Here is a 55112-nt window from a genome sequence, read left to right as displayed (position 1 = left end):
GCCGCCGTCCGTCTGATTAGTCGGCGGCGCGAGGCTTCGCCGTGCTCGACCGGATCACGAGTTGGTGGGGCAAGGTCACGTGCTGTAGCCCGTCGCTACGGCCCGAAAGGATATCGAGCAGCAAGCGAACGACCTCGTGGCCGATCTTGTCCATGGGCTGGCTGACCGTGGTCAGCTGCGGGTCGAGGTACTGGGCGAAGCGGATGTCGTCGAAGCCGACCAGCGAGACGTCCTGGGGGCACCGCAGGCCGCCGCGCCGGATGGCGTCGAGCGCGCCCATGGCCATCTCGTCGCTGAAGCAGAAAATGGCGGTGGGGCGGTGAGCTCCGCTCAGCAGCCCCTCAGCTTGGCGCACGCCGGACTCGATGGAGAAGTCACCGGTGACCACCTGCAGGGCCTCGGCGTGGCCGTGGCGCTCAGCGGCGGCGCGCACGCCGGTCAGGCGGTCGCTGCTGAGCGGACTGGCCAGCGGCCCGGTGATCACGCCGACCCGGCTGTGGCCCAGGCCATAGAGGTGGTCCATGACCTCGATGGCGGCGCGCTCGTTGTCGATGTGGGCGCCGGAAACGCCGAGGTCAGGGCGGTATTCGCAACCGTTCACGATCGGGGTGCGGGGCCCCATGGTCCTGACCATTTCGGCCAGGGTGTCGGGCAGGCGATGGCCCAGGAAGATGAGGCCGTCGGCCTCCTTGCGCCGGAGCATGGTGGCGTACTGCTCCTCGCGTTCCTCCTCGTGGCGCGTATCGCCCAGGAGAACGGAGTATCCCGCGGCGTGGGCGGCTTCCTCGACCCCGCGGATGACCTGGGAGAAGAACGGGTTGGAGATGTCTGGGACGGTGACCAGGATCTTCTCGGTGCGCAGCGTCCGCAGGCTCTTGGCCGCGAAGTTCGGCTCGTAACCGAGGCGGGTCACCGCCTCCATCACCTTCTGCCGTGTGCCCTCCAGGACAAGGGCTGGGGCGCTGAAAACCCTTGAGACCGTCGCGGTGGAAACCCCGGCGTCGCGCGCGACATCTTGAATGGTAGGCATTGGCGAGAAACTGGCGGTAAGCCGCCCCCATTGCAAGGCGCAGGTCGTTTGCGCGGCGGCTTAGATTGCAGTTGCCGCCCGAATACGCGCCTGTTATCGATGATTTCGATTACATTAAGTGCGAGCAGGGGCCCGGAAATTGGGCTGGACCGGCCGCGCCGCTGATTAACGCCAGGCAAAGCGGTCTGGAGGTCGCGGCGCCAAGGTCCATAATGCTGCCGCCAGGCCAACCGGGGAGGCCGAAGACATGACGGCGAGCGTACGGCTCTTCTTGATGATGGTGCTCCAGCTGGCGATCTGGGGAGCCTGGGCGCCGAAGCTGTTTCCCTACATGGGCATGCTGGGTTTCAGCTCCTGGCAGCAGTCGCTGGTGGGCAGCTCCTGGGGCGTCGCGGCCCTGGTGGGGATCTTCTTCTCCAACCAGTTCGCGGACCGGAACTTCGCCGCCGAGCGATTCCTGGCGGTCAGTCACCTGATCGGCGGCCTGGCCCTGGTGGGCGTGGCGTTTTCGACCAGCTTCTGGCCGTTCTTCGCCTGCTACCTGCTCTACAGCCTGCTCTATGTGCCGACGCTGTCGGTCTCCAATTCCATCGCCTTCGCCAACCTGCGGGACCCGGCCAAGGATTTCGGCGCGGTGCGGATGGGCGGCACGATCGGCTGGGTGCTGGTCAGCTGGCCCTTCATCTTCCTGCTGGGCGCGCACGCCACGCCCGATCAGGTCCGGTGGATCTTCCTGGTCGCCGCCGGGGTCTCGTTCCTGGCCGCCGCCTATTCCCTGACCTTGCCGCACACGCCGGCCCGCAAGGACGCGCCGGGCATCGACAAGCTGGCCTGGCGGCGAGCGTTGAAGCTGCTGGGCACGCCGTTCGTCATGGTGCTGTTCATCGTCACCTTCATCGATTCGGTGATCCATAACGGCTACTTCGTGGTCTCCGACGCCTTCCTCACCGACCGGGTTGGGATCGCGGGCAATCTCAGCATGGTGGTGCTCAGCCTCGGCCAGGTGGCCGAAGTCGTGACCATGTTCGTGCTGGGCGGGGTGCTGATCAGGCTGGGCTGGAAGGCCACGATGATCATCGGCATCCTCGGTCACGCCGCGCGCTTCGTGGTCTTCGCCTTCTTCGCCGACAGCATCCCGGTGATCGTGGCCGTGCAGCTGCTGCACGGGGTCTGCTACGCCTTCTTCTTCGCCACGGTTTACATCTTCGTGGACGCCGTCTTCCCCAAGGACGTCAGGTCCAGCGCGCAGGGCCTGTTCAATCTGCTGATCCTGGGGGTCGGCAATGTCGTGGCGAGCTTCCTGTTCCCGGCCCTCATGGGACGGTTGAGCCAGGCGGTCGTCGGCCCGGACGGCGTGACCAAGAACGTTGTCGACTATTCGGCTCTGTTCCTGGTGCCGACCGGCATGGCGCTGGTCGCGGTGCTGCTGCTGGCCCTGTTCTTCCGGCCGCCCACCCGAGGACCGGTGTCGGTCGAGGACGCCCCAGGCGACGCGCTGGCGCCCGATCGCAGCGTTCAGTCGGCCTCCTAGTCGTTTCGTTCGAACCCACATCGCCAAGCCAGGCAAAAGGAGAGCCCAAGTGCGCTCAACACCTTCCGCGAACAGAACCTCGCTCGACACCGCCGGCCTTCAGCGCCGCGGAGTGCTTGCGGGCGGACTTGCAACCTTGGGGGCGATGATGACCAGCGGAACAGCCAGCGCGGCGGCCAAGCCGTTCTTTAAGCGGGTGGGCCTGCCGATCGGCGTCCAGCTCTACACCTTGGGTCCGGACGCCCAGAAGGACCTCGGCGGCACGCTCGCGGCGGTCTCCAAGATCGGCTTCAAGACGGTCGAGCTGGCCGGGTTCCTCGGCCACACCCCGGTCGAGCTGCGCGCGGCCTTCGACGCCGCCGGCCTGAAATGCACCAGCGCCCACGTCGGCGGCCGTCCGATGGGGCCTGGCCCGACACTCAGCGGCGACCTTGGCAAGCTGGCCGACGACCTGAAGACGGTCGGTGTGAAGACCGTGGTCATGCCGCTGTTCTACCTTCCCGACCGCTTCGAGCTGAAGCTGCTGCCTGGCGAGGACGGCGGCGGGCTGCTGCGGCGGCTGGGCGGCCAGATGACCGCCGACGACTGGAAGTGGAATGCCGAGTTCCTGAACCAAAAGGCTGAGATTCTGAAGAAGTCCGGCCTGCGGCTCGGCTATCACAACCACAACAATGAGTTCCTGCCGCTCGGTCAGACCAACGGCATGGAGATCCTGCTCAAGGAAACCGACCCCTCGCTGGTCACCTTCGAGATGGACGCCGGCTGGGTCACGGCCGCGGGCCACGATCCGTTCGCGATGCTGAAGGAGCACAAGGGCCGCTTCACCCTGATGCACGTCAAGGACATCAAGGCGAGCACCAAGCCCAACTTCGAGCTGCGCCAGGATCCCACCGAGGTGGGCGGCGGCATGATCAACTGGCCCAAGCTGCTTCCGGCGGCCTATGCGGCCGGCGTGCGGGAATTCTTCGTCGAACAAGAGCCGCCGTTCGCCCACCCGAGGCTCGAATCCACGCGGATTAGCTACGACTATCTGGCCAGCGTGGCTGGCTGATGGGGACCTTTAGGTACGCGATCTCGGCGGGGTGCGCCCTCCTGTGACGAAGAGCAGTCAAACGCCTCTGCGGCTGGCCATGGTTGGCGGGGGACCCGGTTCGTTCATCGGGCCGGTCCACCGCATGGCCGCCGAACTCGACGGACGCATTCGGCTCGTGGCTGGCGTATTCAGCCGCGACGCCGAGAAGAACGCCCTGGCCGCTGACGGCTGGGGGGTGTCGCGCGAGCGCACCTACACCGACTATGGCGCGATGTTCGAAGCCGAACGGGTGCGGGCTGACGGGGTCGACCTGGTCGCCGTCGTCACCCCCAACCACCTGCACTTCGAGGTCTCGGCCGCCGCGCTCCGGGCGGGGTTGCACGTGATGAGCGACAAGCCGGCGACGCTGGATCTGGCGCAGGCGCGCGAGTTGGCGAAGGTCGTGGCCGGTTCGGGCCGCCACTACGGACTGACCTATGTCTATACGGGCTATCCGATGGTCCGCGAGGCGCGCGAGATCGTGCGGCGCGGCGATCTGGGCCGGGTCCGCAAGATCGTCGTGGAGTACGCCCAGGGCTGGCTCTCGCGGCCGATCGAGCGTGACGGCGACAAGCAGGCGACGTGGCGGGCCGACCCGGCCCAGTCCGGTGTTGGCGGCTGCATCGGCGACATCGGCGTGCACGCCTTCAACATCGCCGAGTTCGTGGCGGGCGTTCAGGTCGAACACATGTGCGCCGACATCGCCGCCGTGGTGCCGGGGCGGGTGCTGGACGACGACTGCAACATCCTGCTGCGGTTCAAGGGCGGCGCGCGCGGGGTGTTGATCGCCTCGCAGATCTCGGCGGGCGCCCGCAACGGCCTGCAGCTCAAGGTCTATGGCGAGAAGGGTGCGATCACCTGGTCGCACGAACGCCACACCGAGTTGGTGGTCGACTGGCTCGATGACCCGACCCAAGTGCTGCACGCAGGCGCGGGCTACCTCAGCCCGGTCGCTCAGGCCGCCTCGCGTATTCCCACCGGGCATCCGGAGGGGTTCATCGAGGCCTTCGCCAACATCTATCGTGATTTCGCCGACGCGATCACCGCAGGCCGGGGGCAAGCTGAGCTCGTGCCCGACATCGGTGAGGGCGTTCGAGGCATGGCGTTCGTTGAGCGCGCCGTCGCGGCCAGCCGCGCCGGTGAAGGTTGGGTCACGCTCGAAGGAGGCGCACGATGAAGACACTCAAGGGACCTGGCATTTTCCTGGCCCAGTTCATCGGCGCCGAGCCGCCTTTCGACCGGCTCGAGACCATGGCCGCCTGGGTCGCGGACCTCGGCTATGTCGGCGTGCAGATGCCGACGGGCGGGGCGGACTCGTTCTTCAATCTGGAACTGGCCGCGCAAAGCCAAGTCTATTGCGATGACATCGCCGGGCTGCTGGCCGAGCACGGCCTGCAGATCACCGAGCTGTCGACCCATCTCCAGGGGCAGTTGGTCGCGGTCCATCCGGCCTATGACGAGCTCTTCGACGGCTTCGCGCCGCCGCAACTGCGGGGCAAGCCGCAGGACCGCCAGGCCTGGGCGGTCAGCCAGGTGAAGGCCGCGGCCGTCGCCAGCCGCAGGCTTGGCCTGTCGGCCCATGCTACGTTCTCCGGCGCCTTGGCCTGGCCCTATCTCTATCCGTGGCCGCAACGGCCCGCCGGCTTGGTGGAGGAGGCGTTCGCCGAGCTGGGACGCCGCTGGCGGCCGATCCTCGACGTCTTCGAGGATGAAGGCGTCGACGCTTGTTTCGAAATCCATCCGGGCGAAGACCTGCACGACGGGGCCAGTTTCGAGCGCTTTCTGGACGTGGTCGGCGGCCATCCGCGCGCCAACATCCTCTATGACCCCAGCCACCTGCTGCTGCAGCAGATGGACTATCTCGGCTTCATCGACCGCTATCACGAGCGGATCCGCGCCTTCCACGTCAAGGACGCCGAGTTCCGTCCCGATGCGCGCGCCGGCGTCTATGGCGGATATCAGGGGTGGGTCGAACGGCCCGGCCGCTTCCGCTCGCTGGGCGACGGCCAGGTGGACTTCAAGGCGATCTTCTCCAAGTTCGCTCAGTACGACTATTCCGGCTGGGCCGTGCTCGAATGGGAGTGCGCGCTGAAGCATCCGGAGCAGGGGGCCCGCGAGGGCGCGCCGTTCATCCGCGATCACATCATCCAGGTGACCGACCGGGCGTTCGACGACTTCGCCGGCAGCGCGCCGGACGCCGCGCGGAACCGGCGGCTGCTGGGGCTCTGATCCCAGCAAGCCGCACGCCGTGGCGCGGGCCCGCCTAGCGGGTCGGCGTCAGATCCTGGATCTCGATGTCCTTGAACGCGATCGGGTGCCCCTCGCTCTGCAGGGCGATGTAGCCTTCGGTCAGGGCCAGCGAGCCGCTGCGGGCGGACATGTAGTCCTTGGCCACGGCGGCGAACCGATCGTTCGGATCAAGCTCGAGCCCGCCATAGTGCTGGACGACCACGCCGTCGATCTTTTGGAAGACCTCGCCGTTCGGCAGCACGTCGAGTTCGAGCTTGGTCCAGGTCCCGTTGGGGATGGTCGGTCCATTGGCCGGCGAGGTGCAGTGCTCCTTCGCGCGGACGCCGTCGAAGGTGATGCTGACGCCCGGCGTGCAGACCGCGCCCGTCGGCCGGGGGCCGTCGCCGTCACGGCCGAGAATCTGAAACTCGACGGATATCGGGAACGGCTGAGCCAGCGTCATGCTCTCGGCGCTCTGGCTGTGGAACATCACGCCGCTGTTGCCGCGCGCCCAGGCCGGGGTGTCGGGCAGGCTGGGATCCAGGACCTTGTACATCAACCGCAGGCGGTAGGCCTTGAACGGGGTCTTGTAGAAAAGATGCCCGAACCGGCCCTTGAACTGGTCATAGCCGGCGTAGGACACCACGATGGAGCCGTCCTGCACGATGAAGGTCTGCTGATAGTTTTCGCCGGCCGGATAGCCGGCGATCTTCGGCGTCCAGCCGTCCAGGGTTCGCCCGTCGAATATCGGCCGCCATGCCGCCTCGGCCGTCGCATCGGGCGTGTGGGCGCAGGCCGAAATCGCCAGGCAGCCGGCGAGCAGCGCGGCCTTTGAGAGTGAACGGCGCAGTCCAGGATATCGGGTCATGTTTCCCCCAGAAACCTCTCGGCGCTCTCATCGGCGCCCCTTGTTCGCTTGCAATGTAACCCATTTCATGGAACCTGAAGCCGTGCAAAGCAACAGTTGGCGCGGTGACGGATTCGTCGTCGCTTGAGCTGACGAAAGATCGACGACAGAGCGTCGTCGAGCCTGGATCAGGGGGGAACTATGGCCAACCTCAACGGACGCTGGCGTCGGGAAAACACCTACGACGCCATTGTGGTCGGAAGCGGCATCTCGGGCGGCTGGGCGGCCAAGGAGCTGACTCAGAAGGGCCTGAAGACCCTCGTCCTGGAGCGTGGCCCGATGGTGCGCCACCTGGAGGACTATCCGACCGCGACCATGGACCCCTGGGAGGCGAAGTACCCCCAAGGCAAGCTGCCGCCGGAAGAGTTGAAAGGCCACTATCCGGTTCAGATGCGCACCGGGTACGCGGTCACCGAATACACCAAGCATTTCTTCGTCCGCGACGACGAAAACCCCTACACTGAGGAGAGCCGGTTCGACTGGATCCGCGGCTATCACGTCGGCGGACGCTCGCTCACCTGGGGCCGCCAGACCTATCGGCACAGCCCCATCGATTTCGAGGCCAACGCCCGCGACGGGGTCGCCGTCGACTGGCCGATCCGCTACGCCGACCTCGCGCCCTGGTATGACTATGTGGAGCGCTTCATCGGCGTCAGCGGTCAGAACGAAGGGCTGGCGCATCTTCCCGACGGCCAGTTCCAGCCGCCGATGGAGATGAACTGCGTTGAGAAGGCCTTCAAATCGCGGGCCGAGTCACGCTTCCCCGACCGCCGGATCACCATGGGCCGGGCCGCCCACCTGACCGAGCCGACGGAAGAGCAGCTGAGCCTCGGTCGCTCGAAGTGCCAGCATCGCAACATGTGCAGCCGCGGTTGTCCGTTCGGCGCCTATTTCAGCTCCAACTCCGCGACCCTGGTGGCGGCCGAACGCACCAGCAATCTGCGGATGCGCCCCAACTCCATCGTCACCTCGCTGATCTTCGATCCGGCGGCGGGCAAGGCCAGCGGCGTGCGGGTGCTGGACGCCGAGACCGGCGAGGAGTCCGAGTACTACGCGAAGGTGATCTTCCTCTGCGCCTCGGCCCTCAACTCGGCCGGGATCATGCTGAACTCGACCAGCGACCGCTTCCCCAACGGCTTCGGCAACGGCAGCGATCAGCTCGGCCGCAACGTCATGGATCACCACCTGAACGTCGGGGCGCGGGCCCAGGTCGAAGGGTTCGACGACAAGTACTATTCGGGCCGCCGGCCCAACGGGATCTATGTGCCGCGCTTCCGCAACCTCGGCGACGAAGGCAGCGCCCGGAAGGACTACATGCGGGGCTTTGGCTATCAAGGCGGCGCCTCGCGCCCCAGCTGGAACCGCGATCTCGGCGGGGAGGGCTTCGGGGCCGAGCGCAAGACCGCTCTGACCCAGCCTGGTCCCTGGACGATGGCGCTCGGCGGGTTCGGTGAAATCCTGCCCTACGCCGACAACCGGATTACCTTGAACCACGACGTCAAGGACAAGTACGGACAGCCGACTCTCAAGATCAAGGTCTCGATCCGCGAGAACGAGATCGCCATGCGCCGCGACATGAAGGCCTCGGCGGTGGAGCTGCTGGAGGCGGCGGGCTTCAAGAACGTCCAGGGCGCCGATCTTGGCTATGCGCCGGGCCTGGGCATCCACGAGATGGGAACCGCCCGGATGGGCCGCGACCCGCGGACTTCGGTGCTGAACGCCCATAACCAGGTGCACGAGTGCACGAACGTCTATGTCACTGATGGGGCGGCGATGACGTCGGCCTCATGCGTGAACCCCTCGCTGACCTACATGGCGCTGACCGCAAGGGCCTGCGACCATGCGGTGAAGGCGGGCAAGAAGGGCGAGCTCTAGGCGCTGTCGGCGACGGAGCAGGATGTGGGGAACGAGCAGATGCTGAACAGACGAGAAGCGATGTGGGGCGTCGCCCTGACCATGGGGATCGCCTCGGCCGGGATGGCCGGGCCGGTGGCCGCAGCTATGCAGCCTTTGGCCTGGGCCCCGACGGCGCTCACGCCAGACCAGGCCCGTCTGGTCGACGTGGTGGCCGAGCTGATCATGCCGGCGACCGACACGCCCGGCGCCAGGCAGGTCGGCGTGCCGCAGTTCATCGACCGGGCGCTGGCCACCTATTGCGACAAGGCGCAGGCCAAGCTGCTGAGGGACGGGCTGACGCGGATGGACGCCGACGCTCGCTCCGCCAACGGCGCGATCTTCGTGAACCTCACCGCGCCGCAGCAGATCGAGCTGCTCACGCGCTATGACCAGGAGGCCGCGGCCCTGCGGAAACAATCGCCGCTGGCGCCGCCGCCGCACTTCTTCTCGGCGCTGAAGGAGCTGGTCACGGTCGGCTACTTCACCTCCGAACCCGGTGCGACCGTCGCCCTCAGGTACGATCCGGTGCCGGGCGCCTATCACGGCTGCGTTCCGCTGTCGGAAATCGGGCGGGCCTGGGCGACCTAGGGCCCACGGCGGGCCGCTCCGGCGGTCCACGTGCTTGATGTCGACGCCCTACATGTTCTACGTTTGTTCTATCATGTGTTTGATGGAAAGGCATGGACATGGTCATGCAGGGAATGCGGGAGGTTCTGTTCTTCGGGATACTCCCAGACGCCGCCGCAGCGGCGCAAATGACGGTGTTGGGACGGGATCTCGCCAATGGAGATCGGCTTTGTCCGGCCGAGAAGCTGCATCTGTCGCTGCTCGGTTTCCAACTCGACGTCTGGCGGCGTGACACGCTGCTCGCCCTCGCCAGGCGGGTCGGCGCGGCGATAGCGACCGAGAAGTTTGACGTCGTCCTGCCCAAGGCGTGCAGCTTTGCAAGACGTGAGGCGTCCGGGTCGCTCGTGCTGCGCTGCGCGCCGGCGGCGACCGGGCTTTTGACGCGACTGAAGGACGGGCTGGTCGACGCCGCGGCGGCGAACGGCCTCAACCTTCGCGGACCTTCCCGTTTTACGCCGCATGTCACGCTGGCCTACAGGGCGACGGCGATTTCGGAGACGACCCTCGATAGGCCGATCAGCTGGCGCGCGCGGGAGGTGGTCCTCATCCGCAGCGAGCAGGGGCGGGGCCGCTACACCTATGTCGAGCGTTGGCCGCTGGGGTCGACCTAAACTCACCGTACACTATATCCGCGAAAAATACACGTATCACGGGTTGATGTGGAGCCCGACCTGGCGCATTTCCGACTCGGCTAGGTCGGGCGCCGCGAGCGCCGGGCCATCTCCCTGGGGGTTACGTGAAGCTTACGTCGAAGAGCGTCCTTGCGACGCTGATGCTGTCGTCGTGTCTGACGACAGGCGCCATGGCCCAGACGGTCGGCGCGCCCACTGATCCCAGGACTTATCGGACGCCGGAGTTCTGGACCTCCTGGGGGCTGTGGATGTCCGGCGCCGAATACGCCTACGCCATGGGCGTGGACGGTTCGGGCGTCGAGGTCGGGGTGATCGATTCCGGCGTGGCGACCGATCATTCCGAACTGAAGGGACAGGTTTCGGGCGGCTACGACTATGTCACGCGCTCGCCGGTGATAATTGACAGGACCGGTCACGGGACGGCGGTCGCCTCGATCATCGCGGGCAAACGAGACGGGACCGGCATGCACGGGATGGCCCCCGGCGCGCGGGTCGTCAGCGCCCGGGTCCTGGATGACGACGGGAGCATGGCCTACGACGATCCGATCGTCGGCGAGGCGTGGGGCGCGTTGCTCGATCGTGGCGTCCGTATCCTCAACAACAGCTGGGGAGGCGTGGACGAGGCGATCACCGACTACTCCCTCGCCGATATGGAGGCGCGGGCGCCTAACCTGCTCGCGGCCTCGCGGTCGGCCGTCGAACGTGGCGGGCTGGTCGTCTTCATCACTCATAACTCGGGTCTGTCGCAGCCGGGCCCAGAGGCGGGCCTGCCGCATCTGTTTCCGGAACTTGAGCGTGGCTGGCTGGCGGTGACCGCCGTCGGCTACAGCGGCGATCTGGCCGGTTATGCGAACGCCTGCGGTGTCGCCAAGACCTGGTGCCTGGCGGCCCCTGGCGGCGATTTTGATGCGGACGGTTTTGGAATTTCCGCTGCGATGGCGGGCGGCGGCTATGGCGAAGCCGAGGGAACCTCATTCGCCGCGCCGCACGTCTCCGGCGCGGCTGCGCTGGTCTGGCAGATGTTCCCCAACTTCACCGCCGATCAGGTGCGCCAGACCTTGCTTGGGACGGCGAGCGACCTCGGGGCTCCTGGCGTCGATGATCTCTACGGTTACGGCCTGCTCGATGCCGGCAAGGCGGTGGTGGGTCCGGGCCGCTTCGACTGGGGCGACTTCCACGTGGTCCAGCCGACCGGAACGAGCGTTTGGTACAACGACATCTCCGGCGCGGGCGGGCTGATCAAGTCGGGGAGCGGGACGCTCGTCCTCAATGGCGACAACACCTATTCCGGTGTGACCTGGGTGGACGAGGGCCTGCTGGCGGTGATGGGCTCCATCATCTCGCCGACCTTCGTTGGCTATGACGGGGTGCTCGCCGGACGCGGCGTCGTGCGCGGCGCAGTTTGGAACGAAGGCTATATCGCTCCCGGCAACTCGTCATTGGCGGGGACCCTGACCATCGACGGCGATTTTGTGAACACCAAGACGGGCTTGATCATCGGCCAGATTGCGCCGGAGGGCCTGACCAATCAGCTTGCGATCACCGGCGCCGCCGATCTGGAAGGCGGGGCGGTCAGCGTACTGATCACGCCGGGCCTCTACAGGACCTCCTTCACCCAGGCCCTGCTCACCGCGGGGCAGGGTGTCACGGGCCGGTTCGAGGCGCTGCTCACCGACGACTACGCCTTCCTCAAGCCGTCGCTCAGCTATGACGTCGGCGCGGTCTATCTGACCCTGACCCGGCTGCGGTTCGACGACCGCTCGGTCTGCATAGGCGCCAACGCCTGCGCGGTCGGCGGCGCCCTGGAGCGTGGCCTGGACAGCGGCGACGCGGGCTTCCTGGGCGGCGCAATGGCCCTCCAGGGTTCGTCGCCCGGCCAGGCGCGCGACTCTCTGGAAAGCCTGTCGGGCGAGCTCCACGCCTCGCTGGCCACCATCGCGCTGACGGGGGGGCTGCCGCTCGATCAGACGCTGTCGGCCCGCCTGGGCGATCTGCGCGCGGATAAGCCTGGCGCCTCGGACGACAACGCCTGGGCGCGGGCCTACGGGCAATGGGGACGGCTGGGCGCCGGTTCGGACACCTCCGGCGCCGACTACCAGACGGGCGGGCTCATTGTCGGACGCGACTGGGAGGTTTCGCCCTCGATGCGGGTCGGCGCCAGCTTCAGCTACAGCGCGACCGACGTCGACTTCGACCGCTTCGGCGGGCGGGGCGAGGTCAAGGCCTATGAGGGCGCGCTCTACGGCGCCTATGTCGGCGGCGCCTTCGCGCTCGACAGCTGGGTGAGCTATGCGCGCCTGACGAACGAGGTCGGCCGCAACCTGGTCATTGGCGACGAGTCGCGGCGCGCTACAGCCGACTATGACGGCGAGCGCATCGGGGTCTTTGCCGAGGCGTCCTACGCCTTCGATCTCGGCGGGGTGACGGCGCGTCCGCTCGCCTCGCTGCGTTATGGCGGCCTGCATCAGGACGCCTTCACGGAGCAGGGCGTCGGCAGCCTTGGTCTCGTCGGCGAGAGGCAGAACCTCGACAGTCTGCAAAGCGGGCTGGGCCTCAGCCTGTCGGCGCCTCTGCCGACGGCAAACACCTCGGGCCTGATCGAAGCGCGCGCCAAGTGGCTGCATGAGTTCCTGGACGACCACGCCGAACTTGACGGCGCCTTCATCGGCGCGCCGGCTGGCGGCTTCGCTTCACGCGGCGCTCAAGTGGGGCGTGACAGCGCGCTGCTCGGCGTCGGGGTGTCGGCCAGGGCTGGTGAGCGCACGGTGTTCTTCGCGAACTACGACGCCAAGCTCAACACCGACGACGCGGCGCATGCCGCCACGCTGGGGCTGCGGATCACCTGGTGACGTGCTGATTGCCGCTCGGAAAGCGTCGCGCCTGACGATATTCAGGCGCGACCCACGGCTGAGCGGATTCGAGACATGACCGTTACGATCTATGGCATCAAAGCCTGTGACACGATGAAGAAGGCCCGCACGTGGTTGGACGACCACGGCGTGGCCTATGAGTTTCACGACTACAAGACCCTCGGCGTCGACCGCGCCCACCTGGAGCGCTGGATCGGCGAGGTGGGCTGGGAAACGGTGCTCAACCGCGCCGGCACGACCTTCCGCAAACTGCCCGACGCCGACAAGACCGGCCTGGACGCGCAGAAGGCCATCGGCCTGATGCTGGCCCAACCGTCGATGATCAAGCGGCCGGTGCTGGAGACCGGCGGGCCTCTGCTGGTCGGCTTCAAGCCGGACGCCTATCGGGCCGCCTTCGCCTGACCTGGGCAGGCCGCCTGAAAATCATGACGAACATTTCATGCAGGTTCATGCATCTGTAGGCGTGGGCTGACGCCTCTTTCCCTACAGAGAACGAGGCTGACTGGCCTGTGTGCATCGGAGATAGGAGAATTAGATGGAAATCCTGGTCCCGCTAGGGTTCTTCGCCATGATCGCCGCGATCGTCATCGTGCCGCGATACCTCAAGAGTCTCGAACGCCAGAGGCTGCAAGAGACCCTGCGCGCCTCCATCGAGAAGGGCGCAGAACTGCCGCCTGAGGTGATCGAAGCCCTGACCAGCGACGTGAAGAAGGCGCCGGCCTCGTCCTATCGTGATCTGCGGGCGGGCGTGATCTGGCTAGGCGTGGCGGTCGCCTTCATCGCGCTGGGTGTCGCGGTGAGTTTCGAAGAGCCCGATGCGCTCTATCCGCTGCTGGGGATCGCGGCGTTCCCAGGCTTCATCGGCCTGGCCTTGATCGCGCTTTCATTCGTCCAGCGCGACCGGCGCTAGCCCCGAAGAGGGATGGGGGAAAGCCCTGATGTCGGGCTCTCAAAACACAAGGCTGGCCAATCTTCACGACGTGGAGCTCGCGACCCTCGCGGCCACGGGAGATCGCTCGGCCTTTGGCGAACTGGTCCGCCGGCATGGCTCGGCGGTGCGCGGTCTGCTGCGCCGGATGGGCGCGCCCGCGGCCGAGGCCGACGATGTCGCCCAGGACGCCTTCCTGATCGCCTTTGAGCGGATCTCCGAGTTCCGGGGGCAGGGGGCTTTTGCAGGCTGGGTGAAGAAGATCTCCGCGCGCCAGTATCTGCGCCGGCTGCAGCGCGAGCGTCGGCTCGCCAGCCTGGCGGTCGAGGCCGAGGACGACGCCCCGGTCGCGTCGTTCCGCGATACGGGGGACAGGATTGATCTGGATGAGGCGCTGCGGTCGCTGGGGCCGGCCGAGCGGGTGTGCGTGTCGATGTGCTACGGCGCGGGCCTTTCGCATGCCGAGGCCGCCGACGCCTTGAATCTGCCGCTTGGAACGGTCAAGTCCCATGTCAAACGTGGTCTGGAGAAGCTCCGAGCGCGACTGGCGCCGGGCGCCGACGCTCTACCGGAAGGGAGGCGTGACAATGGCTGAACTCGAATTTGAACGCCGTCTCGAACGCCTCTTCGCCGAACCGCCGGCCTTCTCCGACGAGAAGGCCTTCGCCGTTTCGGTGGAGCGGAAGCTGAACCGCGGTTGGAATTTGCGTCGCTGGATTATCGGGGCGGCTGGCCTGGTCGGCGGGGTCGTGGGCGCCAGCCAACTGATCATGTCGAACTTCATCCACCAGGTCGAAACCGCCTCCCAAGGCTCGACCCGGTTGATCGAGGCTGGGGTCACGCAGTGGGCGCCGCGGCTGGAAATGCTGTCGGCGCTGCCGGCCGGTTCATCCGTGGTATGGATCGCCGGCGGGATGGCCGTGCTTGCCATCGGCTTCGTAGTGACCCGCGTGTTTGAGGAGTTCTAGCCATGTCGGCTCAGCGTCAGGATACAGTGAAGCGGGTGACCGCGCCGGACATCGCCGCGCGCAAGGGCGGGGTGCCGATCGTGTGCCTGACCGCCTACACCGCGCCGGTCGCTGAGATCCTGGACGAGCATTGCGACCTGCTGCTGGTCGGCGATTCCGTCGGCATGGTCGTTCATGGCCTGCCCAATACGGTCGGCGTGACCATGGAAATGATGATCATGCATGGCCAGGCGGTCATGCGCACGGCCCGCCGGGCGATGGTCGTGGTCGACATGCCGTTCGGTTCCTACGAGGGCTCGCAGGAAGTCGCCTACGCCAACGCCGCGCGCCTGATGAAGGAAACCGGCGCCCAGGCGGTCAAGGTGGAGAGCGGCTCGACCGTGGTCGCCACCATCGACTACCTCGTGAAGCGCGGCATTCCGGTGATGGGCCATGTGGGGCTGCGCCCGCAGGCGGTGCTGGTTGACGGCGGCTTCAAGGCCAAGGGCAAGGGCGGCGAAGAGCGCGCCCAGATCCTGGCCGAGGCGAAGGCTACCGCGGACGCCGGGGCCTTCGCCCTGGTGGTCGAGGGCGTCGCCGAGGGTCTGGCCCGCGAGATCACCCAAGCGGTGTCGGTTCCGACCATCGGGATCGGCGCGTCGGCCGGCTGCGACGGTCAGATCCTGGTCACCGACGACATGCTTGGCCTGTTCGACTGGACGCCGAAGTTCGTCCGCCGCTACGGCGACCTGCGCGGTGAGATCACCAAGGCCGTCGCCGGCTACGCCGACGACGTCCGGGCGCGGAAGTTCCCCGGTCCGGCCGAGATCTACTTCGCCAAGGCGGGCTAGAGCCGCCGAATTCTGGACACGTCGATCGCCGGCTCGAAGAGGATGCGCGGCGAGACGTGCAGCGCGCTGGTCAGGGCGTGAAGCTGTGCGGAGTCGAGCCTGAGGCGGCCGTGCTCGGCCAGGGACAGTTCCGCATGGCCAAGACGCGCCTCGTCCGCGAGGCGTTCCAGGCCAAGGCCGCGGGCTTCGCGGATCGCCCTTATGCGGCGGCCGACGGCTTCAAGGTCCGTATCGACCGCAGGCAGCGAGATGATCATCGCCATCCCTCCCGTCGCACGCGCCAAAGGCGCTGCGAGGGGCAAGGCTATGACGAATGCGACAGGGCGCCAATGAGATTGGGTTTCGCGGCCCGCTGAAAACCTATTCCCCATCAGGGGGATGGCGCTCTAGGTTTGGCCGATGGCCAAGCTAGCTGCAGCGCTCCGTTCCGTCGGCGCGCAATCGACCCTCTGGATCCTGTTCAGCCTGGTGGCTGGGCTCTGCGTGGGCGCGACCCTCGCCGAAACCGCTTATCTGAACCACGCCCTGGCCGTGGCCGATCCCATTGGAGGGATGTGGCTGGACGCCTTGCGCATGACCATCGTGCCGCTGGTGTTCTCGTTGTTGGTCGTTGGGGTGTCCTCGGCGGCGGGGACCGCCGCAGCGGGCGGGGCGGCGGCGCGGGCGCTGGGCCTCTTCGCGCTCCTGCTCGCTGGATCGGCGACGTTCGCCGCGCTCGGCGTCACCGGCGTGCTGGCGGCTTGGCCGGCGCCGGTCGAGGCGGTGGCCGGACTGCGCGACGCCGCGGGCCATTCGACGACGAAGGTGCCGGACTTCCCAACCATGGGCGTCTGGCTGCGGGCCTTCATCCCCACCAATCCGATCCAGGCGGCTGCGGAGACCAGCATGGCGCCGCTGGTGGTGTTCGCGCTGCTGTTCGGCCTGGCCGTCACTCGCATCAAGCCCGAGCTTAAGGCAGGGCTGCTTCAGGTGTTTGAAGCCGTGGTCGAGGCCATGCTGGTGCTGGTCCAGTGGGTGCTGCTGGTCGCGCCGATCGGGGTGTTCGCCCTGGCGCTGGTGGTCGGGGCCAAGGCAGGGTTCGGGGCGGCGGGCGCGCTTGGCCACTACATCCTGCTGCTGTCGGGCGTATGCATCTCGGTCGCCCTGCTGTCCTACCTGATCGCGCTGCTGGCCGGCACGCCGCTGGTCGCCTTCGCCCGCGCCGTGGCGCCGGCCCAGGCGGTGGCCTTCTCGACCCAGTCGTCGATCGCCTCGCTGCCGGCGATGATCGCCGGGGCCCGGCAACTGCGGGTGCCGGAACACATCACCGGCGTGGTGCTGCCGCTGGCGGTCTCGCTCTTTCGGATTTCCAGCCCGGCCGCCAATCTGAGCGTGGCCATCTACTGCGCCCACGTTTACGGCGTGCCGCTGAATTTCGCGCTGTTGGTCGCCGGCGTCGGCGTGGCCTCGGTGATCAGCCTGGCCTCGGTCGGCCTGCCGGGGCAGATCACCTTCTTCACCACCACCGGCCCGATCTGCCTGATCATGGGCGTGCCGTTGGAGCTACTGCCGATTCTCTTGGCCGTGGAGACGATTCCCGACATCTTCCGGACCGTGGCCAACGTGACCGCCGACGTGGCCGTCACCTGCCTGGCCAAGGGCGCAGCGGACACGGACGAATGACGACGCCGCTCGCCTCGGGCCGAGGACGTCGCCGCAAGGGCGATGGCCCTGATCTGCGCGGCGTGATCCTGAACGCCGCTGAATTGCTGTTCGCCGGACACGGGTTCTATGGCGTCACGACCCGGCAGGTGGCCGCTGAGGCCGGTGTCGACACCGCCCTGATCCACTACTACTTCGGAACTAAGCGCGACCTGTTCGACGCGGTCTTCGCGCGCCGGGCCGAGATCCTGAACACCGAACGCTTGCAAGCCTTGGCCGCCTATGAGGCGCGTCATCACGCGGCCATGACCACCAGGGGCGTGATGGAGGCCTTCATCGGCCCGCTCATCGAGCGCTCGCTGACCGGCGAGGCCGGATGGAAGAACTATTTCCGCCTGGTGGCCCTGGTGAACAACACCCCGGCATGGGGCGGGGAGACGATGAATCGGTTCTTCGATCCCGTCGTCCACGAGCTCATCGCCACCTTGAAGCGCGCGATGCCGCAGGCCGAGCTTCGCGACCTCTACTGGGGCTATCAGTTCCTCACCGGCTCGATGATGCTGGCCCTGTCGGAGACCGGGCGAATCGATCAGCTTTCTGGAGGGCTTTGCCGCTCCACCGACCTGGAAGCGGTGCGATCGCGGCTGTTCGACTATTGCGCGGCCGGCTTTGAGGCCATCGTTCAACCAAGGGCGTAAGGCGCGAGCGATAGGATTGACCGGGAGCGTTGCAGCCAAGGCTCCGCCGCTATAGGTTCCGCCGCTCTGAACCCCAACGCCCATTCGCGCGGAGTCCCTTTACGTGGTTGATGTCTTTGAAGAGGTCGAGGAGCAGCTCCGCTCCGACCGCTACAAGGCGCTTGCGCTGAAAGTCCTGCCGGTGGTCGGCGGTCTTCTGGTCGTGGCCCTGGTGATCGCGCTGGCCGTCTGGGGTTACCAGCATTTCCGCAATCAGGCGGCGGCGCAGGCGTCCGAGCAGTACGCCCAGGCCATCGACGCCTTCAATTCCGGCCGTCGCGACGAGGCGATCCGGCTGTGGGGCGAGGTCGGGAAGGGCTCTTCCAAGGCTTACAAGGCCCTGGCTCTGCAGCACCTTGGCGGCCTGAAGCTGGCCGACAACAAGACCGCCGAAGCGGTGAAGCTGTTCGACGAGGCCGCCGAGGCCGCGCCGAACAACGTCATCGGCGACGCCGCCCGCCTCAAATCCGCCTTCGCCCTGCTGGACACGGCTCCTTACAAGGACATGGAGGCGCGTCTGACGCCGCTTACGCAAGAAGGCCGCCCCTATCGCGCCGAAGCTCGTGAGGCTCTCGCCTTCTCGAAGCTGATGGCTGGCGATCTGGCTGGCGCGCGTAGCGACTTCAGCGTCATCACGCTGATGGCCGACGCCGGTGAAGCCTCGCGCCAACGCGCGCAGGCCGCTCTGGCTCTGATCGACTCAGGCTCGGCCAAGGCCGTCCCTGCCGCCGTGAAGGGCGCCCTGGCCTTGCCGCCGCCGGTTCAATTGCCGCCCGGAGCCGTTCCGCCCGGCATGACCCCATCCGCCCCGCCTGCGCAGCAACAGCCAGCCCCCGGACCCCAATGACGCCGATGCGCCGTAACAGCCTGCTTGCTCTCCTTCTCACGGCCAGCGTGGCCGTGAGCGGTTGCTCGACGATCGGCAAGCTGAACCCCTTCAACAAGGGCGATGATGGTCCGCAGGAAACCGCTGCCGAGGGCGAACGTATCGCCATCGTGGCGGCCGACCAGACGCTGGAAGTGGCCGAAGCCCTGAAGGGCGGCGACTTCTTCCTGCCGACCCCCGAAACCAACAGCAGCTGGGCGCTGCCCGGCGGCACGCCGGAGCAAGCTGCCGGCCATCCTGAAGCCGGCGGCTCGTTGTCGGTGGCCTGGAAGCGCAGCTTCGGCCAGGGCTCGGGCCGTGGCGCGCATGTCACCGCCCCGCCGGTCGCGGCCAACGGCAAGATCTATGTCATGGACGGCGAGGCTAGCGTCTCGGCGCTCGACGCGCAGTCCGGCTCGCAAATCTGGAAGGTGAACCTGCGTCCCGACTCGCGTCGCGACAAGGAAGCCTTCGGCGGCGGCTTGGCCGTGGTCGACGGCAAGCTCTACGTCACCTCCGGTTATCGCTTCGCCGCCCAGCTGAACGCCGACACCGGCGCGGTTCTGTGGCGGACCACCACCGAGCAGCCGCTGCACGCGGCGCCGACCGTCTCCGGCGGCCGGGTCTTCGTGGTCGCCGTCGACAACACCCTGCTGACCTTCGACACCGCCACCGGCGCGGCCGGGTGGAACTATCAGGCGCTGTCGGAATCGGCCCGTATCCTGGCGGCCTCCAGCCCGGCGGTGTCGGGCGACACCGTGGTGGCGTCGTTCGGCTCGGGCGAACTGGTCGCCCTGCGCGCGGCCAACGGCAACGACCTGTGGAACGAGGCGCTCAGCCGCGCCAACCGCAACAACGCCCTGTCCGAAATTCGCGACATTCCCGGCCGTCCGGTGATCTACCAAGGCGACGTGTTCGCGGTGAGCCATTCGGGCGTCTTCGCGGCCACCGACCTGCGCACCGGTCAGGCGCGCTGGAGCCTGCCCGTCACCGGCATCACCACGCCCTGGCCGGCCGGCGACGTCGTCTATGTCGTCTCCAAGTCCGGCGAAGTGATCTGCGTCGCCCGCGAGAGCGGCCAGATCTACTGGATCCAGGATCTCGGCAAGAGCCGTGAGAAGCGCGCTGGCGGCTTCATGGGCGTCGGCAAGAAGAACTTCACCACCCGGCCGATCTGGTCGAGCCCGCTCCTGGCGTCGAGCCGCATCATCGTGGCGGGGCAGTCCGGCGAGCTGGTTGCGATGAATGCGAAGACCGGGGAAGTCGAAAAGACTGTGAATCTCGGCTCGCCGACGCTAATCGGTCCGATTGCGGTCAATGGGACCATCTATGTCGTGACGGATGAGGCTCAACTCATCGCGCTGCGCTAAAATCGGATAGAGCGTGACGCCATGCCCATGCGGCTAGCTATTGTAGGGCGTCCGAATGTCGGGAAGTCGACGCTGTTCAACCGACTGGCGGGCCGCAAGCTCGCCATCGTCGACGACCAGCCCGGCGTCACCCGTGACCGGCGCTTCGGCACCGGTCGAATCGGCGACCTGGACCTAGAACTGATCGACACCGCCGGCTTCGAGGACGTCACCGACGACAGCCTCGAATCCCGCATGCGTCAGCAGACGATTCTGGCCATCGAAGAGGCCGACGTCGCCCTGTTCGTGGTCGACGCCCGTGACGGCGTGACGCCGATGGACGAGGTGTTCGCCGAGATCCTGCGCCGGCACGACAAGCCGGTGATCCTTGCGGCCAACAAGGCCGAGAGCAAGGCCAGCGACGTGGGCGTCAACGAGGCCTTCGGCCTTGGGCTGGGCGAACCGATCGCCATCTCCGCCGAGCACGGCGAGGGCATGGCCGACCTCTATCAGGCGCTGCTCGCCGTCTGGCCCGAGATCGACGACGAAGCCGAGGACGAGGGCGAAAAGCCTATCCGTATCGCCATTGTCGGCCGCCCGAACGCCGGCAAGTCGACCCTGGTCAACAAGCTGATCGGCGAGGACCGGCTGCTGACCGGCCCCGAGGCCGGCATCACCCGCGACGCCATTCCGGTCGACTGGACCTGGGACGACCGCGCCGTGCGGCTGGTCGACACCGCCGGTCTGCGTCGCAAGGCCAAGGTCCAGGAAAAGCTGGAGAAGCTCTCCACCGGCGACACCATCCGGGCGATCACCTTCGCCGAGATCGTGATCCTGGTGATGGACGCCACCCATCCGTTCGAGATCCAGGACCTGCAGATCGCCGACCTAGTCGAGCGTGAGGGCCGCGGTCTGGTGTTCTGCCTGGCCAAGTGGGACCTGATCGAAGATCAGGGCGCGACCTTGAAGGAGATCACCGAGGAGGCCGGCCGACTGCTGCCGCAGCTTCGGGGTTCGCCGGTCATCGCGCTGTCGGCCGAGACCGGTCGTCACCTCGACCGACTGATGCCGGCGGTGTTCAAGGTCCACAACGACTGGTCGACCAAGGTGAAGACCCGCGACCTGAACGACTGGCTGAAGATGGCGCTGGAACGTCACCCGCCGCCCGCCGTCAGCGGTCGTCGCGTGAAGCCGAAATATATGGCCCAGACCAAGGCGCGTCCGCCGACCTTCGTGATGTTCGCCAGCCGGGCCGACCAGTTGCCGGACCACTATCGCCGCTATCTGATCAACTCGCTGCGCGAGAGCTTCGAGATGCCGGGCGTGCCGATGCGGCTGACCGTCAAGTCGACCAAGAACCCCTATGCCGAGGGCGAGGAAAAGGGCGGGCCTGCGCCGCGTTCGCGGGTCCCGAATTTCGCGCCCAAGCTGGGTAAGAAGGTCGTCGAGCCGAAGGGCGTCGCTCGTACGCGCCTGGGCATGGCGCCTCTCGCCGACCCCGTCGTCGAGGCCGTCGAGAAGGTCAAGGCCAAGCCGAAACCGAAGGTGAAGCCGCGGAGCAAGCTGCTCTCGCCCGGCAAGCACAAGGTGGGCGCGGGCCCCACGCCGAAGGGCCGCGCGCAGAAGCTCAATCGCCCCGGCGTTAAGCCGAAGCGAGCTTCCCGGCCGCTTTCCAATCGGAAAAACGGACGTTGACCTTGGGCAGGCCCAGGTCCGCCTGAGCCAGCTCGACGATCAGCGGGCCGATTTCCGAGGGATGGGGCAGGGTCATCGGATCCTCGCCCGGCATGGCCTCCGCGCGCATCTTGGTCCGCATCGTGCCCGGATCGACCAGGGTCGCGCGGATGCTGGTGTTTTCCAGTTCGTCGGCCCAGGTGCGGACCAGATGCTCCAGGGCGGCCTTTGACGCGCCATAGGCGCCCCAGAACGCCTTCGGACGCTCGACCCGGCCCGACGTGAAGAAGATGCCGCGCCCGGCGGTGGACTCGCGCAGCAGGCGCTCGGTCGAACGGATCAGGCGATAGCTCGACGTGACATTGGTGGCGAACACCTTGTCCCATGTGCCCGGATCAAGGTGCGAGACCGGCGTCAGGCCGCCAAGGATCCCCGCGGCGTGGACCAGGATGTCCAGGCGCTGGAAGCGCTGGTGGATGGCCAGGCCCAGGGCGTCGATGTCATTGCCCTTGGTCAGGTCCAGCGGCACCAGGGTGGCCGACTTGCCGGTGGCGGTCTTGATCTCGTCGTCGAGCTCTTCCAGCGCGCCTTGATTGCGGCCGGTGGCGACGACGTGGGCGCCGGCCTGCGCGAGCGCCAGGGCGCAGGCGTGGCCGATGCCGCGGGTTGCACCGGTGACCAGGGCGATGCGGCCGTCGAGGGGGAGGGACTCAGTCATGACTTTGCTCTTGAGGCGGGCGTTTGGCGTAGCGCTGCGCCAGAGCGGCGCAGACCATGAGTTGAAACTGGTGATAGAGCATCACCGGCAGAAGCACGAACCCAACCGTCGCGGCGGGGAACAGCACGCCGGCCATCGGCACGCCGGCGGCGAGGCTCTTGTTGCAGCCGGCGAAGGCGATGGCGATTTCGTCCTCGGTCGAGAAGCCGCGGGTCCGGGCGATCCAGATCATGAAGCCGAGCGACATCGCCAGCAGCAGCAGGCAGATGACGACGATGCGCCCCAGGTCCCAGGCCGAGACCTGGCTCCAGATACCCGCCACGACCGCGCCGGAGAAGGCGTTGTAGACCACCAGCAGGATGGAGCCGCGGTCGGTCAGTCCCAGGGGTTTGGCGTATTTCTGGATCCAGCCGCCGATCCAGCGGCGAAGCACCTGACCGGCGATGAACGGGACCAGCAGTTGCAGCAGGATCGCCTCCAGCGACGACTGCGAGAAGCCGCCGCCTTCCGTGCCGAGCAGTAGGCCGACGAGCAGCGGCGTCAGGAACATGCCCAGCAGGTTGGAGACCGAGGCGCCGCAGACCGCCGCGGGCACGCTGCCCCGTCCGATGGCCGTGAAGCTGATGGCGGACTGGATCGTCGAGGGGAGGCAGGCGAGATAGATCAATCCCGGCGCCAGCGCCGCCGGTACGACCCAGCCGGGCAGCGAAGCCGCGCCGAGCCCGATGATCGGCCAGAGGACAAAGGTGGTGGCGAGCACCAGGCCGTGCAGTCGCCAGTGCATCAGACCCTTGAGCACGGCGTCGGGGCTGAGCTTGGCGCCGTGCAGGAAGAAGACCAGCGCGATGCTGACCTTCGTCAGGGTCGAGACGACATGAGCAGCCTCGCCTCGCGCCGGCAGGATGGAGGCGAGAACCACCATCCCGACGATCGCGGCGATGTACCAATCGAGGCCTAGCTTCTTGAGCCAGGCCGCCGCCCTTGAACTCACGCGTCGACCAGGAACGACAGCTGGCGGTCGGCGCCGTCGTTGCGGCCTTCGGCGATCTCACGGTCGAGCAAGCGGGTCGGATAGTCGCCGGTGAAATAGTGGTCGGTGAACTGCGGATTGACCGGGTCACGGGGCTCGGACTGCATGGCCGAATAGAGGCCCTCGACCGACAGGTAGCCCATCGAGTCGACGTCGAGGATCTTGGCGATCTCTTCGACCGACTTGTTGGCGGCCAGCAGGTGTTCGCGATCGGGCATGTCGATGCCGTAGTAATCGGGCCACATGATCGGCGGCGAGGCCGAGCGCAGGTGCACCTCGGCGGCGCCGGCCTCACGGACCATACGAACGACGCGGACGGAGTTGGTGCCGCGCACGATCGAGTCGTCGATCAGCATCACCCGCTTGCCGGCCAGCACGTTGCGGTTCGGCGAGAGTTTCATGCGCACGCCCAGTTCGCGGGCGCCCTGGGTCGGCTGGATGAAGGTCCGGCCGACATAGTGATTGCGGATGATGCCCATCTCGAAGGGCACGCCGGTTTCCTGCGAGTAGCCCAGCGCGGCGGGCACGCCGGAGTCGGGCACCGGCACGACCACGTCCACCGGCACGTGGCTTTCCTGCGCCAGGCGACGGCCCATGCGCTTGCGCACGTCATAGACCGAGCGGCCGTTCACGACCGAGTCTGGGCGGGCGAAGTAGACGTATTCAAAGATGCAGGGGCGGGCGCGAGCGGCCGGGAAGGGCTTGAGGCTACGAATACCCTTCTCGTCGATCACGACCATCTCGCCATGCTCGACGTCGCGGACGAACTTGGCGCCGATCATGTCGAGCGCGCAGGTCTCGGAGGCCAGGACCGCCTTGCCGTCGAGGTCGCCCAGCACCAACGGGCGGATGCCCAGCGGATCGCGGACGCCGATCAGCTTCTTGTTGGTCAGGGCGACCAGGGCGTAGCCGCCCTCGATCTTGGACAGGGCGTCGATGAAGCGGTCGACGAACTTGGCCTTCCGCGAGCGAGCCAGTAGGTGGAGGATCACCTCGGAGTCGGAGGTCGACTGGAAGATGGCGCCTTCGGCGACCAGCTGCTCGCGCAGGGTCAGGAAGTTGGTGAGGTTGCCGTTGTGGGCCAGGGCGACGCCGCCGGCTTCAAGATCGGCGAACATCGGCTGGACGTTGCGGATGAAACTGCCGCCGGCCGTCGAATAGCGCGTGTGACCGATGGCCGAATGGCCGGGCAGGCGGTCGACCAGGTCGGAGCCCGCGAAGGCGTCGCCGACATGGCCCATGTGACGTTCGGTGTGGAAGCGCTGACCGTCGAAGACCGCGATGCCGCAGGCCTCCTGGCCGCGGTGCTGCAGGGCGTGCAGGCCAAGGGCCGTAATCGCCGCTGCGGCGGCCGTATTGTAGACGCCGAACACGCCGCACTCGAGGCGGGGGGTGTCGTCGTCAGGATCCCGGAAGGTCGGCTCGCGCCATCGATCTTGATCCTGAGTCATCGGGATTTCTCCACCAGATCGTCTAGCCCGCGTCGTTCGCGGGGGTCATAGCCTTGAGCGTCGCGAGAGTCACGTTGATCGGTCGCTGAACCGTCACGGACAGCGTCCTCGAGGGACGGAGCCAGCTTGTCGGCCATATCTAAACCCTTGGGCGCGAAGGCTTTTAGGACTTCTCCAGAGGCTTTCGTCAGGGGGTAAAACGCCGCACCCGTCATCCACTTCGGCACCCGGTCGGGCGGGGTGGCGGCGTTGAAGGCCAGATGGAAGGCTCCCAGCACCACCAGGGCGCGCAGAAGTCCGAATCCCAAGCCCACCGTGCGGTCGAGAACGCCCAGCACCTGGGTCTTTTGAATCCCCCTGGCCAGGCCGCCGCCAGTGATCCGCAGCGCCGCGTAGACCAGGACGAAAACAACGAGGCCGGCTAGCACCGTCCCACCCCAATCGGGGTCGATCGCCTCGCGTCCGATAGGACCGGTCCAGCGCAGGCCGTAGATCGCGACGATCGCCGCCAGGCCGAAAGACAGGGCGCGGACCATCTCGCGCGTCGCGCCGCTGACAAAGCCGAACACGGCCGAAACCAGCAGGACCGCGAGCACGACGATATCGAACCAGGGCAAACCGTTTACTCCCATTGGTTCTCACCGATACGTCGGATGGCGTCGGCCAGGCGCGTCACGCCATGTACCTTCATGATCCCGGTGTCGAGATCCTGGGGACCGAGCACGCGATTGAAGCCAAGCTTGGCGGCTTCCTTCATGCGGGACTCCATGCGGCTGACCGGGCGAATGTCGCCCGACAGGCTGATCTCGCCGAACACCACGCAATCCTGGGGCAGGGCCTCGTCCAGCGCCGACGAGGCGAGGGCGGCGGCGGCGGCAAGGTCCGCGGCCGGCTCGCTGACCCGCAGGCCTCCGGCCACGTTCAGATAGACATCGCGGTTGCCCAGCGAAAGGCCGCAACGGGATTCCAGCACCGCCAGCACCATGGCCAGCCGGCCGGAGTCCCAGCCGACGACGGCGCGGCGCGGGGTGCCGTAGGCCGAGGGCGCGACCAGGGCCTGGAACTCCACCAGCACCGGCCGCGAACCCTCGATGCCGGCGAACACCGCCGCGCCGGCCGCCCGCTCGCCCGAGGTGTCGAGGAACAGGGCCGAGGGGTTCTTCACCTCGCCAAGCCCCGCGTCGCCCATCTCGAACACCCCGATCTCGTCGGTGGCGCCGAAGCGGTTCTTGACGCCGCGCAGGATGCGGAAGGGATAGCCGCGCTCGCCCTCGAAGGAGAGCACGGCGTCGACCATGTGTTCGATGACCCGAGGACCGGCGATCGTGCCTTCCTTGGTCACGTGGCCGACCAGGATGACCGCCACGCCGTGCTTCTTGGCCAGGCGGACCAGTTCGCCGGTCGCCGCGCGCACCTGGGTGACCGAGCCAGGCGCGGCCTCGTGGGCGTCGCTCCACATGGTCTGGATGGAGTCGATGACGACGAGGTCGAACTTCTCGCGCTTCAGGCTCTCGAGGATGTCGCGGAGCGAGGTCTCGGTCGCCAATCGGACCGGGGCGTCGGCTAGGCCCATTCGCTGGGCGCGGCCGCGGACCTGCTCGATGGCTTCCTCACCGGAGATATAGGCGCAGCGTACGCCGCGTCGGGCGGCGCTGGCGGCCACCTGCAACAGCAATGTCGACTTTCCGACGCCGGGATCACCGCCCAGCAGGAGCGCTGATCCCGGCACCACCCCGCCGCCGCAGACGCGGTCGAATTCGTCCACCCCGGTGGAGATCCGAGGCGGGGCGGGTGTCGATTCTTCCAGGCCCTGGAAGGCGAGGCCGCGCGAGCGGGCGCTGCGGCTCGGGGCCAGGGCGCCGGGCGGCCTGGTCTGGACCTCCTCGACGAGGGAGTTCCAGGCGTTGCAGGCGGGGCACTGCCCAGCCCACTTGGTCTGGGTGGCTCCGCAGGACTGACAGACATAGACGGCGCCGTCGCGGGCCATGCGTACTCTCTGATTCGCGTAAGCCGGCAGTCTAGCGGGGCGAACCGGCCGCGTCCGTCGCGGTGAAGTTGTTGCTCGTCGCATCGCATGGGATAGATTCACATGACGCGGTTATCGCGTTGGGCTTGTAAGGGCTGGAGGCGTCTATGAGCGCAGTTGAACCGGGGACCGCGTCGGCGGGTCTTGTTGAGCGAGTAAAATCCATTCTCCTGAGGCCGTCGGCGACGTGGGACGTCATCGACGTGGAGCCCGCCACGATCAGCGGTCTCTATAAGGGATACGTCATTCCCCTGGCGCTGATCCCGGCCGTAGCCGGTCTGATCGGGGCCATCGTGTTCGGCTTCGGCGCCTTCGGGATCAGCTTCAAGCCCCCGATCCTCAGCGCGGTGCTCGGCTCCGTGGTCGGCTTCGGCGCGACTCTGCTGGGGGTCTACGTCCTGGCCCTGATCATAGACGGCCTGGCCCCGACCTTCGGCGGCGAGAAGAACCGGATCCAGGCCTTCAAGGTCGCGGCCTACGCCGGCACCGCCAGCTGGGTGGCCGGGGTGTTCGAGATCTACCCGCCCCTGGGGATTCTCGCCTTGCTCGGACTCTACAGCCTGTTCCTGCTCTACAAAGGCCTACCCCGGTTGATGAAGACGCCGGAGGACAAGGCGATGCCCTACACCATCGTGGTCATCATCGCGGCCATTGTGCTCGGGATCGTCGCCGGCGCGATCGTCAGCCCGATCATGCGGCTGGGCATGGGCTCGGGCATGATGGCCGGGGCGCCAGCGGCTGGAACCGTCGCCGTGGGCGGCAAGTCCATCGATCTGGCCAAGCTCGAAGCCGCCTCCAAGAAGATGGAGGCCGCGGCCAAGCAGATCGAGAGCGGCGAGGGGCCTGCGCCGACCAACCCTGACGTCCTGAAGGGCTATCTGCCCGACAGCGTCGCCGGCTATTCCCGGACCGAGGTGACGACGGGGTCTGGCGGCGCGGCCGGCATGTCCGGCTCGCAGGCCGAGGGAACCTACGCCAGGGGCGATTCGCGCCTGCAGCTCAGCGTCACCGACCTGGGGGCCGCCGGCGCCCTGGCCGGGATGGCCAGCGCCTTCGGCGTGCAGTCCTCCAGCGAGAGCGAGGGGAAGTACGAGAAGATCGGCAAGGTCGACGGCCGCATGACCCAGGAGTCCTACGACAAGACCTCCAAGCATGGGGAATACAGCGTGCTGATCGGGGATCGCTTCATGGTCGCGGCCAAGGGCGACGGCGTCAGCATGGACGAACTCAAGGCGGCGGCGGCGGCGGTGGGACCGGCGCGGCTCGAGGCGCTGGCCAAGGCCGGCTAGACTTCTCCGAGATAGATCCGTTCGGCCCGGCCGCTGAGGCGCACGAGACATTCGTGCGCCACGGTGCCCGCGGCCGTGGCGATCTCGTCCAGCAGGACGTTGGGACCGAGCAGCTCCACCCAGTCGCCGATCCGGGCGGGGGCGTCGCCGATCTCCAGTGCGATCAGGTCCATGGTGACGATAATCACCGGCCGTCGCGCGCCGGCCAGCCAGCCGTAGCCCTTGCCCTTCGAGGCGCGGATGACGCCGTCGGCGTAGCCTGCGCCGACGATGGCGATCCGGGTCGGTTTTTCGATCCTGGTGTTCGAGCCGTAGCCGATCAGCTCGCCCGGCTCGACGTTGCGGATGTAGAGGATCGGGGCCTCAAGCTTAGCCACCGCCCGTAGTCGCGGGTCGGGCCGTTCCTCGGGGCCGCCGCCATAGAGGCTGATACCCGGCCGAATGATGTCGTTGCGATAGTCGGGGCCGAGCATGATCCCGGCCGAGGCGGCGAAGGAGGCGCGCGCTTGCGGGAACAGTCGCCGGACCTGGGCGAACCGCTCTCGCTGGAGCGTGTTGCGCGGGTCGGCCGGATCGGTCGCCGAGCCCAGGTGGCTCATGATCACGCAGACCTGCAGGCCGCGAAGCCGGTCGCCGGACTGGGCCACGGCCTGGGTCTCGGCCAGGGTCAGGCCCTGGCGGTTCATGCCGGTGTCGACCTGGAGGGCGACCGCCAGCGGCTGACCGGACGCCGCGGCGAAGGTGGTCGCGGCCTCGATCTGCGGCAGGCTGGAGAGCACGGGCGTCAGGCGGGCCGCCGCCAGGCGCGCGCCGGACCCCGCCAGAAAACCGTCGAGGACATAGATGGTCGCCGGGTGATCGGCGCCGAGCGCGGCGCGCAGCGCTTCGCCCTCCGACAGGCGCGCGACGAAGAAGCCGCGCGCGCCTTCCGCCCAAAGCCGGCGGGCCAGGGGCGCGGCGCCCAGGCCATAGCCGTCGGCCTTGATCACCGGAGCAGCCTCGGCGCCGGGCGCCTCGGCCCGCAGGACCGCGAAATTGTGCGCCAGCGCGTCGAGGTCGATGGTCAGGCGCGCGGAGGTGGGGTGAGACATCGTCGGTCCCCTTAGCCGAGGCCGCGTCGCGGCGCGACGCCTTACTCTTCGGGAGCGAAGAACTGGCTGTGCGCCAGGTTGCCGAACTTGGTGATGTCCTCGTTGAAGGACAGCCGCACGGTGCCGATGGGACCGTGACGCTGCTTGGCGATGATGACGTCGGCGGTGCCGCGCACCTTGTCCATGTCTTCCTGCCAGGTCAGGTGTTCTGGCGTGCCCTCGCGCGGTTCGGACCGGCCGAGATAGTAGCTCTCGCGGTAGATGAACATGACCATGTCGGCGTCCTGTTCGATCGAGCCGGATTCCCGAAGGTCGGAAAGCTGGGGCCGCTTGTCCTCGCGGTTTTCCACCTGACGGGAGAGCTGGGACAGCGCGATGACCGGAACCGAGAGTTCCTTGGCCAGGGCCTTCATCGACTGGGTGATCATCGAGACTTCCTGCACCCGGTTGTCGCTCTTGCCCTCGCCGCCGGTGACCAGCTGCAGGTAGTCGATGACGATCAGGTCCAGGCCGTGGGTCCGCTTCAGTCGGCGCGCACGGGCGGTCAGCTTGGCGATGGTGATGCCGCCGGTGGCGTCGATGAACAGCGGCGCGTCCTGGATCTCCAGGGCCGCGTCACGCAGCCGCCCGAACTCGAGCGCGTCGATCTCGCCCTTACGCAGTCGGTCGCCGGAGACGCCGGACACTTCGGCCAGGAGGCGCATGGCCAGCTGCTCGGCCGACATTTCCAGCGAGAAGAAGGCCACGACGCCGCCGGAGACGGTCTTCTTGGTTCCGTCCGGCTGGGGCTCCCAGGCGTAGTTGCGGGCGACGTCGAAGGCCACGTTACAGGCCAGCGAGGTCTTACCCATCGAGGGGCGCGCAGCCAGGATCAGCAAGTCGGACGGATGGAGGCCGCCCATCTTGCGGTCCAGGTCGAGCAGGCCGGTGGAGATGCCGGCCAGCCCGCCGTCACGGGCGTGAGCTTCGGCGGCCATGGTCACCGCGCCGTGCAAGGCGTCAGCGAAGGGTACGAAGCCCTGATTGGTGCCGCCGGCTTCAGCCAGGGTGAAGAGCTGGGCTTCGGCCGCTTCGATCTGGTCTCGGGCCGAACGCTCGGCGTCGCCCTGGGCTGCCTGTTGGGCGATCTCGCCGCCGATGCGGATCAGGTCGCGGCGCAGGGCCAGGTCGTAGACCGCGCGGGAATAGTCCGGCGCGTTGGCGGCGGGCGGCGCCCGGTCCACCAGGTCGGCCAGGTAGCGGATGCCGCCCAGTTCTTCGAAGGCGGCGTCGCGGTTGAACTGCTCGGCCAGCAGGATCGGCTCGGCCAGTTGGCCCTTCCGAACAGCGGTCTCGATCGACGAGTACAGCCGTTGGTGGAAGGGCTCGTAGAAGTGGCGGGCGTGCAGGAAGTCGCCGATCCGTTCGAACGCGGCGTTGTCGTAGAGCAGGGCGCCCAGCAGGGCCTGCTCGGCCTCGATGTTGGCCGGGGCGTGCGGGATCGCGACGTCGTTCTGAGCGGGGCGGAGATCTAGGGCGGGCACGATGGACATGGTCATTAACGACTAGCCGAACGCGCGCCGGGGCGCCCTGCGGCGATGTGGTGACTCACAGGTTTTCGACCGCCTGTGGACAGTCCTGAAAGTGAAACGGCGCGGAACCGTAGCTCCGCGCCGCGTCATATTCGGTCGTAGGTCTAGCTTACCACTTGTAAGCGAGGCGGCCGTAGACGAACCGGCCGCCGAACCCGAACGGCGAGAACGACGAGAACGGCGCGGCCGAGGTCGTGTTCTGCGACGGGATGATCTGGCGCGGATAGACGTCGAAGACGTTGTCGGCGCCAAGCGAGGCGGTCAGGCCGATCGGGAAGGTGTAGCGAACGTCCAGATCCACCAGGCCCCGCGCGCCGGTGCTGTTGTCGGCGCTGCCGTCGGCCAAGGTGCCCGGCGAGAGGACGTCGCCGTAGAAGGTGGTGCGCACGGTGGCGCCCCAGGCTTCACGGCTCCAGTCGCCTTGCAGGGTCAGCTTGTGCTTCGGGGTGCCGTCTTCGAAGCGCAGCCTCGCCTGGCGGGCGAACAGCGAGGTCGGGGTCGGCAAGGTGGTGGTGGTCGGGGTGCGCTTGACCTCCAGGTCGTTGTAGTTGCCCGCCGCGGTCAGGTCGAAGGTCCCGGCCTGCTCGTCGACGATGCGGTAGCGCGCCACCACGTCCACGCCGACCGTATCGGTGTCGACGCCGTTGATGAAGAAGCGCGCCGCCGTGGCGCCGTAAGGCGACAGCAGGTCGTAGATCACCCGGCCGTTGGTGCCGGGCGCGCCGGTCGGGCTGCCGGTCAGGGTCTCCGACAGGACGATCCGGTCCTTCACGTCGATCTTGTAGCCGTCGACGGTCAGTTCGAACGCGCCGCGACGGAAGACGAAGCCCAGGGCGTAGTTATCCGAGGTTTCGGCCTTAAGCGGCTTGGCGCCCAGCGCGCCGGCGACGTTGCTCGTGGCCGGATAGGTGCCGGTCTCGAACGGGACGTTGTTGATGTAGAGGATCGAGGTCGAGGTGAAGTACTGCTGCTGCAGGGCCGGGGCCCGGAAGCCGCTGGAGATGGCGCCGCGGATCGCGAACTCAGGCGTGAACTCGTAGCGGGCGGCCAGCTTGCCGGTCGTGGTGTCGCCGAAGTCCGAATAGTCCTCGTAGCGAACGGCGGCCGACAGGGTCAGGTTTTCGGTGACCTTGCCTTCTAGGTCGACATAGACGCCGACATTGTTGCGATCGACGTCGACTTCGTTGGAGGGCGTGAAGCCGGTGAAGCCGCGCGACCCGAAGGTCACCGCGGTGTTCGGACCACGGGCGTAGGAGGCGACCTCGCCCTGGTTGATCTTGTAGGTCTCCTGGCGAGCCTCAAGACCGAAGGCGACGTTCAACGGACCGGCGAGGCCGATCTCGAATTCACGGCTGAAGTCGGCGCCGAAGACGATCTGGTCGTAGGTCAGGCCGCCGGCCTGGAACGAGGTCGGCGAGGTCGGGCCATAGGACGGGTTGATGGTGTTCTGGACGCCGAAGTCGATGTCGTTCTTGCCGTAAACGACATTGATATCGGTCTTGAAGCCGGCGATCTCGCCGCGGATGCCCAGGCCGGCGCTGTTGTCCTCGGTGTCGGTCGTCAGATAGGGCAGGTAGCCGTTCGGATAGACCGACGGGATGTTCTGCTGGGCGTCGGTCGGCAGGCGATAGGTGGCGGCGCTGGAGGCGTCGCGGTGCTGATAGCCGTACCAGCCATAGAGCTCCCAGGTGTCGTTCAGGGACTTGCCGGCGTTGGCGTAGAAGGACAGGTCGTCGACGTCGGCGTCGCCGAACCGCGAGGTGATGCGGTTGGGGGTGACGCGCTTGTCGATGTCGCTGCGGTTGGTGTGTTCGCGCGAGCGGTATTCCGCCGACAGAGTCAGGAAGCCGTCACCCAGGAAGCTCAGGCCCTGCCATCCCGAGACAGTGGTCGTCGCGCCGTCGGTGATGTCCTTGCCGCCGCCGTAGTAGCCGTCGAAGCTGGTGACGGACGAGCCGTAGGTGACCGAAAGGCCGCCGCCGCTGGAGGCCTCGCGCAGGCGCAGGTTGATCACCCCGGCGATGGCGTCGGAGCCGTACTGCGCCGAGGCGCCGTCACGCAGGACCTCGATCCGGTCGACGGCGGTGGACGGAATGGCGTTCAGGTCGACGGAAGCCGAGCCCCGACCGACCGAACCATTGGTGTTCACGAGCGCCGTGGCGTGGCGGCGCGTGCCGTTGACCAGAACCAGGGTCTGATCGGGGCCTTGGCCGCGCAGGGTCGCCGGGCGGATGGCGTCGGTGCCGTCGGTGTTGGACGGGCGGGGGAAGGTGATTGACGGAACCGCGGTGGCGAGCGCCGTGGCCAGTTCCGTGGTGCCGCGCTGTTGCAGGGCCTCGGCCGTCACAACATCGACGGGCGCCAGGGTCTCAAGGCGCGAGCGGCCGACGGTGCGGGTGCCGGTGACGACCAGTTCCTCGACCTCGCCGCCCGGGGCGCTAGTCTGAGCAAATGACGCGCCAGCGGTAAGACTCGCTGCAGACGCTGCAGCGAGCAAAACTACGCGATACTTCATTGATTTTCCCCAATTATTGTCGCCGAACGAGGCGATGAGCCTTGGCCCTGCGGGAAACCTAGAAACAAAGCGGGACTAAAGAAATGACATGTTTGCAACAGCTTGTTTGAAAACATGCCGAAAACCTATGGCGCCCCCTCAACACCAAGTTTGGCGGGGGTGTCTACAAGTGAAGATAGAAAATCTGCGGTGGCCTGTCAGGGCTGCGCCACCCGCCCATGGCGCAGTTCGCAAGGCATGACCTGACGAACTGCGACTCTCGCGGTCGTTTGGCGGTGAGATCGTCGTAGTGGCCCTGGTCTTGGCCGCTACGGGACGAAGGCGGTCGGGGCGTAACCGGTGCTGGCCGCCATCCAGACCCCGGCGACGACGGCGGACACGACAATGGCCGCCAGCAACAGGGCCCAGATGTTGCCCAGGGCGTGCAGGCGCGGCGCCCTGAGGTGCGCGCCTTCCATGCGGTGGGGCATAGAGAAGTGCGGCCGTCCGACGTGCGGAAGATGAAGATTCGGGAGGTGTAGATTTGGCGTTCTCATGGCGACCTCGCTCAAGGCCCGGCAGAGGACGCGCTTAGACGCGAGCCGCGCCCGGCTTTTGTTGAACGGCCAGGCGAGCGTCCGGTTCCGACACCTGGCGGCCGTCGACGCGCGATGGTTCGACATCTTGGCGGTATTTCACCCTGAACCCTTCAAACGATGTGGAGCGCGTCCCATCTAAGTTGAGCCGGCCGTTATGACTTCCGGTGATTGGGCCGGTTGGAGCCCTTGGCATGTCGTCCTCCGACGTGCTTGTTCATGCGTCTGGTCTGAGACTGGGTCGCCTTTTGCGCCAGCTTCGCCCCAGGCGTCGAAGTGCGCCTTCAGGGCGTCGCATGCGGCGGGGGCAGGGCGCTCAGATCGCCATTCTTGCCTCAGTGTCGCTGCACGCCTTGCTTGGCGTCTCTCTGTGGAAGGCCAAGTTCGAGCCGCGATATCGGGAATATCTCGAACAGATCACGGATGTTGAGCTGATCAAGCCCACGCCGCCGCCGCCCCCACCTCCTCCTCCACCGCCGCCCCCGCCAAATACGCCGCCGCCACCCCCGCCAAAGCTGCAGCCACGGCCGCCGGCCGCCGTTGTGGACCTGCCTCCGGCCATCCCGCCCTTGCCGATCCCGCCGGTCGAGCGTCGCGTCGAGGAGGTCCAGCCGCCGCGGGCCGTGGAGCCGCCGCCCCCTGCGCCAGCGCCGCCCGAGCCGCCGCGAGCGGCGGTGATCCAGAACCCTGATTGGCTGCGCCGTCCCAGCGGGGAGGATATCGCCCGCTATTACCCCGATCGCGCCCTGCGCATGGGGGTGGAGGGCCGCGCGACGTTGAGTTGCACGGTGACGACCAACGGCGGTCTGGAGGGATGCGGGGTGGTGGGCGAGAGCCCGGAGGATCAGGACTTCGGCGCGGCGGCCCTACGCATGAGCCGGTTGTTCAAGATGCGGCCGATGACGCGCGATGGGGCGCCGGTGTCCGGCGGGACCGTCAGGATCCCGATCCGCTTCGTGCTGCCCAGGGGCTGAGGCACGAAAAACGGCGCGGACCAGAGGTCCGCGCCGTTCTCGAAGTCTTGGAGAGGACTAGGTCGTTTAGCGGTCGGCGCCGAAGTCGACTTCGTGCGAACCGGCTCCACCGGCCACCATGTCGGCGGCGGCTTCTTCGTCCGCGAGACGATCTTCCTCGTATTGCGAGGTGATCACGTTCTCACCACGGGCTTGGCGCTCGGCCTCGTCCTGGCTGCGGGCGATATTGATGTTGATCGTGGCCAGGACCTCGGCGTGGAGGCGAACCTTCACGGGGTGGACGCCCAGGGTCTTCAACGGCTTGTCGAGCACGACCATGGAGCGGTCGAGCTTGCCACCGGCGCCGTTGACGATGTCGGCGACGTCGCGACCCGAGACCGAACCGTAAAGCTGACCGGTTTCGCCAGCCTGACGGATCAGGATGTACGAAGTGCCGTCCAGGTTGTCGCCGGCTTTCGCGGCGGCTTCCTTGGCCTTCAGGTTGCGGGCTTCGATGTCGGCGCGTTGGCCTTCAAAGATCTTCAGGTTGGCGCTGTTGGCGCGCAGAGCCTTGTGACGAGGCAGGAGGAAGTTACGGGCGTAGCCGTCCTTCACCGTGACCACGTCGCCGAGGCCGCCACGGCCTTCGACTCGTTCGAGCAGAATGACTTTCATGTGCCTGGCTCCCTACTTCACGACGTAGGGCAGGAGGGCGAGGAAGCGAGCGCGCTTGATGGCCTTGGCCAGTTCGCGTTGCTTCTTGGCCGACACCGCGGTGATGCGCGAAGGAACGATTTTGCCACGCTCGGAAACGTAACGCTGCAGCAGCTTCACGTCCTTGTAGTCGATCTTCGGGGCGTTGGCGCCGGAGAACGGGCAAACCTTGCGGCGGCGGAAGAACGGGCGGCGAGCGCCGCCAGCAGCGGCGGCCGCGGGGGCCGAAGCGGTTTCGTCAGACATTAGAAGCCACCTTCCTTCGGAGCAAAGCCACCACCTTCTTTGGCGCCGAAGTCGTCGCGGCGCGGCTCACGCTCGCGTTCACGATCGCGACGGGCCAGAACCGGCGAGAGTTCCAGGTCGAGTTCCTCGACGCGGACGGTCAGGGTGCGCAGAACGTCTTCGTTCAGGCCCAGCTGACGTTCCATTTCCTTCACGGCCGCCGGCGGGGCGTCGAGCGCGAGAAGGGAGTAATGGCCCTTGCGGTTCTTCTTGATGCGGTAGGTGAGGTTACGAAGACCCCAGTACTCGATCTTGGCGACGGTGCCGCCGCCTTCTTCGATCAGAGCCTTGATCTGGTCGTTCAGGGCTTCAGCCTGTTGCGGCGAAATATCCTGCCGCGAAATAACAACGTGCTCGTAGAGCGCCATTTTTTCCTTTTCCCATTTGGATGGCGGCGCGTCCTGCGGAGGGTGACCGCTGGAAACGATGGATCTCAGGCGCGGCGGCCGGGAGTTTCCCGACCCTTTCGCGTTCCGGCTTGAGACCGCCATCCGTGAAGAGGCGCGCTAATACGGGAAAAGTCGTTCTAGAGCAAGGCTTGTCAGCCGCGCGGCCCCCTCCGGCCGAATGTGGAGGGGGCGGCGGGGGCCTTACTTCTTCGGGTGGCTGGCCTTCCAGGCCTTCACGGCGGTCATCGTCTCGGTGACGTGGTCGTTGGCCTTCATGTCCGAATAGGCGTGGATCACCTGGCCGGTGGGCGAGATCACATAGGACGTGCGGCTCGACCAGCCCGGGCGGACGGCCAGGGTGGCGTCATAGCTGGCGGCGATCTTGGCGCTGGGATCGGCGGCGACCGGGAACTTGCCCGAGCACTTCTCGGTGTCGGCCGAGAACGAGGCCAGCTTGTCGAGATTGCCCGAGGTCACGCCGATGACAGTCGCGCCTTGCTTCTTGAACTCGTCGGTGGCCTCGGCGAACAGCCGGGCCTCCAGATTGCAGCCTGCGGTTTCGGCGGCGGGGAAGAAATAGAGGACGACCGGACCCTTCTTACGCGCCTCGGCCATCGAGAAGGTGATCGGCTTGCCGGCCTGATAGCCCTGGGCCGTGAAGTCGGGGGCCTTGGCGCCTTCCTTCAGGGCCGCGAAGGCGGGGGTGGCGGCCAGGGTGGCGAGAGCGGCGGCGAGGGCGAGACGGCGCATGCGAGATTCCTCCAGGTTGCGAAGATTATACGGAGCGGCCGCGGCTTTGTCTTCGCGACCTTCGGCATTTGCGCGGGGGGTGGCCTGACCCTCGGAATAGGCTAGAGAGCCTGCTCCTGGTTTCGGCGCGGATCACCTCCATGGACAAGACGGCCCTCGAGCGGCACGCCCATCGCGTTCTGCGTGACGCGATCATTCCCGAATTGCCGAACGCCTATTTCGGCAAGGTGCGCGACAACTACGACCTGCCCGATGGCCGGCGCATCATCATCGCCAGCGACCGGATCAGCGCTTTCGACCGGATCCTGGCGGCCATTCCCTTCAAGGGCGAGGTCCTGACCCAGACCGCGCGGTTCTGGTTCGAGAAGACCGCCGACATCTGCCCCAACCACGTCCTCAGCTATCCCGACCCCAATGTGGTGATCGGCCGCCGGCTGGACATCCTGCCGGTCGAGATCGTCGTGCGAGACTATCTGGCCGGAACCACGGGCACCTCGATCCTGACGCTCTACAAGCAGGGTCAGCGGGAGATGTACGGCCACACCCTGCCTGACGGCCTGGCCGACAATCAGAAGCTGCCTGCGCCGATCATCACCCCGACCTCCAAGGCCTTCGACGGCGGCCACGATGAGCCGCTGACCCCCGCGCAGATCGTGGAGCAGGGTCTGCTGACCGCCGAGCAGTGGGAGACCCTGTCGACCTATGCGCTGGCCCTGTTCGCGCGTGGACAAGCGATCGCCGCCGAGCGCGGCCTGATCCTGGTCGACACCAAGTACGAGTTCGGGACCGACGCCGACGGCCAGATCATCCTGGCCGACGAGATCCACACGCCGGATTCCAGCCGCTACTGGTTCGCCCAGAGCTATCCTGAGCGGTTCGCCGCCGGGAAGCGGCCCGAGAGCTTCGACAAGGACTTCGTGCGCGCCTGGGTGGCCGAGCGCTGCGACCCCTACAACGACCCGATCCCGGAGATTCCCGCCGAAATGCTGGTGGAGACGGCGGCGGTCTACATCCAGGCCTTCGAGACCATCACCGGCCAGACCTTCGAGATCGACGAGAGCGACGAACCCGTCCTGGAACGGATCCGCCGCAATCTCGCGCAGTTCTTCTAGAACGTCTTACGCAGGCTGACCCCGATCGTGCGCGGCTGGTTGGTCTGGTAGCCGTAGCGGGCCCGCAGGCCGCGTTCCCGGTCGATGGAGAGACGGGCGCGTTCGTCGGTCAGGTTCTGGATGAAGGCGGCGACCTCAAAGCCGCTGCCGCCGCGCAGGCCGACCCGCAGATTGACCACCTGATAGTCCGGCAGCTCCAACGGGAAGCTGAGCGTCGAGACGGTCGGCGACCCCGTGTTGAACAGGGTGACGCGTCGGGGGTTGTCCTCCTGGTCGGAGACCTGGGTGAAGCGATCGCCGACATACTGCCAGGTGACATTGCCGAACGGGGTCCAGCCGCCATCCCATTGGTCGCCGGCGTAGTTCAGGCTGAAGGCCGCCTGGACCTTCGGAACCGTGGGCAGGCGGTTGCCGTCACGCAGGCCCTGGATAGGCGCGCCGGTGACGTCCTTGACGCTCGAGGTGAGCTTGGCGTCGTTGTACGAGGCCGAGGCCGCGATATCGAAGTTTTCGTTCAAGCGATAGGAGAACTCGGCCTCGACCCCTGCTGACTTCGCCTTGGGCACGTTGACGATGACGCGCGAGGAGCAGCTGCCGGCGTCGATGGTCGCCTGCAGGTTCTCGATGTCTGAGTAGAAGGCCGCGAAGGTCAGGGCGCCGCGCCGTTCGGCGAACTCGGCCTTCATGCCGGCCTCGTAGTTCCACACCGTTTCGTTGTCGAAGCTGGGCGTGGATAGGGCGCTGAAGGTGGCGAAGTCGGCCGCCGTGCAGAGCGGGCGGTTGAGCGGATCGTTGATGCCGCCCAGCCGGAAGCCCCTCGAGGCCTGGGCGTTCACGGTGATGTCGTCGGTGGCCTTGTAGGCGACGATGACCCGCGGGGCGAAGTCGTCGGCCTTGGTCTTCCCGGGCACGGCGATGGTCCGCTCGGCGAAGATGCCGTCGAAGGTTAGCTCGCGGTTCTCCTTGTACTTCGACCACCGCAGCCCGGCGGTGACGTCGAGCCGCTCGTTCACCGACCAGGTGCCTTCGCCGAACAAGGCGTACTGGGTCTGGTCGTAGGGGACGACGGAGTAGTAGAGCGCGTCGACCGGCGCGGCCGGACCGCGGGTCGGGATGCCGGTGAGGGCCTCGAAGCCGCGAACATCCAGAACCTGCGAATAGTCGCGTTTCACGTCGCTGTAGAACGCCCCGATCACCCAGGCGAACGGGCCTTCGTCGGTGTTGGCCAGGCGGACTTCCTGGGTGAACGACTTGACCTTGGTCTTGTCGTTCAGCGGCGCGTTCAGGGTGTAGACGTTCTCCGGCAGGCCGATGCTGCCCCCGGTGATCGACCCGGTCAGCGCGGTGGCGTCACGAACCACCAGGACGTCGCGATGCTGGTAGGTCGAGATCGACGTCAGGGCGAAGTCGCCAAAGTCGTACTGGATGTTCAGGTCGGCCAGCAGGAAGTCGTCTTTGAACTTCTCGGTGAGCTGGGTGAACTGCTGCAGATCGCCCAGTTCGACAGGCGGGCGGCTGGTCGTGTACGGATTGCCGAGAATGTTGAAGAGGTCGACGCGGTTGAAGCCGTCCACGTCGATGGTCTGGTACAGCACGCGCGGGGTGATGCTGAGGTTGTCGGTCGGCTGGTAACGCAGCGCCGCGCGGACGCCCAGGCGAACCCCTTTGTTGACGTCCTTGTCGACCTTGCCGCCCGGTTGAACGGCGTCGATGAAGCCGGGGAAGTCGGTGGCGTAGCCGACGACGCGCAGCGCGAGCGTGTCGGAGAGGGGTAGGTTGACCATCCCCTTCACCTCGCCGCCGAACTGGCCGCTCTTCACACGGCTGAGCGTGGTCTCGATCGCGCCTTCCTGACGCGCGGTGGTCGGCTGGTTGGTGATGTAGCGCACGGTGCCAGATAGCGACCCGGAACCGTAGAGCGTGCCTTGCGGCCCGCGCAGCACCTCGACGCGATTGAGGTCGAACAGTTCGATGTCCGGGGTGAACAGCGACAGCGAGATCACCGACTCATCGAGATAGACGCCGACCTGTTCCTTGACGCCCGGCTGGTCGCGAACGATCTGGCCGGCGGAGATGCCGCGGATGGCGACCTGGCTCTGGCCGGGGCCCAGATTCTGCACCGTGAAGTTGGCGATGTTACGCGAGAGTTCTTCGATATTGGTCGCGCCGCGCTCGCGCATCTTGGTTTCGCTGATGGCGTTGATTGAGAATGGTACGTCGATCAGCGCTTCGTCGCGCTTTCGCGCGGTGACGATAAGTTCTTCGACTTGGGACTGCGCCAGGGCCTGTCCGGCCGGCAGCGCCATGATGAGGGCGAGTAGACTCACTTGAGCCGCCGCCTGTTTGCGGTACGCCATGATTTCCTCCTCCATCCCCATTTGCTCGGCGAACTCTGGCGAGACGCGCGGCATGGGTGTTCTGGATCTGAGGAAATCCTGCGCCGGCGTAGGCTGTCCAGCGCCATTCTGGGCGCGAAAAGTGTAACAGCAACAACGATCTAGGCGTCTTTTATACGCTGCGTCCTGGCGTGACGCCTTATGGCTTCAGGCTTGGGGGCGGTTTCTTCTAGGCGTCAGGATCGCCGGGGCCCCTGTGGCGCCAATCGCACAGGGGCGACACCTTCGAAGTGTCAGGGCCGCTAGGTCGCGGTCTGGCCCAGGTCGAGCTTGCTGACGTCGACGCCGCCGGCCACGACCTTGACCTTCAGCAGGCGCATTTCGCCGCCCGTGAAGCTGAGGTCCTGAACCGGGATCTCGCCGTCACGTCGGATGTTGGAGGCGTCGCGCAGGGTGAGGCGAAGCGTCATGGCTTCGCGCTCGACACCGGCCGAAACCGCAGCCTCGATCTCGCCGCTGAACTTGGTCGCGAGGGAGCCGCGCGGCGGCACGGGGCGGCGAACGGTCTTGTCTGTGTTCGCGGATTTGTCGGGGTTCATCTTGGGGCTCCTGATGGATGAGCCGAACCACGGGACCCCCGCGCCTAGGCTTTGGGATTTCGGGTTTATGCGGGGGCGAAGAAGCCGTGTTCGCCGGTGACTCTGACTTGGCAGGGCCGGCCGGCGTCTTGCGCGGCGCGGGCGCGCTTATTGGCGGCGGCCTTGGCCTCTTCCTTATCGATGGTGTGGTCGAAATACTCGCCGCCGTGCTCGACGGCCCAGCGGCCGTCATGGCGCGCCACGGTGAAAATGGCCCGGTCGGCTGAGTCTCTTATGGCCATGCGGAATACTCCTTCTGTCCACGCCGCCGCGTCGTCGGGCGCGACGGCGGCAAGACCCCACGCCTTCGGGCGCGCGCTGACGCGCGACTCCTGGGGCGTCGAGGCGAATGGAGCTTGTCTATAGGTAATAGACGAAGAAGTCTGCGTATTTCGGCCGAACGCGGTCCGATTTCGTCGGTCGCGGCGAAATTTTCGACGGATTCAACACGCCAAATCGTCTCGAATTCACGTGTTGATCCGGTCGAAAAAATCCTGCCGTGAAGGGCTCTTCGATTTGGACGACCTCAGGGAAAACTGAAGTGAAGCTGTCGAAGATTTACCCGGTCAGCCTGTAATCAATTCGTCAGTTGTTCTTCGACCTGTCCAAGTCGCTCCTTGCCGAAGAATATCTCATCTCCGACGAAGAAGGTCGGGATGCCGAACGCGCCTCGCGCCGCCGCGGCCTCGGTGTTGGCCAGCAGTTCGCCCTTCACCTCGGGGTCCTGGGTGGCTTCCAGGATCGAGCGCGCGTCGAGGCCGGCCTCGGTCAGCACCTGGGCGACGACGGCGGGGTCATCCATCTTCAGGCCGCGCTCCCACATGCCGGCGAACACCGCATCGATGTAGTTCGTCTCGACGCCTTGTCGGCGAGCGGCGACCAGGCCGCGCATGATCAGCAGGGTGTTGATCGGGAAGTGGGGATTGAACCGATACTGGCTCACGCCATGCTTGGCGATGAAGCGCTGGGTCTCGAGCGCCTCGTAGGCCAGCTTCCCCTGGACGCCGCCAAAGGCCGTCATCGGCGCCTGGTTGCCGGTGATCTTGAAGAGCCCGCCCAGCAGGCAGGGCGTGATTTTGATCTGCGCGCCGGTGCGCTGGGCTATGGCCGGCAGGACGCAGTGGGCCAGATAGGCGTTCGGGCTGGCGAAATCGAAGATGAACTCGACGGTCTTTCCCATGGGGGTTCTCCTCACCAGCTCTCGGACCAGGGCCGCAGATCGAGTTCATGCGTCCAGGCGGAGCGTTGTTGTTTGTGCAGCCAGACGTAGTTCGCGGCGATCTCCTCGGGCTTGAGGATGTCGTCACGATCAACCCGTTCCTGGCGGTCGGGGATGTTGGTGCGGGCGAAGACCCCGTCGATGGCGCCGTCGACCACAACGTGGGCCACGTGGATGCCTCGGGGACCCAGTTCCTTGGCCGCCGACTGGGCGATGGCGCGCAGGGCCTGCTTGGCGGCGGAGAAGGCCGAGAAGCCCTGGCGGCCGCGCAGAGAGGCCGAGGCTCCGGTGAACAGGATAGTGCCCTTGCCTCTGGGCAGCATGACCCGGGCCGCCTCGCGCCCGGTCAGGAAGCCCGCGAAACAGGCCATCTCCCAGACCTTCTGGAAGACGCGGCTGGTGGTCTCGGTGAGCTCGAAGCGGACATTGGCTCCGATGTTGAAGATCACGATCTCCAACGGCCCGACCTCGCGTTCGATCTTGTCGAACAGCGCGATCATTTCGTCCTCGGAGCGGGCGTCGACGCCGTAGGCGCGGGCCTTGCCGCCATCGTCGCGGATCGATTGGGCCAGCTCCTCGAGCTGTTCGAGATTGCGGGCTCGGCGCGTGATGCAGACTTCGTGGCCGTCCTTGGCGAAGGCGCGAGCAATCGCCCCGCCGACGCCGTCTCCAGCCCCCACCACCAGACAAACGCCCATGGCTGATCTCCAATCAGTTTATTTTCTGGACGGACCATGGTATCGAATCTGGACCCAGTCAATGGCGGTTGAGCGAGGCGTTCGATGAAGTGGGAAGACCTGGCGCAGGAGCCCTGTTCGGTGGCGCGTTCGGTCGCCGTGATCGGCGATCGCTGGACCTTGATGATCCTGCGGGACTGCTTCCTGGGCGTGCGCCGGTTCGAGGCGTTTCAGGAGCGCCTGGGCATCTCACGGACGATCATCGCCGACCGCCTGAAGCACTTGACGCAGGAGGGGGTGCTGAAGCGCACGCCGTATCAGGATCATCCCACCCGCTATGAGTACCGGCTGACCGACAAGGGGCTTGAGCTGCATCCGGTGGTCATGGCCATCGTGCACTGGGGGGACCGCCACTATGCGGGGCAGGCGGGGCCGCCGTTGCTGCATCGGCACAAGACCTGCGGCTGCGACTTCCACCCGGTGCAGACCTGCTCGGAATGCGGCGAGCCGGTCGAGGCCCGAGCGGTGGAGACCCGCCCGGGTTTCTAGGCCTCAGTCCATCAACTGCTGGATGAGATAGGTGTATTCCAGCGCCTGGCGCTTGGCGGTTTCGTTGAGGTTGGCCGCCGCGGCGTGACCGCCGTCGATGTTCTCGTAATAGAGGTAGTCGTAGCCCAGCTCCTTCAGCCGGGCCGCGGCCTTGCGGGCGTGGGCCGGGTGGACCCGGTCGTCCTTGGTCGAGGTTTCCAGGAACACCCGCGGATAGGGCTGGCCCTTGGCCAGATTCTGGTAGGGCGAATAGGTGTCGATCACCGCGCGCTCGGCCGGGATCGCCGGGTCGCCGTATTCGCCGACCCACGACGCGCCCGCCCCGATGTGGGTGTAGCCGATCATGTCGAACAGGGGCACCTGGATGACCACGGCCTTGTAGAGCTCCGGCCGCTGAGTGAGCGCCACGCCCATCAGCAGCCCGCCGTTCGAGCCGCCCATGATGCCCAGCTTGTTCGGGCTGGTGATCTTGCGCGCGATCAGGTCCTGGGAGACCGCGAAGAAGTCGTCATAGACCCGCTGGCGGTTCAGCTTCAGGCCGGCCTCGTGCCAGCGCGGGCCGAATTCGCCGCCGCCGCGGATATTGGCGATGGCGTAGACCCCGCCGCGCTCCAGCCACAGCTTGCCAACCGTGGCGGCGTAGGCCGGCGTCAGCGACACCTGGAAGCCGCCATAGGCGTAGAGCAGGGTCGGCGCGGCGCCGTCGAACTTGAGGTCCTTCGGACGCACCAGGAAATAGGGGACCTTGGTCCCGTCCTTCGAGACCGCCCAATGCTGCTCGACCACTTCTTTCGAGGCGTCGAAGCGGGCGGGCAGGGTTCGCAATGTCTCGGTTGCGCCCGACGCGGCGTCCGCCAGGACCTGGGTCGAGGGCGTGAGGAAGCCTGAAATCTGCAGGATCAGCCGGTCGTCGCGATCGGACGCCGAGGCGACTCCGACCGACACGTCCTGGGGCAGGTCGAGCTTGGTGGACGTCCAGCCCCGCGGCCCGTGCTGGAAGCTGACCACGCCGCCCTTCACGTTGTCATAGAGCGCCACGATCAGCCGGTTGCGGGTGGTGGCGACCTGTTCGACCGCCTGGCTTGCGGTCGGGCGGAGCACCAGGACCGGCTTCACCGTCGCGGCGTCGGTCTTGAGGCCCGCCAGGTCCATGGCCAGCAGGTCGCCGGACTTGCCGTCTCTGGCGGTCCAGTCCTCCTCCAGGGTGAGGATCATCTGGCCGTCGATCAGGCCCTGGATCGAGGAGCGCAGGGGGATCGGCAGCCGGGTCGCGCCAGCCGGGCCGATCAGGTGATGCTCGGCGTTGAAGGTGTCGAGCGGCCGGTGGGCGATCAGCGCCTGGAGCTTGCCGTCGGCGTCGCGCAGGGCGAAGGGCGAAACGCCATAGCCGCCGTCGTCGGCCTTGCCGCGGAACACCTCGACGGCGTCAGCCAGCGCCTGACCGCGCTTCAGCAGCTTGATGACATAGGGATAGCCGGAGGTCGTGACCTCGCCCTTGGTCCATTCGGTGGCGACGGCCAGGGTGTCGGCGTCGACCCAGGTGAAGCGGTGCTTGCCCTCGGGCAGGGCGAAGCCGCCTTTCACGAACTGCCCGGTCTGGATGTCGAACTCGCGAACCTCTACGGCGTCCTTGCCGCCGTCCGACAGCGAGAGCAGGCAGAACCGGTCGTCGGGCGCCAGGCAGTCGGCTTCCTTCCAGACCCAGTTCTTGCCCTCGGCCTTGGCCAGGGCGTCGATGTCCAGGATCGTGCGCCATTGCGGCTTGCCGGTGCGATAGCTCTCGAGTGTCGTGGACCTCAGGATCCCGCGCACATGTTCGGCGTCCTGCCAAAAATTGCGCAGGGTTCCGTCGCCCGCGAACCCGACCGCGGTGATGCGGTCCTTGGCGGTGGCGATGGCCAGCGCCTGGTCATAGAGCCCGGCGTAGCGCGGATCGTTTTGCAGCTGCGGCAGCGAGCGGGCGTTCTCGGCCACGGCGAAGGCCATGGCGCGGGGGCCCTCGATCTCCTCCATGTAGACGTACGGATCGTTCGAATCGGGCAGGGCGGCGGCGGGAAATGCGGTCATGCCGCTCAACATGGCGCCCACAGCCAATTTTCCAAGGAACGAGACGCGCATGAATGGGGCTACCTCAAGGGACAATTTCGCTAAGCTCGAACTTAGTCAGGGCTGACCTAGAGGTGCAAACCATGAGCGACGAAGTTGACCTGATCGCCTGGAGTCTCGCCGAAGTGGCCGAGCGGCACGGCGATCCCACTGAGGCGGTATATCGGAGGTTGTTCTCTCAATCCCCTGAAATGGCGGAGCTTTTCATCAACGACAAGACCGGCGCGGCACGCGGCGAGATGTTGTCGGTAGTGTTCGAGACCCTGCTCGATTTCGCCGGTTCGTCGTCCTACGGGGGCAATATGGTGCGCGCCGAGATCGTGAATCACGAAAATCTGGGCGTGCCGCCGCGCGTGTTCGCGACCTTCTTCGGCACGGTGATGGAAACGGTGCGCGAGCTGCTGGGCGAGGCCTGGACGCCCAAGGTGCAGGCGGCCTGGGACCATATGCTGGCCAATCTGGACGCCCTGATCATGCGCGAACCCGCAGCCTAGTTCGCCGAGCGGGAATCCGTCATGGTCCCGCGCCATGACAAACGAACCTTTTTTCAAACGGGACGGTCAATATTTCGTCCCAACCCCCGCCTGCCGTGGTCCCTGGAATCCGAAATCCCTGCATGGACGGGTGATCATCGGCCTTCTCGGCTTCGAGCTTGAACAGAAACATGGCGACCCGGAATTCCTGCCGGCGCGCCTGACAGTCGATATGTACAAGCTGCCCGGCTTCGATCCCGTCGAGGTGACGACCAAGGTCGTCCGCGAGGGCAACCGCATCCGTGTCGTCGACGCCGAGTTCATTTCCGGCGGCGTCAGCATGGGGCGTGCGACCTGTCAGTTCCTGAAGCGCACCGAGAACCCCGAGGGCGCGATCTGGAAGCCGGCCCCCTGGGACGTTCCCAAACCCGCTGACATCGAGCCTCCGCCGGAACGTCCGATGGGCGGCATGTGGGCGAGCCGGCAGATCAGCGGCGGCTTCGCGACGAGCGACCAGCGCCGGGTGTGGATGAGCGAGGTGCGCGAAGTGGTCGAGGGAACCCCGCTGACCCCGTTCCAGCGGATCTCGGTGGCCTGCGATTTCGCCAGCCCGGCTGCCCATGTCAGCGATCAGGGTCTGGGTTTCATCAATTCCGACGTCACGCTCTACCTGCACCGCCTGCCGGCGGACGAGTGGATCGGCTTCGAGACCACCTATCACGACGCCGATGACGGCGTGGCGGTCGGTGAATGCCGCCTCTACGACGAACAGGGGCCCATCGGCCTGGCCAGCTGCGTCGCCCTGGCCCAGCGCCGGCTGCCGCCGCCTCCGCCGCGCTGATCGGGCGCATTTTCGGTCCCGGCCGCGAGAGGTTCTCGCGGCCGGGCCTCAATAGACTTCGACCCAGGTGTCGGAACCGGAATAGGGCCCCGATCGGCCGAAACAGAACAGGCCGTCGCGCTCGGCGCTCGCGGCGCCCTTGATCAGCCGATAGTGGATCTGCTTGCAGGGGAAGCCGCCGACCGGATCTTCGCTGACGACCTTCAGCACGCCGTTGGCCTTCACGCCCTGCCAGGTCAGGGTTTCGCCGACCGCGAGCGCGCCGACCTTGCTTTCCCATTTGTTCCAGCCGGTCTGGCCAAGGATCTGCCGCGCCCAGGCGTCGTAGCCGCGACCGCCCTCGCAGTCGGAACAGGAGTAGCGGCTGAAATCCTCATAGGCCTGCTTCTTTTCCGCGGCGCCGGCCGGTTTGGGGAGATCGGAGGGTCTAACGATCTCCGAGGTCTTGGCTGTCGCCTTTGATGGGGCCGGAGCGGCGCCAGGCGTGCTCGCAGGCTGCGCGGCGCCCGAGACCGCGCGGCCGACAGCTTCGCGCGCCACGCCTTCGACGGCGGAACGTGCAAGGCCCTCAAGCCAGGCTTGAGCGCCGGCCGGGCTGGCCAGCAACGGCAGGATGGCGAGAGCCAGGGTGAGCTTGCGGATCATGGTGATGGATTTCGGTGCTGTGAACGGCGTGCGGCAGCGAAGTCAGCCAGGCCGTGCCGGTTCAATCACCCGTCGACCAACAGCGGTGACTATGCGACCGGCGCCCCGCTAGGATGGAGCCATGTCTCCAGCGCCTCCTGTCTTGAACATCACGACCCTGACGAAATCGGTTCCTGGCGGCCGGGTGCTGTTCGAGGGGCTCGAACTCAACCTGAAGGCCGGGGAGTTCGTGGCGATCATGGGGGAATCGGGCGTCGGGAAGTCGACGTTCTTGAACCTCATCGCGGGGCTGGATCAGGCGGACGCCGGAACCATCGCCATCGACGGCGCCGATCTGGCGATGCTGGACGACGACGCGCGGACCGACCTGCGCCGCGACCGCATCGGGTTCGTGTTCCAGGCCTTCCACATCCTGCCGCACCTGACCCTTGGCCAGAACGTGGCGCTGCCGCTGGTGCTGCAACGGGCGCCTGGGGCCGAAGCGCTTGAGCGGGCGCGGGAGATGATGGAGGCGGTGGGGCTGAGCGGCCGGGCGCAGGACTACCCGCGACAGCTCTCGGGCGGGGAGCTGCAGCGGGTGGCCATTGCGCGCGCTCTGGTGCATCGGCCCGCGTTGCTGCTGGCTGACGAGCCCACGGGCAACCTCGATCCCGAGACCGCGACGCGGGTCCTGGAGATCTTCGCCGATCAGGTCAGGCGCTCGGGCGCGGCGGCGGTGCTGGTTACGCATTCGCAGGTCGCCGCCGCGGTCGCCGACCGGACCCTGACCTTGTCTCGCTCCGGTCTCGTGGAACGCCATGGCCGCTAAGGGGGCGAACCTCGCCGCGCGCTGGATGATCCTGGGGGAATGGCGCGCCCATCCCATGCGCGTGGTGACCGCGGGCGTGGCCATCGCCATCGGCGTAGCGCTGGGCCTGGCGGTGCACCTGGTCAACGCCTCGGCGCTCAGTGAATTCTCCCGCGCCGTCAGCACCGTCAACGGCGACGCCGAACTCCAGGTCCGGGCCTCCAGCCCGACGGGGTTTGACGAGAATCTCTATCCCAGGCTGGCGCAGCTTTCGGGCGTCGGCGCGGCGAGCCCGGTCATCGAACTGAAGGCCGTCACCGAACGGCCTGGCGAGCAGATCACCGTGCTGGGATTGGACGTCCTGCGCGCGGCGGCGGTGACGCCCAGCCTGATCGGCCGGCCGGTCGTCGCGCAGGGGGAGGGCGCGCACGGCCCGACCAGCGAGGCCGCTTTTGGCGAGGACGCGGTCTTTCTCTCGGAGGCCGCCCTTGAAGGCCGTGCGCTCGGCCAACGCATCGAACTGACCTCGGGCGGGCGCAAGGCGTCGTTCAGGATCGCGGGCGTGGCCTCCGGCATCGGCGAGGGCCGGAAGATCGCGGTGCTCGACATCGCCGCCGCGCAATGGCGGCTGGGCGAGATCGGCCGGCTGCAACGGATCGACCTCAAGCTGACCGAGGGGGTGGACGAGGGCCGGATGCGCGAGGCCATCGCCGCCGTCCTGCCGGCCGACGCTCAATTGGTGACCCGTGAAAGCGAAGCGCGGCGCAGCGACAGCCTCAGCCGGGCCTACCGGGTGAACCTCGACATGCTGGCGCTGATGGCGCTGCTGACCGGCGGTTTCCTGGTCTATTCGGCGCAGTCGCTGTCGGTCGCCCGGCGGCGGCCGCAGTTCGCGCTGCTGCGGGTGCTGGGCGTGCGACGCCGGGCCTTGATGAGCCAGGTGCTGGCCGAGGGGATCAGCGTCGGCCTGGTGGGCGGGATCGCCGGGCTGGCGCTTGGCTTTGGGCTGGCCAGCGGCGCCTTGCGCCTGCTCGGCGGCGATCTGGGCGGCGGCTACTTCGGCGACACGCGGCCGGAACTGGTGTTCTCGCCCGCCGCCGGCGCCGTGTTTCTGATCCTCGGCCTACTGACCGCCATCGTCGGCAGCCTGGCGCCGGCGCGCGAGGCCTCGCGCGCCCAGCCGGCGGTGGCGCTGAAGAACACCGGCGACGCCGTCGACCCCAGGGTCTCGCCACGGATTTGGCCGGCCCTGGTCCTGCTGTCGGTGGGCGGCGCGGCGGCCTTCGCGCCCGCCATCGGCGGCATCCCGCTGCTGGGCTACGGCTCGATGGCGCTGCTGCTGGCTGGAGGCGTCGCAGCCATGCCGTGGCTGGCGCGGGTGCTGCTCGCGCCGATCCACCGGTTGAGCCTGGGTTGGGTCGCCGTCGACCTGGCCTTCAAGCGGCTGTGGGGCGCGCCGTCCCAGGCCGCCGTGGCGCTGTGCGGCATCGTAGCCAGCACCAGCCTGATGGTCGCCATGGCGGTCATGGTCTCCAGCTTCCGAGGGTCGGTCGACGACTGGCTGCAACAGCTGCTGCCGGCCGATCTCTATATGCGCGTCGAGGCCGCTGGATCGGGCGGCGGTTTCGATCCGGCGACGCAGGCGGCGCTCGCCGGGGCGCCGGGCGTGGCGCGGTTGGTCTTCCTCAAGACCACCAACCTGACCCTGGCCGCGGACCAGCCGCCGCTGGCGGTGCTGGTCCGCCCAATGGTCGGACCTCGCGCCGACGGCGGCCAGCCGATGATCGGCGGGGCGCTCACACCACCGCCCGGCGAGGTCCCGGTCTGGGTCTCCGAGCCGGCCGCGTGGCTCTATGGCTGGCGTCCCGGCCAGCGGATTGTCCTGCCCATCGACGGGGCCAAGTCGTTTTTCGTGGCCGGAGTCTGGCGCGACTATGCGCGCCAGCATGGCGCGGTGGCGCTGGACGACGCCGACTATACGCGCCTGACGGGCGATGGTTGGCGCACGGAGGGCTCCATCGACCTGATGGAAGGCCGCTCGGCGAGCGAGGTCACCCAGGCGCTGCGCGCCCGGCTGCCGGCCGACATCGCCTCGCGCGTGACCTTCGCCGAACCTCGGACCCTGCGGGCTTTCGCCCTGCGGATCTTCGACCGCAGTTTCGCGGTCACCTACGGCCTGGAGGCGATCTCGATCCTGGTTGGCCTGGCCGGTGTCGCCGCGACCGTCTCGGCCCAGACGCTCGCCCGGACCAAGGAGTTTGGCATGTTGCGCCATCTGGGCGTCCGGCGAGGGCAGATCATCGCCATGCTGGTCACGGAAGGCGCCTTGTTGGGCGCGGTCGGCGTTGTCGCCGGGATCGGGCTGGGGCTGATCATGAGCCAGGTGCTGATCCACGTGGTCAATCCGCAGTCCTTCCACTGGACCATGGAGACGAAATTGCCCTGGGGCCTGCTGTCCAGCGTGGCGGGGGGCCTCGTCGTCGCGGCGGCGGGGACGGCGCTGCTGGCCGGACGTCGGGCGTTGTCGGCGGACGCTGTGCGCGCCGTGCGAGAGGATTGGTGATGGCGCGGTTCCTGGCGATCCTGGCGACGCTGCTGGTCCTGGCCAGTCCGGCGGCGACGCAGCCGAAAGCGCAGCTCCCGGCCTATCCGACCGTGCGTCCGGCCGTGCGTCCGGGCGTTGCCCTGCGGTTCCCGGCCGATCATGGCGCCCATCCGGAGTTTCGGACCGAGTGGTGGTACGTCACCGGCTGGCTCGATGCGGGCGATGGCCAGAAGATCGGTTTCCAGGTCACCTTCTTCCGCTCGCGCCCGGCGGTGGATCAGGCCAATCCCAGCGCCTTCGCGCCCAAGCAAATCCTCTTCGCCCACGCCGCGCTCTCCGATCCCAAGGTCGGGAAGCTGTTGCACGACCAGCGCGCGGCGCGGGCCGGGTTCGGGCTTGCCGAGGCTTCGACGCAGGACGCCGACATCGTCATCGACGACTGGCGCTTCCGGCGAGCGGACGACGGGCGCTTCGTCGCCAAGGTCGGGGGCAAGGCCTTCCTGCTGGATCTGACCTTCCAACCCACCCAGTCGATTCTGGCGCAGGGGGAGGGCGGATATAGCCGCAAGGGGCCGCAGGCTCATCAGGCCAGCCGCTACTACAGCATCCCCCAGCTCCAGGTTTCCGGAACGGTGACGCGCGGCGGCAAGGCGTTGGCGGTGAAGGGAACGGCGTGGCTGGACCGCGAATGGTCCTCGACCCTGCTCGACCCCAAGGCCGTGGGCTGGGACTGGGTGGGCCTGAACCTCGACGACGGTGGGGCGCTGATGGCCTTCCAGGTGCGCGACGCGGCGGGCAAGGCGTTGTGGGCAGGTGGATCGCTGCGCCGCCCTGACGGCGTCGTGACCCGCTTCACGCCGGACATGGTGCGCTTCGGCGCCGAACGGATCTGGCGTTCGCCCCGGACCGGCGGGCGCTATCCGGTCGAGCGCTCACTCAGCATCCGCCTGCCGCAGGGCGAGCGTCGTTGGGACCTGAAGCCGCTGTTCGATGACCAGGAACTCGACAGCCGCGCGGCCGGCGGGCCGATCTATTGGGAAGGGGCGGTCTCCACCCAGGGCGGCCGTGGCTATCTGGAACTGACCGGCTATGTCAGCCCGATGAAGCTCTAGGCCGCCCAGGCCTCGGCCACGGTGAGATATTCTTCCGCGAGGCTGGTCTGGCCCAGTTGCAGAAGCAGCAGCCCGGTCGAGACGCGCTCGATGAAGCCCCATTGCCAGATCGGCACCGGCTCAACGCCTGTCAGTCGCGCCAGTTGATCGCATCGGCCCTGGCCCAGCAGAACCGGATCACCGGCCAGCAGTTCGGCGCCCCAGTCGCGCATGGGGATGGCGAGGTCGTAGGCTGGCTCGATGAACAGGCCGTCGGGATCGATGAACTTGAAGCGCCCGTCATGGCCAGGGACGGCCAGGGTGTTGGCGGCGTGGGCGTCGCCGTGCGCCAGTACGCAGGCGGCGGGGTCGAAGGCGAGGCGGCGGCGATCGGCGAAGTCGAGGGCGAGGTCGACGGTCCGCTGCGAGCAGGAGCCTCCAAGGTCTCGCCAGAGGTCGGTGATGAAGGTCGCCAGGCTTTCGGCCTTCTCCGCCCCAGTGGTGAAGCCGTGGTCGTCGGGAGGGTTTGCCCAGGCCTGGCGCAAGGTGGCGCAGATGACCTCGATCTGGCCGGCGATCGGCAGGCCGAGTTCGCTGAGCGGGGCGCCTAGCCGTTCCAGCAACATCGCGTTGCGAGCCGCGTCGTGCCGCAGGACCTCGACATAGCCGCGGCCCTTGAAGGCCAGCAGGGCGCGGAGCTGGTCATTGCCGGGAACGAGGCCCGGCATGACGATCTTCAGCACCACGTCCTGGCCGCCCCGCGTGCGGCAGGCCGCCACCAGGGCGTCGGTGCCGCCGGCCAGGACCGGCCCGAGCTCCAAATCCCAGTCATGCGCCAGGCCGGCCGCCGTGGCGGGAAGCCCGTCGAGCCAGGCGAGGCCCTCGTCGCCGCGCAGCATGGCCCGGGTCCGCACGATCTCCGGGATCTGGAGCCGGGTCACGCCGTTAGCGCAGGCCGGGCTCGACCAGGATCTTCACGTGGGCTTCGGGGTCGCCCAAGTCCTTGAACGCCTGGGCGACGCCGTCGAGACCCACCGTGCCGGTGACCACGCCGCTGACGTCGATCACGCCTTGGGCGATGTCATGCAGGGTCTGGGCGAACTCCTCGGGCGTGTAGCCGAACACGAAGGTGAGCTCGATTTCCTTGGTGATCGCGATGGCGGGCTCGATGCGGTCGGTCTCCATGCAGACCCCGGCCACGACGATCTGCGAACCGGCCGGCGAGGCCTCGATCAGACTCTGGACCACGCCGGGCCTGCCGACGCATTCGAAGACCACGGGACGGCCGAAGGAGCCACCCATCATGCGGACCATGTTCTGGGCCGCGCGGGCGGTTGGAACGCCGAAGCCTTCCCAACGGGCGTGTGGGTTTTCCACAGCCGGATCGATGACCACATCGGCGCCCATCAACTCGGCGGCGGCGCGGCGGCGGGGGGAGAAGTCGGCGGCGATGACCGGGCCGTGACCGCGCGCCTTCAGGCCGGCGATCACCGCCAGGCCCACGGGGCCACAGCCGACCACCAGGGCGACGCTGTTGGGATCGAGCCGCGCCTTGGCGACCGCGTGGGCGCCGACAGCGAAGGGTTCGGTCAGCGCGGCCTTGTCGGTCGGCAAGCCGTTCGGCACTTCGAGCAACAGCGCTTCCGACAGGATCATCTGCTCGGCGAAACCGCCCGGCAGGTTGTTGGAAAAGCCGAGCATCTCGACGCCGCCGACCGGGGTGAGGGTGGCGGGGATCGAAACGACCCGGGTCCCGGCCTTCAGGGTCTTCAGCGCGCCTGGACCGTGGTCGAGGATCTCGGCGCAGAATTCGTGGCCGAACACGGTGTCGGCGGTGGGATCGAAGCCGTTGGTCATGCCGCCGTTGGCGCGACTGGTCAGGTCGATCATGTGCTCCATGTGGTGGAGAGCGTGGAGGTCCGAGCCGCAGATACCGCAGGCCAGCGTCCGGACCAGAACCTGGCCCTGATCGGGTTTCAGGTCCTGGACTTCGTCGCAGACCAACTGCTTGTTCCGCCGAATGACCGCGCGCATTGCTCGCTCCCGTTCCTCATCGCCCGCCTTGCCGGGGCTTGGCATATCCCCTAACCCTCCCGGCTCGGAATCGTAAGTGCGTGGGAGACGCGCAATGAGCCTCGCCTTTCTATTTCCCGGTCAGGGCAGCCAAGCTGTCGGCATGGGCGCTGATCTCGCGGAGGCCTTCGCCTCGGCGCGCGAAGTGTTCCAAGAAGTCGACGACGCTTTGGGCCAGAAGCTGTTCGCGCTGATGCGCGAAGGGCCGGAAGACCAGCTGACCCTGACGGAAAACGCCCAGCCGGCCTTGATGGCCGTGTCGCTGGCCGTGACCCGGACCCTGGAGAAGGAGTTCGGCGTCGGGATCGAGCGGGCCGCCTTCGTGGCTGGTCACTCGCTCGGCGAATATTCGGCCCTGGCGGCCTGCGGCGCCATCAGCCTGGCGGACACCGCCCGGCTGCTGAAGCTGCGCGGCCAGGCGATGCAGCGCGCCGTCCCGGTGGGCGCCGGCGCCATGGCCTCGCTGATCGGCCCCAAGACCGACGTCGCCCTGGCTGAGGCCGCGGCTGAAGCCGGTTCGGCGGTCGGCGTCTGCGTCGTCGCCAACGACAACAACAACGGCAACGTGGTGATCTCCGGCGACAAGGCCGCGGTCGACCTCGCCATCGAGAAGGCCAAGGAGCTTGGCGCGCGCGCCATCCCCCTGAACGTCTCAGCGCCCTTCCACTGCCCGTTGATGCAGCCGGCGGCCGACGAGATGGCGCAGGCTCTGTCCAGCGCGAGCATCCTGGCGCCGCGCGCGCCGCTGGTCGCCAACGTCACCGCCCGTCCGACCCTGGACCCGGAAGAGATCCGCCGTCTGCTGGTGGAGCAGGTCACGGGCCGCGTCCGCTGGCGTGAGAGCATGATCTGGCTGGCGGGCGAGGGCGGGGTGACC

Annotated in this window: 54 protein-coding genes (2 of these 54 running past the window's edge); 29 read left to right on the top strand and 25 right to left on the bottom strand. The window is 67.2% G+C overall.

Annotation, left to right across the window (positions count from 1 at the left end; all coding sequences use genetic code 11):
• On the top strand, positions 1 to 16 hold the 3' end of the coding sequence (locus tag ASE02_RS20245; protein ID WP_056736826.1) for a DUF1080 domain-containing protein. It extends 767 nt beyond the left edge of the window; 16 of the gene's 783 nt are visible here — the last part of the coding sequence; its start codon lies off the left edge, out of view; the stop codon is at positions 14 to 16.
• Here the strand turns inward: ASE02_RS20245 and ASE02_RS20240 are convergent, their stop codons facing one another.
• Positions 17 to 1030: a LacI family DNA-binding transcriptional regulator gene (locus ASE02_RS20240; RefSeq protein WP_056736824.1), complete on the bottom strand. Its 1014-nt coding sequence runs from the start codon at positions 1028 to 1030 to the stop codon at positions 17 to 19.
• A 247-nt stretch (positions 1031 to 1277) separates the two neighbouring features.
• On the opposite strand from ASE02_RS20240, the gene ASE02_RS20235 reads away from it, so the two are divergent.
• The 4 genes from ASE02_RS20235 to ASE02_RS20220 all read left to right on the top strand — a co-directional run bounded on the left by ASE02_RS20235 (position 1278) and on the right by ASE02_RS20220 (position 5862).
• Positions 1278 to 2561: an MFS transporter gene (locus tag ASE02_RS20235; RefSeq protein WP_056736821.1), complete on the top strand. Its 1284-nt coding sequence runs from the start codon at positions 1278 to 1280 to the stop codon at positions 2559 to 2561.
• A gap of 148 nt (positions 2562 to 2709) precedes the next feature.
• Positions 2710 to 3612, top strand: coding sequence for a sugar phosphate isomerase/epimerase (locus tag ASE02_RS20230; RefSeq protein ID WP_235536774.1), 903 nt, complete (start codon positions 2710 to 2712; stop codon positions 3610 to 3612).
• A 79-nt stretch (positions 3613 to 3691) separates the two neighbouring features.
• The gene (locus tag ASE02_RS20225; RefSeq protein WP_056736818.1) at positions 3692 to 4810 is read left to right on the top strand and encodes a Gfo/Idh/MocA family protein; all 1119 of its coding nucleotides are present in this window, start codon (positions 3692 to 3694) and stop codon (positions 4808 to 4810) included.
• Complete coding sequence (locus ASE02_RS20220; protein ID WP_056736816.1) at positions 4807 to 5862, top strand: sugar phosphate isomerase/epimerase; 1056 nt, start codon at positions 4807 to 4809, stop codon at positions 5860 to 5862. The genes ASE02_RS20225 and ASE02_RS20220 overlap by 4 nt, the downstream gene beginning before the upstream one ends.
• Positions 5863 to 5896: 34 nt before the next feature.
• Here ASE02_RS20220 and ASE02_RS20215 read toward each other — a convergent pair whose 3' ends face one another.
• Positions 5897 to 6730, bottom strand: a complete 834-nt coding sequence (locus ASE02_RS20215) for a DUF1080 domain-containing protein (RefSeq protein WP_056736814.1) — start codon at positions 6728 to 6730, stop codon at positions 5897 to 5899.
• A gap of 180 nt (positions 6731 to 6910) precedes the next feature.
• Here ASE02_RS20215 and ASE02_RS20210 point away from each other — a divergent pair, with 180 nt between their 5' ends.
• From ASE02_RS20210 to panB, 9 genes are all read left to right on the top strand, one after another.
• Positions 6911 to 8644 (top strand): GMC oxidoreductase, encoded by a 1734-nt coding sequence (locus ASE02_RS20210; protein WP_056736812.1) that lies wholly within the window; start codon positions 6911 to 6913, stop codon positions 8642 to 8644.
• A gap of 39 nt (positions 8645 to 8683) precedes the next feature.
• A complete protein-coding gene (locus ASE02_RS20205) occupies positions 8684 to 9253 on the top strand; it encodes a gluconate 2-dehydrogenase subunit 3 family protein (RefSeq protein WP_056737401.1) in 570 nt (189 codons plus the stop codon).
• Between the two features lie 92 nt (positions 9254 to 9345).
• A complete protein-coding gene (locus ASE02_RS20200; RefSeq protein WP_056736810.1) occupies positions 9346 to 9903 on the top strand; it encodes a 2'-5' RNA ligase family protein in 558 nt (185 codons plus the stop codon).
• A gap of 125 nt (positions 9904 to 10028) precedes the next feature.
• Complete coding sequence (locus ASE02_RS20195) at positions 10029 to 12773, top strand: autotransporter domain-containing protein (protein WP_156406157.1); 2745 nt, start codon at positions 10029 to 10031, stop codon at positions 12771 to 12773.
• Between the two features lie 75 nt (positions 12774 to 12848).
• Positions 12849 to 13196 (top strand): ArsC family reductase, encoded by a 348-nt coding sequence (locus tag ASE02_RS20190; RefSeq protein ID WP_056736807.1) that lies wholly within the window; start codon positions 12849 to 12851, stop codon positions 13194 to 13196.
• A gap of 133 nt (positions 13197 to 13329) precedes the next feature.
• Positions 13330 to 13704, top strand: a complete 375-nt coding sequence (locus ASE02_RS20185; protein WP_056736805.1) for a DUF6249 domain-containing protein — start codon at positions 13330 to 13332, stop codon at positions 13702 to 13704.
• Positions 13705 to 13732: 28 nt separating this feature from the next.
• Positions 13733 to 14317, top strand: coding sequence for an RNA polymerase sigma factor (locus ASE02_RS20180; RefSeq protein ID WP_056736804.1), 585 nt, complete (start codon positions 13733 to 13735; stop codon positions 14315 to 14317).
• Positions 14310 to 14690 (top strand): hypothetical protein, encoded by a 381-nt coding sequence (locus ASE02_RS20175; RefSeq protein ID WP_056736802.1) that lies wholly within the window; start codon positions 14310 to 14312, stop codon positions 14688 to 14690. The genes ASE02_RS20180 and ASE02_RS20175 overlap by 8 nt, the downstream gene beginning before the upstream one ends.
• Positions 14691 to 14692: 2 nt before the next feature.
• On the top strand, positions 14693 to 15520 hold the full coding sequence (gene panB, locus ASE02_RS20170) for a 3-methyl-2-oxobutanoate hydroxymethyltransferase (protein ID WP_056736799.1): 828 nt from the start codon (positions 14693 to 14695) through the stop codon (positions 15518 to 15520).
• Here panB and ASE02_RS20165 read toward each other — a convergent pair.
• Positions 15517 to 15783: a helix-turn-helix domain-containing protein gene (locus ASE02_RS20165; protein WP_056736797.1), complete on the bottom strand. Its 267-nt coding sequence runs from the start codon at positions 15781 to 15783 to the stop codon at positions 15517 to 15519. The two genes, panB and ASE02_RS20165, sit on opposite strands and share 4 nt — an antisense overlap.
• A gap of 136 nt (positions 15784 to 15919) precedes the next feature.
• On the opposite strand from ASE02_RS20165, the gene ASE02_RS20160 reads away from it, so the two are divergent.
• The 5 genes from ASE02_RS20160 to der all read left to right on the top strand — a co-directional run bounded on the left by ASE02_RS20160 (position 15920) and on the right by der (position 21807).
• A complete protein-coding gene (locus tag ASE02_RS20160; protein WP_056736795.1) occupies positions 15920 to 17182 on the top strand; it encodes a dicarboxylate/amino acid:cation symporter in 1263 nt (420 codons plus the stop codon).
• Positions 17179 to 17859 (top strand): TetR/AcrR family transcriptional regulator, encoded by a 681-nt coding sequence (locus tag ASE02_RS20155; protein ID WP_056736794.1) that lies wholly within the window; start codon positions 17179 to 17181, stop codon positions 17857 to 17859. Before ASE02_RS20160 ends, ASE02_RS20155 begins: the two co-directional genes overlap by 4 nt.
• Before the next feature lie 103 nt (positions 17860 to 17962).
• A complete protein-coding gene (locus tag ASE02_RS20150; RefSeq protein WP_056736791.1) occupies positions 17963 to 18745 on the top strand; it encodes a tetratricopeptide repeat protein in 783 nt (260 codons plus the stop codon).
• Complete coding sequence (locus ASE02_RS20145; protein ID WP_056736789.1) at positions 18742 to 20133, top strand: PQQ-like beta-propeller repeat protein; 1392 nt, start codon at positions 18742 to 18744, stop codon at positions 20131 to 20133. Before ASE02_RS20150 ends, ASE02_RS20145 begins: the two co-directional genes overlap by 4 nt.
• 21 nt (positions 20134 to 20154) lie before the next feature.
• Entirely contained in the window at positions 20155 to 21807 is a 1653-nt protein-coding gene (der, locus tag ASE02_RS20140) for a ribosome biogenesis GTPase Der (RefSeq protein WP_056736787.1), read from the top strand.
• Here der and ASE02_RS20135 read toward each other — a convergent pair.
• The 5 genes from ASE02_RS20135 to radA are packed head-to-tail and all read right to left on the bottom strand — an operon-like array spanning position 21755 to position 26972.
• On the bottom strand, positions 21755 to 22504 hold the full coding sequence (locus ASE02_RS20135) for an SDR family NAD(P)-dependent oxidoreductase (protein ID WP_056736785.1): 750 nt from the start codon (positions 22502 to 22504) through the stop codon (positions 21755 to 21757). The genes der and ASE02_RS20135 overlap by 53 nt on opposite strands.
• Positions 22497 to 23495 (bottom strand): bile acid:sodium symporter family protein, encoded by a 999-nt coding sequence (locus ASE02_RS20130; protein ID WP_056736783.1) that lies wholly within the window; start codon positions 23493 to 23495, stop codon positions 22497 to 22499. Before ASE02_RS20130 ends, ASE02_RS20135 begins: the two co-directional genes overlap by 8 nt.
• Entirely contained in the window at positions 23492 to 24985 is a 1494-nt protein-coding gene (gene purF, locus ASE02_RS20125; RefSeq protein ID WP_056736781.1) for an amidophosphoribosyltransferase, read from the bottom strand. The genes ASE02_RS20130 and purF overlap by 4 nt, the downstream gene beginning before the upstream one ends.
• Positions 24982 to 25602, bottom strand: a complete 621-nt coding sequence (locus ASE02_RS20120) for a CvpA family protein (RefSeq protein WP_156406155.1) — start codon at positions 25600 to 25602, stop codon at positions 24982 to 24984. The genes purF and ASE02_RS20120 overlap by 4 nt, the downstream gene beginning before the upstream one ends.
• 5 nt (positions 25603 to 25607) lie before the next feature.
• Entirely contained in the window at positions 25608 to 26972 is a 1365-nt protein-coding gene (radA, locus tag ASE02_RS20115; RefSeq protein ID WP_056736777.1) for a DNA repair protein RadA, read from the bottom strand.
• 146 nt (positions 26973 to 27118) lie between these two features.
• On the opposite strand from radA, the gene ASE02_RS20110 reads away from it, so the two are divergent.
• Positions 27119 to 28300 (top strand): Yip1 family protein, encoded by a 1182-nt coding sequence (locus ASE02_RS20110; RefSeq protein ID WP_056736775.1) that lies wholly within the window; start codon positions 27119 to 27121, stop codon positions 28298 to 28300.
• On the opposite strand, the gene alr is transcribed toward ASE02_RS20110, so the two are convergent.
• From alr to ASE02_RS22520, 4 genes are all read right to left on the bottom strand, one after another.
• Positions 28297 to 29391: an alanine racemase gene (alr, locus tag ASE02_RS20105; protein ID WP_056736773.1), complete on the bottom strand. Its 1095-nt coding sequence runs from the start codon at positions 29389 to 29391 to the stop codon at positions 28297 to 28299. The genes ASE02_RS20110 and alr overlap by 4 nt on opposite strands.
• A 41-nt stretch (positions 29392 to 29432) precedes the next feature.
• Positions 29433 to 30929 carry a replicative DNA helicase gene (locus ASE02_RS20100; protein WP_056736771.1) on the bottom strand — a complete coding sequence of 499 codons (1497 nt, stop codon included), beginning with the start codon at positions 30927 to 30929 and terminating at the stop codon, positions 29433 to 29435.
• A gap of 142 nt (positions 30930 to 31071) precedes the next feature.
• Positions 31072 to 33477, bottom strand: coding sequence for a TonB-dependent siderophore receptor (locus ASE02_RS20095; protein WP_056736769.1), 2406 nt, complete (start codon positions 33475 to 33477; stop codon positions 31072 to 31074).
• Positions 33478 to 33785: 308 nt separating this feature from the next.
• Entirely contained in the window at positions 33786 to 33947 is a 162-nt protein-coding gene (locus ASE02_RS22520; protein WP_156406154.1) for a hypothetical protein, read from the bottom strand.
• 647 nt (positions 33948 to 34594) lie between these two features.
• On the opposite strand from ASE02_RS22520, the gene ASE02_RS23415 reads away from it, so the two are divergent.
• A complete protein-coding gene (locus tag ASE02_RS23415) occupies positions 34595 to 35026 on the top strand; it encodes an energy transducer TonB (RefSeq protein WP_369818594.1) in 432 nt (143 codons plus the stop codon).
• 66 nt (positions 35027 to 35092) lie between these two features.
• Here the strand turns inward: ASE02_RS23415 and rplI are convergent, their stop codons facing one another.
• The 4 genes from rplI to ASE02_RS20065 form a co-directional block, all read right to left on the bottom strand.
• A complete protein-coding gene (gene rplI / locus ASE02_RS20080; RefSeq protein WP_056736764.1) occupies positions 35093 to 35680 on the bottom strand; it encodes a 50S ribosomal protein L9 in 588 nt (195 codons plus the stop codon).
• A 12-nt stretch (positions 35681 to 35692) separates the two neighbouring features.
• Positions 35693 to 35965 (bottom strand): 30S ribosomal protein S18, encoded by a 273-nt coding sequence (gene rpsR, locus ASE02_RS20075; RefSeq protein WP_056736762.1) that lies wholly within the window; start codon positions 35963 to 35965, stop codon positions 35693 to 35695.
• Positions 35965 to 36372 carry a 30S ribosomal protein S6 gene (gene rpsF, locus ASE02_RS20070; protein WP_056736760.1) on the bottom strand — a complete coding sequence of 136 codons (408 nt, stop codon included), beginning with the start codon at positions 36370 to 36372 and terminating at the stop codon, positions 35965 to 35967. The genes rpsR and rpsF overlap by 1 nt, the downstream gene beginning before the upstream one ends.
• Positions 36373 to 36594: 222 nt before the next feature.
• On the bottom strand, positions 36595 to 37143 hold the full coding sequence (locus tag ASE02_RS20065; RefSeq protein ID WP_056736758.1) for a peroxiredoxin: 549 nt from the start codon (positions 37141 to 37143) through the stop codon (positions 36595 to 36597).
• A gap of 140 nt (positions 37144 to 37283) precedes the next feature.
• Here ASE02_RS20065 and ASE02_RS20060 point away from each other — a divergent pair, with 140 nt between their 5' ends.
• Entirely contained in the window at positions 37284 to 38255 is a 972-nt protein-coding gene (locus ASE02_RS20060; protein ID WP_056736756.1) for a phosphoribosylaminoimidazolesuccinocarboxamide synthase, read from the top strand.
• Here ASE02_RS20060 and ASE02_RS20055 read toward each other — a convergent pair.
• The 5 genes from ASE02_RS20055 to ASE02_RS20035 form a co-directional block, all read right to left on the bottom strand.
• Positions 38252 to 40612, bottom strand: a complete 2361-nt coding sequence (locus ASE02_RS20055; protein WP_235536773.1) for a TonB-dependent receptor — start codon at positions 40610 to 40612, stop codon at positions 38252 to 38254. The two genes, ASE02_RS20060 and ASE02_RS20055, sit on opposite strands and share 4 nt — an antisense overlap.
• A gap of 281 nt (positions 40613 to 40893) precedes the next feature.
• On the bottom strand, positions 40894 to 41190 hold the full coding sequence (locus tag ASE02_RS20050) for a hypothetical protein (RefSeq protein WP_056736754.1): 297 nt from the start codon (positions 41188 to 41190) through the stop codon (positions 40894 to 40896).
• Positions 41191 to 41255: 65 nt separating this feature from the next.
• On the bottom strand, positions 41256 to 41471 hold the full coding sequence (locus tag ASE02_RS20045) for a DUF2188 domain-containing protein (protein ID WP_056736752.1): 216 nt from the start codon (positions 41469 to 41471) through the stop codon (positions 41256 to 41258).
• A 335-nt stretch (positions 41472 to 41806) separates the two neighbouring features.
• Positions 41807 to 42409: a 2-hydroxychromene-2-carboxylate isomerase gene (locus ASE02_RS20040; RefSeq protein WP_056736750.1), complete on the bottom strand. Its 603-nt coding sequence runs from the start codon at positions 42407 to 42409 to the stop codon at positions 41807 to 41809.
• An 11-nt stretch (positions 42410 to 42420) separates the two neighbouring features.
• Positions 42421 to 43146 (bottom strand): SDR family NAD(P)-dependent oxidoreductase, encoded by a 726-nt coding sequence (locus tag ASE02_RS20035; protein WP_056736747.1) that lies wholly within the window; start codon positions 43144 to 43146, stop codon positions 42421 to 42423.
• Positions 43147 to 43230: 84 nt separating this feature from the next.
• Here ASE02_RS20035 and ASE02_RS20030 point away from each other — a divergent pair, with 84 nt between their 5' ends.
• Entirely contained in the window at positions 43231 to 43674 is a 444-nt protein-coding gene (locus ASE02_RS20030; protein ID WP_056736746.1) for a helix-turn-helix domain-containing protein, read from the top strand.
• Positions 43675 to 43677: 3 nt separating this feature from the next.
• On the opposite strand, the gene ASE02_RS20025 is transcribed toward ASE02_RS20030, so the two are convergent.
• A complete protein-coding gene (locus tag ASE02_RS20025; RefSeq protein ID WP_235536772.1) occupies positions 43678 to 45741 on the bottom strand; it encodes a prolyl oligopeptidase family protein in 2064 nt (687 codons plus the stop codon).
• A gap of 122 nt (positions 45742 to 45863) precedes the next feature.
• On the opposite strand from ASE02_RS20025, the gene ASE02_RS20020 reads away from it, so the two are divergent.
• Entirely contained in the window at positions 45864 to 46274 is a 411-nt protein-coding gene (locus tag ASE02_RS20020; protein WP_056736742.1) for a globin, read from the top strand.
• A 34-nt stretch (positions 46275 to 46308) separates the two neighbouring features.
• Positions 46309 to 47094, top strand: coding sequence for an acyl-CoA thioesterase domain-containing protein (locus ASE02_RS20015; RefSeq protein ID WP_056736740.1), 786 nt, complete (start codon positions 46309 to 46311; stop codon positions 47092 to 47094).
• Between the two features lie 48 nt (positions 47095 to 47142).
• On the opposite strand, the gene ASE02_RS20010 is transcribed toward ASE02_RS20015, so the two are convergent.
• Positions 47143 to 47739, bottom strand: coding sequence for a hypothetical protein (locus ASE02_RS20010; protein ID WP_056736738.1), 597 nt, complete (start codon positions 47737 to 47739; stop codon positions 47143 to 47145).
• 121 nt (positions 47740 to 47860) lie between these two features.
• On the opposite strand from ASE02_RS20010, the gene ASE02_RS20005 reads away from it, so the two are divergent.
• Genes ASE02_RS20005 through ASE02_RS19995 form a run of 3 tightly spaced genes read left to right on the top strand, consistent with a single transcriptional unit; the run spans position 47861 to position 52183 of the window.
• Positions 47861 to 48547, top strand: coding sequence for an ABC transporter ATP-binding protein (locus ASE02_RS20005; protein ID WP_056736736.1), 687 nt, complete (start codon positions 47861 to 47863; stop codon positions 48545 to 48547).
• Positions 48537 to 51089 carry an FtsX-like permease family protein gene (locus tag ASE02_RS20000; RefSeq protein ID WP_056736734.1) on the top strand — a complete coding sequence of 851 codons (2553 nt, stop codon included), beginning with the start codon at positions 48537 to 48539 and terminating at the stop codon, positions 51087 to 51089. The genes ASE02_RS20005 and ASE02_RS20000 overlap by 11 nt, the downstream gene beginning before the upstream one ends.
• Positions 51089 to 52183 carry a lipocalin-like domain-containing protein gene (locus ASE02_RS19995; protein ID WP_056736732.1) on the top strand — a complete coding sequence of 365 codons (1095 nt, stop codon included), beginning with the start codon at positions 51089 to 51091 and terminating at the stop codon, positions 52181 to 52183. Before ASE02_RS20000 ends, ASE02_RS19995 begins: the two co-directional genes overlap by 1 nt.
• Here ASE02_RS19995 and ASE02_RS19990 read toward each other — a convergent pair.
• A complete protein-coding gene (locus ASE02_RS19990) occupies positions 52180 to 53103 on the bottom strand; it encodes an aminoglycoside phosphotransferase family protein (RefSeq protein WP_056736730.1) in 924 nt (307 codons plus the stop codon). The genes ASE02_RS19995 and ASE02_RS19990 overlap by 4 nt on opposite strands.
• 4 nt (positions 53104 to 53107) lie before the next feature.
• Complete coding sequence (locus tag ASE02_RS19985; RefSeq protein WP_056736729.1) at positions 53108 to 54196, bottom strand: zinc-binding dehydrogenase; 1089 nt, start codon at positions 54194 to 54196, stop codon at positions 53108 to 53110.
• Positions 54197 to 54290: 94 nt separating this feature from the next.
• On the opposite strand from ASE02_RS19985, the gene fabD reads away from it, so the two are divergent.
• A protein-coding gene (gene fabD / locus ASE02_RS19980; RefSeq protein WP_056736727.1) for an ACP S-malonyltransferase crosses the window boundary here: on the top strand, positions 54291 to 55112 show its 5' portion. Its footprint extends 123 nt past the window's final position; only the first 822 of its 945 coding nucleotides appear in the window; its start codon is at positions 54291 to 54293; its stop codon lies beyond the right edge, outside the window.

The sequence above is a fragment of the Phenylobacterium sp. Root700 genome, assembly GCF_001429025.1.
Lineage (GTDB): Bacteria > Pseudomonadota > Alphaproteobacteria > Caulobacterales > Caulobacteraceae > Phenylobacterium.
The sequence above is the reverse complement of the archived record's forward strand: the minus strand, read 5'-3'. Positions and strand labels throughout refer to the sequence as shown.

What these genes read in the sequence shown, in the direction of transcription:
- ASE02_RS20240 (WP_056736824.1), bottom strand. Translation starts at nt 1,030, where the DNA reads ATGCCTACCATTCAAGATGTCGCGCGCGACGCCGGGGTTTCCACCGCG.
- ASE02_RS20235 (WP_056736821.1), top strand. Translation starts at nt 1,278, where the DNA reads ATGACGGCGAGCGTACGGCTCTTCTTGATGATGGTGCTCCAGCTGGCG.
- ASE02_RS20230 (WP_235536774.1), top strand. Translation starts at nt 2,710, where the DNA reads ATGACCAGCGGAACAGCCAGCGCGGCGGCCAAGCCGTTCTTTAAGCGG.
- ASE02_RS20225 (WP_056736818.1), top strand. Translation starts at nt 3,692, where the DNA reads ATGGTTGGCGGGGGACCCGGTTCGTTCATCGGGCCGGTCCACCGCATG.
- ASE02_RS20220 (WP_056736816.1), top strand. Translation starts at nt 4,807, where the DNA reads ATGAAGACACTCAAGGGACCTGGCATTTTCCTGGCCCAGTTCATCGGC.
- ASE02_RS20215 (WP_056736814.1), bottom strand. Translation starts at nt 6,730, where the DNA reads ATGACCCGATATCCTGGACTGCGCCGTTCACTCTCAAAGGCCGCGCTG.
- ASE02_RS20210 (WP_056736812.1), top strand. Translation starts at nt 6,911, where the DNA reads ATGGCCAACCTCAACGGACGCTGGCGTCGGGAAAACACCTACGACGCC.
- ASE02_RS20205 (WP_056737401.1), top strand. Translation starts at nt 8,684, where the DNA reads ATGCTGAACAGACGAGAAGCGATGTGGGGCGTCGCCCTGACCATGGGG.
- ASE02_RS20200 (WP_056736810.1), top strand. Translation starts at nt 9,346, where the DNA reads ATGGACATGGTCATGCAGGGAATGCGGGAGGTTCTGTTCTTCGGGATA.
- ASE02_RS20190 (WP_056736807.1), top strand. Translation starts at nt 12,849, where the DNA reads ATGACCGTTACGATCTATGGCATCAAAGCCTGTGACACGATGAAGAAG.
- ASE02_RS20185 (WP_056736805.1), top strand. Translation starts at nt 13,330, where the DNA reads ATGGAAATCCTGGTCCCGCTAGGGTTCTTCGCCATGATCGCCGCGATC.
- ASE02_RS20180 (WP_056736804.1), top strand. Translation starts at nt 13,733, where the DNA reads ATGTCGGGCTCTCAAAACACAAGGCTGGCCAATCTTCACGACGTGGAG.
- ASE02_RS20175 (WP_056736802.1), top strand. Translation starts at nt 14,310, where the DNA reads ATGGCTGAACTCGAATTTGAACGCCGTCTCGAACGCCTCTTCGCCGAA.
- panB (WP_056736799.1), top strand. Translation starts at nt 14,693, where the DNA reads ATGTCGGCTCAGCGTCAGGATACAGTGAAGCGGGTGACCGCGCCGGAC.
- ASE02_RS20165 (WP_056736797.1), bottom strand. Translation starts at nt 15,783, where the DNA reads ATGGCGATGATCATCTCGCTGCCTGCGGTCGATACGGACCTTGAAGCC.
- ASE02_RS20160 (WP_056736795.1), top strand. Translation starts at nt 15,920, where the DNA reads ATGGCCAAGCTAGCTGCAGCGCTCCGTTCCGTCGGCGCGCAATCGACC.
- ASE02_RS20155 (WP_056736794.1), top strand. Translation starts at nt 17,179, where the DNA reads ATGACGACGCCGCTCGCCTCGGGCCGAGGACGTCGCCGCAAGGGCGAT.
- ASE02_RS20145 (WP_056736789.1), top strand. Translation starts at nt 18,742, where the DNA reads ATGACGCCGATGCGCCGTAACAGCCTGCTTGCTCTCCTTCTCACGGCC.
- der (WP_056736787.1), top strand. Translation starts at nt 20,155, where the DNA reads ATGCCCATGCGGCTAGCTATTGTAGGGCGTCCGAATGTCGGGAAGTCG.
- ASE02_RS20135 (WP_056736785.1), bottom strand. Translation starts at nt 22,504, where the DNA reads ATGACTGAGTCCCTCCCCCTCGACGGCCGCATCGCCCTGGTCACCGGT.
- purF (WP_056736781.1), bottom strand. Translation starts at nt 24,985, where the DNA reads ATGACTCAGGATCAAGATCGATGGCGCGAGCCGACCTTCCGGGATCCT.
- radA (WP_056736777.1), bottom strand. Translation starts at nt 26,972, where the DNA reads ATGGCCCGCGACGGCGCCGTCTATGTCTGTCAGTCCTGCGGAGCCACC.
- ASE02_RS20110 (WP_056736775.1), top strand. Translation starts at nt 27,119, where the DNA reads ATGAGCGCAGTTGAACCGGGGACCGCGTCGGCGGGTCTTGTTGAGCGA.
- alr (WP_056736773.1), bottom strand. Translation starts at nt 29,391, where the DNA reads ATGTCTCACCCCACCTCCGCGCGCCTGACCATCGACCTCGACGCGCTG.
- ASE02_RS20100 (WP_056736771.1), bottom strand. Translation starts at nt 30,929, where the DNA reads ATGACCATGTCCATCGTGCCCGCCCTAGATCTCCGCCCCGCTCAGAAC.
- ASE02_RS20095 (WP_056736769.1), bottom strand. Translation starts at nt 33,477, where the DNA reads ATGAAGTATCGCGTAGTTTTGCTCGCTGCAGCGTCTGCAGCGAGTCTT.
- ASE02_RS22520 (WP_156406154.1), bottom strand. Translation starts at nt 33,947, where the DNA reads ATGCCCCACCGCATGGAAGGCGCGCACCTCAGGGCGCCGCGCCTGCAC.
- rplI (WP_056736764.1), bottom strand. Translation starts at nt 35,680, where the DNA reads ATGAAAGTCATTCTGCTCGAACGAGTCGAAGGCCGTGGCGGCCTCGGC.
- rpsR (WP_056736762.1), bottom strand. Translation starts at nt 35,965, where the DNA reads ATGTCTGACGAAACCGCTTCGGCCCCCGCGGCCGCCGCTGCTGGCGGC.
- rpsF (WP_056736760.1), bottom strand. Translation starts at nt 36,372, where the DNA reads ATGGCGCTCTACGAGCACGTTGTTATTTCGCGGCAGGATATTTCGCCG.
- ASE02_RS20065 (WP_056736758.1), bottom strand. Translation starts at nt 37,143, where the DNA reads ATGCGCCGTCTCGCCCTCGCCGCCGCTCTCGCCACCCTGGCCGCCACC.
- ASE02_RS20060 (WP_056736756.1), top strand. Translation starts at nt 37,284, where the DNA reads ATGGACAAGACGGCCCTCGAGCGGCACGCCCATCGCGTTCTGCGTGAC.
- ASE02_RS20055 (WP_235536773.1), bottom strand. Translation starts at nt 40,612, where the DNA reads ATGGCGTACCGCAAACAGGCGGCGGCTCAAGTGAGTCTACTCGCCCTC.
- ASE02_RS20050 (WP_056736754.1), bottom strand. Translation starts at nt 41,190, where the DNA reads ATGAACCCCGACAAATCCGCGAACACAGACAAGACCGTTCGCCGCCCC.
- ASE02_RS20045 (WP_056736752.1), bottom strand. Translation starts at nt 41,471, where the DNA reads ATGGCCATAAGAGACTCAGCCGACCGGGCCATTTTCACCGTGGCGCGC.
- ASE02_RS20040 (WP_056736750.1), bottom strand. Translation starts at nt 42,409, where the DNA reads ATGGGAAAGACCGTCGAGTTCATCTTCGATTTCGCCAGCCCGAACGCC.
- ASE02_RS20035 (WP_056736747.1), bottom strand. Translation starts at nt 43,146, where the DNA reads ATGGGCGTTTGTCTGGTGGTGGGGGCTGGAGACGGCGTCGGCGGGGCG.
- ASE02_RS20030 (WP_056736746.1), top strand. Translation starts at nt 43,231, where the DNA reads ATGAAGTGGGAAGACCTGGCGCAGGAGCCCTGTTCGGTGGCGCGTTCG.
- ASE02_RS20025 (WP_235536772.1), bottom strand. Translation starts at nt 45,741, where the DNA reads ATGACCGCATTTCCCGCCGCCGCCCTGCCCGATTCGAACGATCCGTAC.
- ASE02_RS20020 (WP_056736742.1), top strand. Translation starts at nt 45,864, where the DNA reads ATGAGCGACGAAGTTGACCTGATCGCCTGGAGTCTCGCCGAAGTGGCC.
- ASE02_RS20015 (WP_056736740.1), top strand. Translation starts at nt 46,309, where the DNA reads ATGACAAACGAACCTTTTTTCAAACGGGACGGTCAATATTTCGTCCCA.
- ASE02_RS20010 (WP_056736738.1), bottom strand. Translation starts at nt 47,739, where the DNA reads ATGATCCGCAAGCTCACCCTGGCTCTCGCCATCCTGCCGTTGCTGGCC.
- ASE02_RS20005 (WP_056736736.1), top strand. Translation starts at nt 47,861, where the DNA reads ATGTCTCCAGCGCCTCCTGTCTTGAACATCACGACCCTGACGAAATCG.
- ASE02_RS20000 (WP_056736734.1), top strand. Translation starts at nt 48,537, where the DNA reads ATGGCCGCTAAGGGGGCGAACCTCGCCGCGCGCTGGATGATCCTGGGG.
- ASE02_RS19995 (WP_056736732.1), top strand. Translation starts at nt 51,089, where the DNA reads ATGGCGCGGTTCCTGGCGATCCTGGCGACGCTGCTGGTCCTGGCCAGT.
- ASE02_RS19985 (WP_056736729.1), bottom strand. Translation starts at nt 54,196, where the DNA reads ATGCGCGCGGTCATTCGGCGGAACAAGCAGTTGGTCTGCGACGAAGTC.